General features: G+C 66.4%; 52 protein-coding genes and 1 pseudogene (1 of these 53 only partly in view). 26 read left to right on the forward strand and 27 right to left on the reverse strand.

The window, feature by feature from the left end; translation table 11 throughout:
- Nucleotides 1–252 precede the first annotated feature (252 nt).
- The 6 genes from JRI60_RS00290 (at nt 253) to JRI60_RS00315 (ending at nt 4,765) form a co-directional block, all read left to right on the forward strand.
- On the forward strand, nt 253–813 hold the full coding sequence (locus JRI60_RS00290) for a hypothetical protein (protein WP_204223797.1): 561 nt from the start codon (nt 253–255) through the stop codon (nt 811–813).
- An 886-nt stretch (nt 814–1,699) separates the two neighbouring features.
- On the forward strand, nt 1,700–2,623 hold the full coding sequence (locus JRI60_RS00295; protein ID WP_204223798.1) for a hypothetical protein: 924 nt from the start codon (nt 1,700–1,702) through the stop codon (nt 2,621–2,623).
- Nucleotides 2,624–2,686: 63 nt separating this feature from the next.
- Nucleotides 2,687–2,911, forward strand: coding sequence for a transposase (locus tag JRI60_RS55020; RefSeq protein WP_204223799.1), 225 nt, complete (start codon nt 2,687–2,689; stop codon nt 2,909–2,911).
- On the forward strand, nt 2,838–3,335 hold the full coding sequence (locus JRI60_RS00305) for a hypothetical protein (protein ID WP_204223800.1): 498 nt from the start codon (nt 2,838–2,840) through the stop codon (nt 3,333–3,335). The genes JRI60_RS55020 and JRI60_RS00305 overlap by 74 nt, the downstream gene beginning before the upstream one ends.
- 55 nt (nt 3,336–3,390) lie before the next feature.
- On the forward strand, nt 3,391–4,191 hold the full coding sequence (locus JRI60_RS00310; RefSeq protein ID WP_204223801.1) for a hypothetical protein: 801 nt from the start codon (nt 3,391–3,393) through the stop codon (nt 4,189–4,191).
- 181 nt (nt 4,192–4,372) lie between these two features.
- Complete coding sequence (locus JRI60_RS00315) at nt 4,373–4,765, forward strand: hypothetical protein (protein WP_204223802.1); 393 nt, start codon at nt 4,373–4,375, stop codon at nt 4,763–4,765.
- A 121-nt stretch (nt 4,766–4,886) separates the two neighbouring features.
- Here the strand turns inward: JRI60_RS00315 and JRI60_RS00320 are convergent, their stop codons facing one another.
- A complete protein-coding gene (locus JRI60_RS00320; RefSeq protein ID WP_204223803.1) occupies nt 4,887–5,501 on the reverse strand; it encodes a hypothetical protein in 615 nt (204 codons plus the stop codon).
- A 393-nt stretch (nt 5,502–5,894) separates the two neighbouring features.
- Here JRI60_RS00320 and JRI60_RS00325 point away from each other — a divergent pair, with 393 nt between their 5' ends.
- The 3 genes from JRI60_RS00325 (at nt 5,895) to JRI60_RS00335 (ending at nt 8,512) form a co-directional block, all read left to right on the forward strand.
- Nucleotides 5,895–6,407 (forward strand): Tox-REase-5 domain-containing protein, encoded by a 513-nt coding sequence (locus tag JRI60_RS00325; RefSeq protein WP_204223804.1) that lies wholly within the window; start codon nt 5,895–5,897, stop codon nt 6,405–6,407.
- Nucleotides 6,408–6,416: 9 nt separating this feature from the next.
- Nucleotides 6,417–7,136 (forward strand): Imm52 family immunity protein, encoded by a 720-nt coding sequence (locus JRI60_RS00330; protein ID WP_204223805.1) that lies wholly within the window; start codon nt 6,417–6,419, stop codon nt 7,134–7,136.
- 305 nt (nt 7,137–7,441) lie between these two features.
- Nucleotides 7,442–8,512 carry a tyrosinase family protein gene (locus JRI60_RS00335; RefSeq protein WP_204223806.1) on the forward strand — a complete coding sequence of 357 codons (1,071 nt, stop codon included), beginning with the start codon at nt 7,442–7,444 and terminating at the stop codon, nt 8,510–8,512.
- Nucleotides 8,513–8,529: 17 nt separating this feature from the next.
- On the opposite strand, the gene JRI60_RS00340 is transcribed toward JRI60_RS00335, so the two are convergent.
- Both JRI60_RS00340 and JRI60_RS00345 read right to left on the reverse strand, forming a co-directional pair.
- Nucleotides 8,530–9,417, reverse strand: coding sequence for a hypothetical protein (locus JRI60_RS00340; protein WP_204223807.1), 888 nt, complete (start codon nt 9,415–9,417; stop codon nt 8,530–8,532).
- Between the two features lie 15 nt (nt 9,418–9,432).
- Nucleotides 9,433–10,230 (reverse strand): ABC transporter ATP-binding protein, encoded by a 798-nt coding sequence (locus JRI60_RS00345; protein WP_204223808.1) that lies wholly within the window; start codon nt 10,228–10,230, stop codon nt 9,433–9,435.
- Nucleotides 10,231–10,472: 242 nt separating this feature from the next.
- Between JRI60_RS00345 and JRI60_RS00350 the strand changes: the two genes are divergently transcribed.
- Both JRI60_RS00350 and JRI60_RS00355 read left to right on the forward strand, forming a co-directional pair.
- Nucleotides 10,473–11,447, forward strand: a complete 975-nt coding sequence (locus tag JRI60_RS00350; RefSeq protein ID WP_204223809.1) for a M91 family zinc metallopeptidase — start codon at nt 10,473–10,475, stop codon at nt 11,445–11,447.
- 115 nt (nt 11,448–11,562) lie between these two features.
- Nucleotides 11,563–13,680: a hypothetical protein gene (locus JRI60_RS00355; RefSeq protein ID WP_204223810.1), complete on the forward strand. Its 2,118-nt coding sequence runs from the start codon at nt 11,563–11,565 to the stop codon at nt 13,678–13,680.
- Between the two features lie 67 nt (nt 13,681–13,747).
- Here JRI60_RS00355 and JRI60_RS00360 read toward each other — a convergent pair whose 3' ends face one another.
- From JRI60_RS00360 to JRI60_RS00380, 5 genes are all read right to left on the reverse strand, one after another.
- Entirely contained in the window at nt 13,748–14,236 is a 489-nt protein-coding gene (locus JRI60_RS00360) for a hypothetical protein (RefSeq protein WP_204223811.1), read from the reverse strand.
- A 161-nt stretch (nt 14,237–14,397) separates the two neighbouring features.
- Nucleotides 14,398–15,498 carry a hypothetical protein gene (locus JRI60_RS00365; protein WP_204223812.1) on the reverse strand — a complete coding sequence of 367 codons (1,101 nt, stop codon included), beginning with the start codon at nt 15,496–15,498 and terminating at the stop codon, nt 14,398–14,400.
- Between the two features lie 68 nt (nt 15,499–15,566).
- The gene (locus tag JRI60_RS00370; RefSeq protein ID WP_204223813.1) at nt 15,567–16,409 is read right to left on the reverse strand and encodes a DUF6345 domain-containing protein; all 843 of its coding nucleotides are present in this window, start codon (nt 16,407–16,409) and stop codon (nt 15,567–15,569) included.
- 119 nt (nt 16,410–16,528) lie between these two features.
- Complete coding sequence (locus JRI60_RS00375; protein ID WP_204223814.1) at nt 16,529–17,008, reverse strand: DUF805 domain-containing protein; 480 nt, start codon at nt 17,006–17,008, stop codon at nt 16,529–16,531.
- Between the two features lie 195 nt (nt 17,009–17,203).
- Nucleotides 17,204–18,247, reverse strand: coding sequence for a hypothetical protein (locus tag JRI60_RS00380; protein WP_204223815.1), 1,044 nt, complete (start codon nt 18,245–18,247; stop codon nt 17,204–17,206).
- A gap of 515 nt (nt 18,248–18,762) precedes the next feature.
- Here JRI60_RS00380 and JRI60_RS00385 point away from each other — a divergent pair.
- Nucleotides 18,763–19,134: a DUSAM domain-containing protein gene (locus tag JRI60_RS00385; protein ID WP_204223816.1), complete on the forward strand. Its 372-nt coding sequence runs from the start codon at nt 18,763–18,765 to the stop codon at nt 19,132–19,134.
- Nucleotides 19,135–19,168: 34 nt separating this feature from the next.
- Here JRI60_RS00385 and JRI60_RS00390 read toward each other — a convergent pair whose 3' ends face one another.
- The 3 genes from JRI60_RS00390 to JRI60_RS00400 all read right to left on the reverse strand — a co-directional run bounded on the left by JRI60_RS00390 (nt 19,169) and on the right by JRI60_RS00400 (nt 23,811).
- Nucleotides 19,169–20,917: a YndJ family transporter gene (locus JRI60_RS00390; RefSeq protein ID WP_204223817.1), complete on the reverse strand. Its 1,749-nt coding sequence runs from the start codon at nt 20,915–20,917 to the stop codon at nt 19,169–19,171.
- Nucleotides 20,918–20,937: 20 nt separating this feature from the next.
- Nucleotides 20,938–22,173, reverse strand: coding sequence for a family 16 glycosylhydrolase (locus JRI60_RS00395; protein WP_204223818.1), 1,236 nt, complete (start codon nt 22,171–22,173; stop codon nt 20,938–20,940).
- A gap of 204 nt (nt 22,174–22,377) precedes the next feature.
- The gene (locus tag JRI60_RS00400) at nt 22,378–23,811 is read right to left on the reverse strand and encodes an amidase (RefSeq protein ID WP_204223819.1); all 1,434 of its coding nucleotides are present in this window, start codon (nt 23,809–23,811) and stop codon (nt 22,378–22,380) included.
- A 174-nt stretch (nt 23,812–23,985) separates the two neighbouring features.
- On the opposite strand from JRI60_RS00400, the gene uvrA reads away from it, so the two are divergent.
- The 3 genes from uvrA to JRI60_RS00415 all read left to right on the forward strand — a co-directional run bounded on the left by uvrA (nt 23,986) and on the right by JRI60_RS00415 (nt 28,682).
- Complete coding sequence (gene uvrA / locus JRI60_RS00405; protein WP_204223820.1) at nt 23,986–26,538, forward strand: excinuclease ABC subunit UvrA; 2,553 nt, start codon at nt 23,986–23,988, stop codon at nt 26,536–26,538.
- Between the two features lie 125 nt (nt 26,539–26,663).
- Nucleotides 26,664–27,899 (forward strand): AAA family ATPase, encoded by a 1,236-nt coding sequence (locus JRI60_RS00410; protein ID WP_204223821.1) that lies wholly within the window; start codon nt 26,664–26,666, stop codon nt 27,897–27,899.
- A 6-nt stretch (nt 27,900–27,905) separates the two neighbouring features.
- Nucleotides 27,906–28,682, forward strand: a complete 777-nt coding sequence (locus JRI60_RS00415) for a hypothetical protein (protein ID WP_204223822.1) — start codon at nt 27,906–27,908, stop codon at nt 28,680–28,682.
- Between the two features lie 60 nt (nt 28,683–28,742).
- Here the strand turns inward: JRI60_RS00415 and JRI60_RS00420 are convergent, their stop codons facing one another.
- The 3 genes from JRI60_RS00420 to JRI60_RS00430 form a co-directional block, all read right to left on the reverse strand.
- A complete protein-coding gene (locus JRI60_RS00420; protein ID WP_204223823.1) occupies nt 28,743–29,771 on the reverse strand; it encodes an NAD(P)H-dependent amine dehydrogenase family protein in 1,029 nt (342 codons plus the stop codon).
- A gap of 85 nt (nt 29,772–29,856) precedes the next feature.
- Nucleotides 29,857–30,645 carry a hypothetical protein gene (locus tag JRI60_RS00425; RefSeq protein ID WP_204223824.1) on the reverse strand — a complete coding sequence of 263 codons (789 nt, stop codon included), beginning with the start codon at nt 30,643–30,645 and terminating at the stop codon, nt 29,857–29,859.
- A 122-nt stretch (nt 30,646–30,767) separates the two neighbouring features.
- Nucleotides 30,768–31,517, reverse strand: a complete 750-nt coding sequence (locus JRI60_RS00430; protein WP_204223825.1) for a DUF2652 domain-containing protein — start codon at nt 31,515–31,517, stop codon at nt 30,768–30,770.
- 91 nt (nt 31,518–31,608) lie between these two features.
- Between JRI60_RS00430 and JRI60_RS00435 the strand changes: the two genes are divergently transcribed.
- Nucleotides 31,609–32,235: a hypothetical protein gene (locus JRI60_RS00435; RefSeq protein ID WP_204223826.1), complete on the forward strand. Its 627-nt coding sequence runs from the start codon at nt 31,609–31,611 to the stop codon at nt 32,233–32,235.
- A 138-nt stretch (nt 32,236–32,373) separates the two neighbouring features.
- Here JRI60_RS00435 and JRI60_RS00440 read toward each other — a convergent pair whose 3' ends face one another.
- Nucleotides 32,374–33,015: a DUF1353 domain-containing protein gene (locus JRI60_RS00440; protein WP_204223827.1), complete on the reverse strand. Its 642-nt coding sequence runs from the start codon at nt 33,013–33,015 to the stop codon at nt 32,374–32,376.
- A 141-nt stretch (nt 33,016–33,156) separates the two neighbouring features.
- A complete protein-coding gene (locus JRI60_RS00445) occupies nt 33,157–33,741 on the reverse strand; it encodes a TetR/AcrR family transcriptional regulator (RefSeq protein ID WP_204223828.1) in 585 nt (194 codons plus the stop codon).
- A gap of 117 nt (nt 33,742–33,858) precedes the next feature.
- Here JRI60_RS00445 and JRI60_RS00450 point away from each other — a divergent pair, with 117 nt between their 5' ends.
- Nucleotides 33,859–34,764 (forward strand): SDR family NAD(P)-dependent oxidoreductase, encoded by a 906-nt coding sequence (locus tag JRI60_RS00450; RefSeq protein ID WP_204223829.1) that lies wholly within the window; start codon nt 33,859–33,861, stop codon nt 34,762–34,764.
- Nucleotides 34,765–34,788: 24 nt separating this feature from the next.
- Here JRI60_RS00450 and JRI60_RS00455 read toward each other — a convergent pair whose 3' ends face one another.
- Genes JRI60_RS00455 through JRI60_RS00465 form a run of 3 tightly spaced genes read right to left on the reverse strand, consistent with a single transcriptional unit; the run spans nt 34,789 to nt 36,222 of the window.
- Nucleotides 34,789–35,046: a hypothetical protein gene (locus tag JRI60_RS00455; protein ID WP_204223830.1), complete on the reverse strand. Its 258-nt coding sequence runs from the start codon at nt 35,044–35,046 to the stop codon at nt 34,789–34,791.
- Nucleotides 35,047–35,103: 57 nt separating this feature from the next.
- Complete coding sequence (locus JRI60_RS00460) at nt 35,104–35,598, reverse strand: SRPBCC family protein (protein WP_204223831.1); 495 nt, start codon at nt 35,596–35,598, stop codon at nt 35,104–35,106.
- 36 nt (nt 35,599–35,634) lie between these two features.
- Nucleotides 35,635–36,222: a HEAT repeat domain-containing protein gene (locus tag JRI60_RS00465; RefSeq protein WP_204223832.1), complete on the reverse strand. Its 588-nt coding sequence runs from the start codon at nt 36,220–36,222 to the stop codon at nt 35,635–35,637.
- Between the two features lie 175 nt (nt 36,223–36,397).
- Here JRI60_RS00465 and JRI60_RS00470 point away from each other — a divergent pair, with 175 nt between their 5' ends.
- Nucleotides 36,398–36,793, forward strand: coding sequence for a DoxX family protein (locus JRI60_RS00470; protein ID WP_204223833.1), 396 nt, complete (start codon nt 36,398–36,400; stop codon nt 36,791–36,793).
- Nucleotides 36,794–36,867: 74 nt separating this feature from the next.
- Nucleotides 36,868–37,308, forward strand: a complete 441-nt coding sequence (locus JRI60_RS00475; protein ID WP_204223834.1) for an NADAR family protein — start codon at nt 36,868–36,870, stop codon at nt 37,306–37,308.
- An 11-nt stretch (nt 37,309–37,319) separates the two neighbouring features.
- Here JRI60_RS00475 and JRI60_RS00480 read toward each other — a convergent pair whose 3' ends face one another.
- Together JRI60_RS00480 and JRI60_RS00485 are read right to left on the reverse strand one after the other, a co-directional pair.
- Nucleotides 37,320–40,349 (reverse strand): DEAD/DEAH box helicase, encoded by a 3,030-nt coding sequence (locus tag JRI60_RS00480; RefSeq protein WP_204223835.1) that lies wholly within the window; start codon nt 40,347–40,349, stop codon nt 37,320–37,322.
- Between the two features lie 76 nt (nt 40,350–40,425).
- The gene (locus JRI60_RS00485; protein ID WP_239470256.1) at nt 40,426–41,403 is read right to left on the reverse strand and encodes a TetR/AcrR family transcriptional regulator C-terminal domain-containing protein; all 978 of its coding nucleotides are present in this window, start codon (nt 41,401–41,403) and stop codon (nt 40,426–40,428) included.
- 223 nt (nt 41,404–41,626) lie between these two features.
- On the opposite strand from JRI60_RS00485, the gene JRI60_RS00490 reads away from it, so the two are divergent.
- Entirely contained in the window at nt 41,627–42,754 is a 1,128-nt protein-coding gene (locus JRI60_RS00490; RefSeq protein WP_204223837.1) for an FAD-dependent monooxygenase, read from the forward strand.
- Here the strand turns inward: JRI60_RS00490 and JRI60_RS00495 are convergent.
- On the reverse strand, nt 42,726–43,508 hold the full coding sequence (locus tag JRI60_RS00495) for a ceramidase domain-containing protein (RefSeq protein ID WP_204223838.1): 783 nt from the start codon (nt 43,506–43,508) through the stop codon (nt 42,726–42,728). The two genes, JRI60_RS00490 and JRI60_RS00495, sit on opposite strands and share 29 nt — an antisense overlap.
- A 404-nt stretch (nt 43,509–43,912) precedes the next feature.
- On the opposite strand from JRI60_RS00495, the gene JRI60_RS00500 reads away from it, so the two are divergent.
- Nucleotides 43,913–45,067 carry a PIN-like domain-containing protein gene (locus tag JRI60_RS00500; protein WP_204223839.1) on the forward strand — a complete coding sequence of 385 codons (1,155 nt, stop codon included), beginning with the start codon at nt 43,913–43,915 and terminating at the stop codon, nt 45,065–45,067.
- Nucleotides 45,068–45,856: 789 nt separating this feature from the next.
- On the opposite strand, the gene JRI60_RS00505 is transcribed toward JRI60_RS00500, so the two are convergent.
- Together JRI60_RS00505 and JRI60_RS00510 are read right to left on the reverse strand one after the other, a co-directional pair.
- Nucleotides 45,857–47,023 (reverse strand): reverse transcriptase family protein, encoded by a 1,167-nt coding sequence (locus JRI60_RS00505; protein WP_343213385.1) that lies wholly within the window; start codon nt 47,021–47,023, stop codon nt 45,857–45,859.
- Between the two features lie 159 nt (nt 47,024–47,182).
- Nucleotides 47,183–48,418, reverse strand: a complete 1,236-nt coding sequence (locus tag JRI60_RS00510; protein ID WP_204223841.1) for a phosphoribosyltransferase-like protein — start codon at nt 48,416–48,418, stop codon at nt 47,183–47,185.
- 215 nt (nt 48,419–48,633) lie between these two features.
- On the opposite strand from JRI60_RS00510, the pseudogene JRI60_RS00515 reads away from it, so the two are divergent.
- The 3 genes and pseudogenes from JRI60_RS00515 to JRI60_RS00525 form a co-directional block, all read left to right on the forward strand.
- Nucleotides 48,634–48,762: pseudogene (locus JRI60_RS00515) on the forward strand (DNA polymerase III subunit delta'); the annotation flags it as partial.
- Nucleotides 48,763–48,904: 142 nt separating this feature from the next.
- Nucleotides 48,905–49,258: a hypothetical protein gene (locus JRI60_RS00520; protein ID WP_204223842.1), complete on the forward strand. Its 354-nt coding sequence runs from the start codon at nt 48,905–48,907 to the stop codon at nt 49,256–49,258.
- Nucleotides 49,197–50,408 (forward strand): transposase, encoded by a 1,212-nt coding sequence (locus JRI60_RS00525; protein WP_204223843.1) that lies wholly within the window; start codon nt 49,197–49,199, stop codon nt 50,406–50,408. Before JRI60_RS00520 ends, JRI60_RS00525 begins: the two co-directional genes overlap by 62 nt.
- A gap of 147 nt (nt 50,409–50,555) precedes the next feature.
- Here the strand turns inward: JRI60_RS00525 and JRI60_RS00530 are convergent, their stop codons facing one another.
- Nucleotides 50,556–51,158, reverse strand: coding sequence for a short chain dehydrogenase (locus tag JRI60_RS00530; protein ID WP_204223844.1), 603 nt, complete (start codon nt 51,156–51,158; stop codon nt 50,556–50,558).
- Nucleotides 51,159–51,336: 178 nt separating this feature from the next.
- Here JRI60_RS00530 and JRI60_RS00535 point away from each other — a divergent pair, with 178 nt between their 5' ends.
- On the forward strand, nt 51,337–52,206 hold the full coding sequence (locus JRI60_RS00535) for a LysR family transcriptional regulator (RefSeq protein ID WP_204223845.1): 870 nt from the start codon (nt 51,337–51,339) through the stop codon (nt 52,204–52,206).
- Between the two features lie 14 nt (nt 52,207–52,220).
- Here JRI60_RS00535 and JRI60_RS00540 read toward each other — a convergent pair whose 3' ends face one another.
- Nucleotides 52,221–53,189, reverse strand: coding sequence for a LysR family transcriptional regulator (locus JRI60_RS00540; protein WP_204223846.1), 969 nt, complete (start codon nt 53,187–53,189; stop codon nt 52,221–52,223).
- Nucleotides 53,190–53,297: 108 nt separating this feature from the next.
- Here JRI60_RS00540 and JRI60_RS00545 point away from each other — a divergent pair, with 108 nt between their 5' ends.
- A complete protein-coding gene (locus JRI60_RS00545) occupies nt 53,298–54,194 on the forward strand; it encodes an SDR family oxidoreductase (protein ID WP_204223847.1) in 897 nt (298 codons plus the stop codon).
- 34 nt (nt 54,195–54,228) lie between these two features.
- Here JRI60_RS00545 and JRI60_RS00550 read toward each other — a convergent pair whose 3' ends face one another.
- On the reverse strand, nt 54,229–55,130 hold the 3' portion of the coding sequence (locus JRI60_RS00550) for a LysR family transcriptional regulator (protein ID WP_204223848.1). It continues 1 nt past the right edge of the window; 902 of the gene's 903 nt are visible here — the last part of the coding sequence; only part of the start codon is in view: it crosses the right edge, with 2 bases visible at nt 55,129–55,130; it ends in the stop codon at nt 54,229–54,231.

Here is a 55,130-nt window from a genome sequence, read left to right on the forward strand (position 1 = left end):
TGGCCGTCAGCCGGACTCCCGGGAGCCCTGGGGCGCTTTTCTTGGCAACGCCGCACATGAGGCCATTGGCATCGAGTACACGTTGCAGCACCCCTCCAACCGCGTCTTACTGGTCGTGGGCGTTCATCCATGTTCATCAGTGGCCGGCCGACTACGTACAGATTACGTACAGGCCGGGCACGCGCTACAGCGAGCGTCCTGCCCAGTCGGTGTGCGGTCTGGCCGTGCAGCTGGATTTTGATAGGAGCGGCGATGGCGAACGAATCGATGCCGATACCGGAGAAGCTCGCGGCGCTGCATATGTCCTTCACCCGAGCATCGAGTGTTAGGGAAGTTCTGCGGGCACAGCTCAAGAAGGTGGAAGGTCTCCCCATCGAAACGCCCGATCAGCAAGCGGTCTCTGCTGGCGAGTTCCTGACGGGGTTCCAGCTGATGGAGGTCTTCTACGGACTGATCTTCGTCGTGGCCGAGGGGATTCAGGCCGTGCGCCCGGAGGACCCAGAGTTAGCCTCGTTCTTCGCTAGCCCGAACATGGGTCTGCTTAAGCGCTACCGGAATGCGATCTTCCATGCCCAGTCTGAGGTGATCAGCCCGAAGCTGCATGATTTTCTCACAGCCGAAGACACTGAGAAGTGGATCGGTGCCCTCTGGAGAGCGCTCAACCGCTGGTTCAGTGACAACGTTGTAGGGCCATATCACCTCCACCACACCCGTATCGTTGAATCACTTCGGGATGAACACGGAGAGACCGAGGACTTCCGGCACTACGCGGCGTTCGTAAGCCTGATGAAGCGGCTACCACGCCCTCCGTGATGACCTCCGTTTGCCGTGGAAAGGGAACTCCCTATTCCCGACGGGCGACGATGCTACCCCTGCACGGACTTACTTCGGATGATTTAGGCTGCGGCCTCCCCTATAGGAGACAGCATGAAGAAGCGGGTACCTATCGATATGGACACGAATATTCACACCGCTCGCTAGGCGCTGGAGAGCCTCCCGGACGGTAAGTTGGCGGAGGAAGTGGAGGAGGCTCTCGGCGCGAATGCCTCGGAGTTGGAGCAGCAAGGCTTCCCCACCGAAGCCGCGACGCTCAGGTCGTGGGAGCGGAAGGTGCGTGCACACCGCCGGGGCGAACCGATTCCGGACGACGAGGAGTAGGCATCACCGCCAAGTGCACCCAGCCAAGAGAGCCAAGCCCCTGCTGCGCACTTCATGAGGGGCGGCCTGGGCTGGCGTGTACTCCAAGGGAACTGCGCGGCTTCGCCACCAGCCTAGCGCAGTGCTCGGGGGGCACCCGTCTGCGGCCCTCCTCGGCACCTCCGCTCCAGCCCTCACCCTTTACATGGCCTCTATCCCGCCTATACGCGAGGGCCTGCCCATCGGCACGGGTGACGCTCAGCAGCAGTCCGCAAGGCCAGCGTTCGCCTCGGAGAAGTGACAATTTCGGAATATCTGACGGTGCTCACGAGACTCGACGCCGCCAGCGTGAAGTAGGGCAACGGCCCGCCCTGCAGCCGGGACGGGCCGTCCTCCCTATCAGAGGCAACTCCTGCCACCCTGGCCTACACGTGGACCGAGGCTTTTCGCAGTCACGAGATAGCGCTTAATGTGGGGGCAACTTACTGCACAAGGGGGCCTAGTGGTACGTGAGCAGCCGCGTCGCACCACCGAGTCGTCGAAAGAGTCCACCGAGCCAAGAATGGCCGCATCGGCCGCGAGAAGCGGTGCTCAAGAAAACCCTCACTCTTGGTTGCACCCAATCCTCAGGGCACGCTGGAAGCGGCATCAAGAACTTTACCGAATCCTTGATGTGCGTCGGGTGGAACTCGACGAGTTCGAGAGAGAGTTGCTGATTCCGCAGATGCATGACCGCGTTGTGTACATGCGGGAGATGTTTGAGCGGATTCGAGACATTGCGGCCGCTCCAGAAACTGCCTACCGCATCGCCCCTCAGTTTCGCAAGTTGGCGCCTGACGACGCACCTGGCGCGGACGGCGATTCGACGACATCCTACCTCAAGGAGGTAGCTCGGCAGGCAGATGAGACATTCGTTGCCCCATTGAAGCGCATTGAACTCGAACACCAATCGGTGTCCAGCCTGCGGGGTCTGTATCGCTTCTTCAATGAGCTTCGGTATATCTGCGATGTGGCGCTAGACACCGAGAATCTTCTGTTCAGATACAAATCCAAGCTGACTCTTATCGCCATTGACAAGGTGAGTGGTGAACGCATCGGACAGGATAAAGAATGGCTCATCATCCTGACGCCGTTCGAGTTAACGCTTGGTGAGTTAAAGCGCGTAGCCGAGGCGACGGCAGGCTCAATCGACCATTGGAGCAAGAAGCAGGATGAGGCAAAGAAGCCGTTCCTTGAGTACGTCGCCGCCGCCACCAATGCCGCCACGAGCCGCCGAACCATTTTCATCCAGTTGGCCGCAATCGCGCTGTCGTTGTCCTTCTCTGCATTCTTCCTCACGGCCCGTGACCCGTTCGCCCTGAAGCGGGAGAATGCCGCCTTGAAGGAGGAACTTCAGGTGGCTAAGGACGACGTCGCGCGATTGACGGGACAGGTTCAGCAACTGCAGGACCAGTTGCGCTCCGCACCGGTGCCGCCCGCTCCCTAACATCGCCGGTGCCGTCCGTCTCTCTGGGCGCTGTTTGCCTTGCGGCGGAGGCGGGCCAGGAGGTTGGGGGGGAGGGGAGCGGAGGCAGGCGCCCTCACCTTCCTGCAGCGCTTCGGTAATGCGCTGCAACTCAACCCGAACATCCATTCGGTGGTGCCGGACGGCGTGTACGTGAACCCGTGTCTTTCTCAACACCGCCAGTCTCTCCAGAATCATGAAGGAGGGGAGATTGGGGGACCCCGAGCGTCTTTCGGAGTTCGTGAGGCGTTTGCGCCCGGACATCACTGATGCCGACGCCCGCGTGCTGTTCGAAATCAAGCCGGACGATGAGGAGTCGTGGGGCGAAGGCAGAGAACAGGCGAGGCGCTACCTGGCGGCCCTGAATGGGGCCGTTGACCCTGACAAGAAGCTCGTGGGAGGTACCGGGTTCGAGGGGTCCCTCTTCCTCGAGTTCGAGAATGGGGGAGCACTCTGGCAGTTGTCCTGGCGCACGCCCGAGCCCGGAGTGACGCTGTACCGCTGGAGCTATCGGAGCAAGAAGCCCCGAGCATCCTGGAAAGAACGCGCGGCCCAGAAGGAAGAAGCGTTGCCCAGGGAAGAGATAGAGCAGCGCGGTGAGGTGGCCGAGCAGGCGATCCGGGCTGCCTATGAGAGGGGTGAACGCCCCAAGGGCTTCCAGGGACAGGTCTATCTGCCTGGGGACTGTCGTTGAGCGGGCGGGAGTGGCGCTTGAGGAGAACCTGACCACGATGGTAGGGCCAGACGCCATGACCCCGGAACAATCTCTGGTGCTCGAGTTTCCCGCGTGGCTCCACGGCACCACCGCCGCCATCCTCCGCAAGGTGAGAACCGAGGGCAGATGGTGGGCCCGGGAGTACCTCGAGACCGGTGCCTTTCCCCAGCCTCGGCGGATGCGCCAGGTGGCTCCCGGCGAGGTGCTGGTGATGCACGCGGGGGCCGATTTCAACTTGGGCCGCACGGGCTGGTGGGTGCACCTGTTCGCGGAGATCTTCACCCATCTGGACGAATGCATCCCGGAGGAGGAGCGTGAACGCGCGGAAGCGGCCTTCGAGTCCTTCTGCCTGGGTACCCCTTGGGGAGCGCTCCACCATGCCGTGTCTTCGCCCCCACCGCATGGTGCTGCGCGCATGGCGAACCGGCTCGCCTCGCTGCTGCGCTTCTGGGAGGTGCTCCAGGGCTCTCGTTACGCGTTCCGGTTCGGTAGGAAGTACACGCTGGAAGAGCTCATGGAAGACCTCTGGCGCAAGACGCTGGAGGCCTGGTGCCCCGGAGGCCCCGCTTCGGTCCGTGAGCACCTGGCCCTCTCCGTGGAGCGCATGGCTCGCGCCACCCGGGAGGAGTGCCTGGAGGCCGTGCTCCGGGTCATGCCCACCGTGGTGGAAATGGACGCCGACTTGAAGCGTCGCGAAGTGCTCAGGGACCCGGGTTTCCTGCGTGAGCGTCTCTCCACGCTTCCGCCGAAGAAGTTCGAGGAACTCTCCAGCGCCTACAGCTACGCGGTGAGCGGGCCGTTGTGGGACTGGTACAGGGAGTTGGAGCGGCATTAGAACTCCGCCCCGATCCGGCGCGGCCATCGCTCGTCATTGTGTTGGAGTGGGGAGCGTGCAGAGGAGGGCAGGCCCCGTCATGCGCGGAGCTCGAGAGGTTGAACGCCGCCATCACAAATCCGCACCACCGACTCCGTCTTGAAGAACCGCGTCCGATGGGCGCCATCAACCACGGAGGAGAATGATGCGTAAGGCAATTACGGCAGTCCTCAGTGCGGGAGTCGCGGTTTTTTCGTTCAGCCAGGCGGCGCTGGCCGCTGGGGCGACGAGCGAGGCGAAGGTCGAGGTCGAGAAGGGTGCGCGCGGGGGGACGTGCGAGAACTGGCACTCCCCCGGAAGCGTCAAGTGGGGATACGCGCTCGGAACGGAATGCAAGTCGGGGCCGAATGCGACCGTCCACGGGTGGGTTACCGACAAGGACGCGGATGGGCAATGTGTCTACGTCCACGTCGACTTCGCGGCCTCGGGTCCACAGGACAGCAAGTGGGCGTGTCCCGAGGGGAAGAAGATCGAGTTCAAGCTCACCGGCAAGGGTGATGCGAGGAACATCTCGATTCGGCGTATTCCCGCGTAACGCGTAGGGCGAGGCCGCCGGGGCGGGGTGGGCCCGCCTCGGCGGCAGCACGGAGGGCCCTTGTTCATGCGGTCCTCAGGGCTCTCGAGTCCCCACCGCCAGACCGGGAAGAGTGGAGGGGTCAGGTGGATGCGAGGAGCGTCACGTCTGGCACTTCCCCCCTGAAGAGGAGGGGGCGGAGCTCCGCTGAGGTCTGCTGGAGGGCTGAGTTGAACGCACGAAGCACCGGTCCCTTCGCGTCTCCGATGAGCGGATGCAGCGCGGGCGCCGTCAGCCACAGCGTCAGTTGACGTGCTTTTCGGACTGCGGCGAGTGGCTGTTCCTCCGAGAGAGCATGCGGTCCGATGTGGCCCATGCGGAAGTGGGAGAGAATCCAAAGGTAGTAGAAGGCTTCGGCGAGCATTCCGAGCGCGACGTTGCCCTTCGCCTTGAGCTCGAAGAGATGAACGCTGTTCTCGTCCGCTGACACCCCCCAGACGTCGACCGCGGATTTCTGCCCAGGGGTGAGCTGTGTGGCGCGGCTCACCTTGCCCGAGTGGAACAGGCCGACTGGCAGTTGACGTTTCAGACACACCACGTTCCCGAAGTGTGCGTTGAATTGGTGAAGCAGTGAGCCGGGTCCCTCACCGGAGATGAAGAAGCGCTCCAGCGTGTCCTCCGGCTTCAGCCCCCGGCCCGGTGCGGTGCGCGCGTCCTCATCGACAGCCTGGTTCAGGCACATGCCGTGCTCGAACATCGCGGGCGCTTGGGTTGGCGGGCTGTCACCCCATTCCACCCGATAGAAGTCGCGGAAGAGGGAGGCGTATGCCTCGAGGAGGATGCGACTGCGGTTCCAATGCAGAATCTCTCGCGTCCCCTGGGCGGGGGCTGGACCTCGAAGCCGGACGACCGCCTGCCATGCGGTGCCCGTGCTCCGTTGCCACAGCGCCAGGCACAGGAGGAAGGCCGGCGCCGCGGGCAGATCCTCCTGCATGTTCTCGCAGAGGAGCCTCGTCGGGATGTCGAGCACCATCCTCGGAGGTGAGCCGGGCTCCACGGACCAGATTGGAGCCTGACCGTCTCTCCCGCCACGTGGGACCTCGATGCGTGGCCGCGTCAGGAGCTCACGGACGGGTTCCAGGACGAGCTCGTGAAACGAATCGCTGTGCATCTTTCTTCTCCTCGCGAGGTCACTGGCGGCGATCAAACACGGGCGAGCGCCGAAGCAGAAGTCAGAGGCGCCCAGGGCGGGTGGCCTCCTGTGGGCGGGCCCGGGAAGTGGGAGCCCGCCAACGAGAGCATGTCGGAGGACTCTCGAAGCTACCAGTCGCAGGTGACGGGGGCTCCGCAGGGTTGGGTGTATCGCGTGTGGAGGAACGGTGAGAAGGCCGACTTCGATGGTTACAGCCCCGCGGAGGGTGTTCTGCAGGACGGCAAGGCGTTCAACTACGCCAAGCACTTCGACAAGGACCTCAATCCCAAAGAGTATTTTCAAGGCGCGAAGAAGCTTCTTGAAACCGCCAGACGGCAGAGCAGGGTGGCCAATGGAGTTCCCATTCGGTGGTATGTGGCGGAACCGAAGATGGTCGGTATTCTCGAGAAGATGCTCGAGAAGGCGGGCCTTCTCGGTATCGAGGTGGTCTACCAGCGGGCTGTGCGGTGAGGGGTCCACATGACGGAGAGATACTATGCGGGCGTCTACTGGCCGGCCCGGCTCGAATCCGCGGAGGAGTGCGCTCGGCGCTCGGTGACTTTCTTTCGCCTCCTGTCGCAATGCGATGAGATTTACGCTCGTTGGTATGAGCAGGGGGACTCGATGGAGGACGCGCTCCAGCGTGAATTCACGCCGGACTACGCAACCTTCCTGCGCTTCTTTCATCGGGAGGAGAACCAGCTCGGCAGGGATGGTTTCAGCCTCGGGGCCTGGACAGGGCACGCGGAAGACGGGCGAGGGGGCATGGTGAGCCTCACCTGTGGAGATGCATCCGGGGCATACCCCAACTGCTGCCTGCTTTATCTCCCGCGGACGGAAGTCGAGCCAGAGGGCCCGCGTGTGGTGGCAGCTCCCGTCCTGGTGAACGTGCTGCGAGCCATGGTGCTCGCGTGGGAGCCGCTCCTGGGTGTCATCGCCACGGATGAGTTTCGTCACGCGCTGAGGCCCAGGAGAGACCCCAGGGGCTTCTCCGGGTGGCTCATGTACCTGTCCCGAACGCGCGGGGAGGTGCCGCCACTGCCGCCACCCGTCCGGGTCGAGCCAGTAGAGGACAAGGGCACGCTGATCGTCCTCGGGCCAGAGCGACTCAGCGCTTCCAACCCAGAGCACCTCTCGCTCGGTCGCAAGGTCCAGGAGGTATTGGACTCGAAGGAGCTACTTCGCCCGGTGCTCTCGTAGCGGCCGCGTGACTCCCAACATCCACTACGAGGACAGAGAGCCAAGGCGAGCGGCTGGAACTGCCCAGTCATGCCATCTATTGGCCCGGTTCCAAGATGACTCCAGGCCCGGGCGGGGATGGAGGGCAGTCCCAAAATGGCATTCCGGCACTGCCATTCTGGGATACCCGAGCGGGGCTCCCCGAGGGCCGCGCCTGGGGTCTTCAGAGGGAGAACCCGGGAGGAAGGAGGTGTGGCACGTGCCGTGCTCAACGGCGTCGGGACGGGAAGGCGAGCCCGCCTTCACCCCCTGAAAGGAAAGACCCCATGAACGTGCAGCTCCGCGCCATGCCCAGACGCCACACGGCGCTCTCGCTCCTCGGAGTGCTCCTGGCCTGCCTGGTGCTTGCCGCCTGCGGTGGGAATCAGCCCGCGCCGCGCATCCGGAAGAATGCCAGACACATGACGGCCGAGGAGAAGCAGGACTTCGTGGACGCCGTCCTGAAGCTCAAGGCGACGCCCTCGCCCTACACGCCCGGCATCTCCTACTACGACCAGTTCGTCGTCTTTCACAAGGAGGCGTTCAACTACAGCATGCATCCGGACCACCACGTGGCCCACGCCCATCCGACCATCTTCCCCTGGCACCGGAAGATGTTGTTGCTCTTCGAGGACGCGCTGCGCGAGGTGAGTGGCAAGGACATCACCATCCCCTACTGGGATTGGACGGATCCGGAGAGCACCCAGGCCATCTTCTCCGAGTCCTTCATGGGCACCGCGGGAGATGCCAGCCAGGAGTACGCGCTGACGAACGGCCCGTTCCGTAAGGGGAACTGGACGGTCAATATCTTCTCAGACAGGCCGGAGGGAAAGACCCAGACGCCGCATCCCCATCTGGTGCGAGCCATTGGCCGCTACGAGGCGGACGTCAACGACACCATCCACCTGCCCACGGCCGAGGAGGTGGAGCGGGGCCTGCGAATCCCCACCTTTGACGTGGCGCCGTGGAACGACAAGTCCCCGAGGGATCAGAGCTTCCGCAACTACCTGGAGGGCTTCGACCCGGATCGCCCGGGGTACTTCCACATGCACAACATGGTGCACACCTGGGTGGCGGGCCACTTCCGCCTGGAGGACGGCTCCGAGCGGTGGGGGACGATGGGGGCGCCGGATGTGTCGCCCAATGATCCGGTGTTCTACCTCCACCACGCCAACGTGGACCGCATCTGGGCGCAGTGGGAGGAGCAGCACCCGGGAGTCTATGCCGACGGCGGCGGACACTCCTCGCACATGGACATGTATCCCTACGGGGAGTACTCCAATGAGCGCATGTCCGCGCACGGCCTGAGCGCCCTCTCCATGCTCGGCACGCGGGAGCTCGGGTATCTCTACGAGTGAGGGGGCTCGACGGCGGGTCAGCGCTCCAACTCGCGCAGGAGGGCGTCTCGTTCCGCGACGAGCTTCTTCGAGTTGATGGTCTTGCGAATCAAGCGGCGGGCATGCTCCCGGGTGACCGCGTCGTTCAGGCGAGGGAGCCAGTGGGTGCGCAGTCCCTCGAGCTGTTGCCGCTGGGTGCGTCCCTCCGAGCCGAGCCACTGTTCCAACTCGATGACGAGCGCCGGCGGGGGAGGGGGTGGGAGCCTCACTCCTTCCGCTTCTGGCTTTGGCGTGTAGCGCCGTGCCGCCCAGTCCTCGGGGAGCGGGCCCCACGTCTCGGCCTGGGCGCGCAAACCGAGCCGGGCCTCCTCCAGGTACTTCTCCTGGCGCGGGTCGGAGAGCACCTTCCACGCGACGAGCCTTTCCCGCATCGCGTGGCGTCCGTCCGACTCATCGTGGACTTCCTCTCCGAGCTCGGCCGTACCCCACACGTCGAATTGGTGATTGTGGGAGAAGACGGCGCTCTGGATGTACGCGTCGCCGAAGACGTACGTGCCGTGCGGTTCGTCCTCCCCGAGCAGGCGCCGGACGCGGAGCTCCCCGAGGACCACGAGATAGCCGCTCGTGAAGAGCGTCTGGGCGATCAGGTTGCCTCGGACGAAGACGAGCCCGTCGACATTCTCCAGCCAGCCGTCGACGAGCAGGTCACCGTCGACGAAGGTCGCGCCACGAGGGTTCTCGAGAGCGAGCGACGCGAAGCGGCCGCCCGAGAACAGACCGGCCCCGCCGTGGGAGAACCCAGACGAGAGGACCTGGGCATCGACATCCATGCCGAGCCGGGCCCCGCGGCTTCGGAAGAACGCCTGGTACGTGCGCAGCCAGGCAGCGGCTTCGTCCGGCGGCAGCCAGCGTTGCAGGGGCAGCATTCGGAGTCCTTCCTCTTACGAGCCCTGGGGCGGGCGGTTCTTGGAGCGGCGAGCCAGCCAGTTGCGGAGGAAGGCCTTCACGGCGGGGTGCTGGGACTCGCGGACCACGTCCGGCGGGCCCACCGCGACGATGAGGCCCTCGTCCATGATGGCGAGGGTGTCGGCCATTCCGAAGGCGGACGCCACGTCCGGCGTAATCACGAGCGAGGTCGCCCCGAGCTGCTGCTTGCCGGTGGTGATGATCTCATTGACGGCCGCGGTGGTGAGCGGATCCAGACCGGCCGTGGGGTCGTCGTAGAGGAGGATCTTCGGCTTGAGGATGGTGGCGCGCGCGAAGCCCACGCGCTTCTGCATGCCGCCGGACAGCTCGCCCGGAAAGCGCGTGGTCGCGTGGGACAGGCCCACCTTGGCCAGCGTCTGGTTCACCGTCTCCTCTATCTCCTTCTCGGACATCTGGGTGCGCTCGCGCAGCGGGAAGGCCACGTTGTCGAAGACGGTGAGCGAGTCGAACAGGGCATTGGCCTGGAAGAGGATGCCCTGCTTGCGGCGCATCTGGTTGAGCGTGGCCTCATCCATCTTCGCCACGTCCTGCCCCTCCACGAGCACCGTCCCCCGGTCCGGCTTCAGCAGTCCCATGATGTGCTTCATCAGCACCGACTTGCCCGAGCCGGAGATGCCCATCAGCACGCAGGTGGTGCCCTCGGGCACCACGAGGTCCACGCCCCGCAGGGCCTGGTTGTCGCCAAAGGACTTGTGGAGGTCCCTCACCTCGATGGCCAGCGTGCGTGTCGGCGGGCCGTTCGTGTCGCTCATCGCCCGTCACTATAGGAGGGCCTCGTGAGGTGTGCCCCCGGTGACTGCTGTCACCACCCTGGTGACGGCAGTCACCGGCCGGAGGGCTGCCAGCCGTCCTCGGGCTTCATCTGGGGGCGATGTAACCCCTCGTAACGACAGGTGTCTGGTCTCCGTGGGGCGTTGGTACGCCCCATGCAGTAGGGGTCAGGCATCGGACGCACCCACCCCCTCGAAACCCTCCACTTCAAGGACCCTCCGCCATGAAGATCCGCTCCAAGTCGTTCCCCTCCCTGCCCCTGCCCAAGAGCACGCCCTCCACGTCCAAGTCCCTCAGCGCGCCCTCCACGCCCAGGAGCCAGATCCCCTCGCTGCGCGACGACTTCGTGACCCCGCGCTCGGTGCCCACGCCCGAGCAGCTCAAGAATGGCAAGACCAACCTCAAGCCCACCGACTACGGCACCGTGCACCCGGATCTGCCGGGCATCCGCACCCGCCGCGATGGGGATGCGGCGCACCAGTTCACCGATCTGACCACGGACGCGCGGCAGTCCGCGCACCGGCTGATGGCGGAGCCCAATGGCCGGCGCATGCTGGAGGAGCTCAACGGCCGCACCTCGGCCGTCAACCCCGGCAAGGTCGGCACCCCGGACAAGCCGCTGACGGTGGCGGACATCTACTCGGGCCGCAACGCCGGCATGCCCATGTCGCACAAGCCCCTGCACGACGGCACCTACGAGTCCGCCCAGAAGGCGTACCGCTACGACGGCAAGCCGGGCGCCGGGCAGGCCAGCCACATCAACTATGACGAGACGGCTCCCAGCGCCAACCGCTTCAACAGCCTGGGCCACGAGAGCGTCCACGCCTGGCGCGCGTCCAATGGCCTCCAGGTCAGCCCGCTGGAGATCAGCCCCCGGCGCAACGACCCGGTCATCCGGGACAACCCCAAGCTTGTCGGGGATGTGATCGGCCACCACTCGCACCTGCGGGAGGAGTTCGAGACCGTCGGCATGAAGCCCACCCCGCACGCGCCCAATGGCTGGGCGCCCAACGAGAACCTCATCCGCGCCGAGCACGGCCTCCCGCAGCGCAATGACTACTCGGGAGAGACCCCGGCCAAGATCGACGAAATCCTGCACAACATCGACTCGAAGACGGACGACCGCAGCTGGTTCGGGAAGAAGTTCGGCAACGAGCCCTCCCCCGTGGGCAGCCTCGTCGACCACCTGGAGGGGTAGAAGGTTCTTCCACACATCCACGCTCTTCCTCGAATCCAAAGAAACAGGGTCTCACTTGATTTGAAAGTGATATTCCTGGAATATTCCGCTCCCAGGCTTTCAGAGGGGAGCGCATATGCGGGATTCGAGGAACGAGTTCGCCAGGTCCGGAAGGCTGGCGGGATGGATGTCGGGGCTGATGGCGGGTCTGCTGCTCACGCTGGGGGCATCCCCGGCGTGGGCGAAGAAGCCGGAGAAGGGGGCCACGGCCGCCATGGCGATGCCGGCGGGGCCGTACTCCCAGTACACGCTCCAGGAGGGCTACAACTGGCGGCTCGTCCAGTCCTCCGGCTACGCCGAGGACGGGCGGTACTTCAGCGAGCCGATGTACATGATCCAGGACGTGAACGGCCTCTACAACGCGCCGATCCCCGAGAGCGTGCGGCAGGACCTGCTCAACTCGGTGGATTCAGAGAGCACGGCCTTCGCGCTCAGTCAGAACATCCTCAACGAGATCGCCATCTCCGAGCAGCAGGGCTACCTCACCCCGGCGCTGCAGGCCATCGCCGAGCCGATGGACTACTACGACGATGGCACCGGTCCGGACCCGTACGACCCGTATGATCCGTACGAGCCGGTTCCGTACGAGCCCGTCCCGTACGAGCAGCAGGCCCGGCTCTTCGGGCGGTGCGACGACAAGGTCATCAACAAGAGCCAGAGCTTCAACATCAGCACGCCGCTCAACAGCAGTTTCGGCACGGGCGGGAGCTTCTCGGGCAACATCTCGCTCACGGGCAACGCGCAGGCCACGGCGACGGGCGACATCCGGGTCCGGCTCAAGCGTTTCAAGATTTTCGGCGTGTGCATTCCGGATGGCGTCCGGTTCGACTACGCGCACGCGTATGGCAACGCGGTGGTGAACTACGGCACCACGCTCAGCGGCTCGGTGAACTACGCCACCTCGCAGCCGTGGGAGTGGCAGATCGCCAAGCCGTTCCTCTTCTCCTTCGCCTTCTTCATCGGCCCCATCCCGGTGTACGTGGGCTTCAACCTGCCCATCACCGCGGGCCTGTCCCTGAGTGCCAGCGCGTCCGGCTCCATCACCTACAATGGCGCGCAGGCCGCCACGGGCTCCTTCGACTACACCTGCACGCTGGACGGTTGCAGTGGCTGGTCCAGCTTCTCCTCGAGCAACCTGCAGGCGCCGACGACGCTGAGCGGCCACGTGACCGGGCGCATCCAGCCCACGCTGTACGCGCAGCTGGCCATCCGCGGCTATCTCTATGACGAGGGCTTCGCCTATGCGCAGGTGGGCGTGCGTCCCTACCTGTACGGCGACCTGTGGGGCTACTACGGCAACCAGTGCGGCGACGCGGACGGGGACGGCATCTTCGAGACGGTGGATGCGCTGACCTTCGATCTGGACTGGCAGGTCTACGTCACCGCGCAGGCGGACTCGTTCCTCACCAGCGAGAAGCGGTGGAACCTGTGGAACAACTCGCGCGGGCACCTCAACTTCTGGGACCTGCTGAGCTCGGGCTCCAGGGCGGTGCAGCCCATGCTGCTCGGCTCGGCGACGGTGCCCGCGAATGTCGCGCAGACGTACAGCGCCCGGATGCGGCCCTGCTGGCCGTATGGGGACACCGTCAACTACCAGCTCGGCTGGGGTGATGGCTCCACGTCGTACCCGAGCGGCGCGCCCGCCTCGCCGGTGTCCGTGTCGCACGCCTGGTCGTCCACCGGGGCGAAGGGGCTCTCGCTCATCGCGCGCAATGACTCGCACGGCCGCCAGTTCAACAAGACGACGTCGCGCACCATCCAGGTGACCACGGGTGGCGGCACCGCCACGCACTACGGCATGACGTGGAAGGTGCGGCAGACGAACGGCGCGTACGTCAACGTGGGCACCGACAGCATCACCAATGCCTACAACGGTGACACGAGCCCCTCCACGTCGCTGCCCATCCTGTGCCTCTACAAGGACGGACGGGCGGCTCCGTCGGGCATCACCCTCGACTTCTACAACGGCTGGGCGGGCGGCGTGGTCAAGCTCAGCGCTCCCGTGGCGGGCTCGATGCTCACCTCGCGGGGCGCCGCGGACACCATCTGCTCCAACACCTTCGGTGCCGGCTACCGGATGGCGGAGTTCCACGATGGCAATGGTGGCTGGGGCTTCTGGGCCCAGGGCACCCTGAGCACCACCACCCGCTTCTGGGTGGCGATCAATGATCAGCCCGCCAACCCCTGGAACTGAGGGGTGAGGCTCGCATGCTCCCGGGCTCCAACCCGGGAGCACGTCCCCGGACGCGAGAGCGAGCGGCTCAGTTGCACTGCACGGCGTCGATATCGACGAAGGTGTTGATGGAGGCGTCGCTCTTCGTGCCCGTCGCGGAGATGTAGATGCCGTAGCTGTTCCCCACGTAGGGGATGTTGACGGTGTACGCCTGCTGGCGGTTCACGCCGGTGGCATACAGGTCGACCACCGTCTCGTAGATGACCAGGCCCCAGGAATCCTCCATCACCTGGATGCGCGCCTTGCCGCGGTTGTAGGCCGAGGTGAAGTAGTAGGTGAAGTTGGCGGTCTGGTAGGGAGTCGGCTGGCACCAGATGGAGGCGCCCGAGCCCGCGACGCTCGTCAGGTGTTGCGTGCCGTAGATGGCCCCGGAGACTCCCGTGTCCGCCGTCCAGGTGCCACTGCTGTAATCCCACCACGGGTGACTGTCGTCATACAGGACGGGGGCGGCGGCCGAGACGGCGGGGATGCCGAGCATCAGCGGAAAGAGCAGCTTCGCAAGACTCGAACGGACCACGGTGTTTTCTCCAGGCTTTGGATGGCGGGGAATGTCCTCGCGACCGGGCTGGATAGGCGTGTCCGGACAATGCGTGACAGCCTTCGGAAAAAGAACCGCCCCGCGCCCGGTGTGGAGCCGGGGGCAGGGCGGGGCTCACCGCGAGCGCGGTGGGCTACGGATTACTGTCCATCGGGGCCGGTGGAGGGGCCCGGGTCGCTGGTGCCGGTGGTGCCGCACAGGCTGTGGCCGGTGCACAGCTGCATCGCCTGCGGCCAGCGCTGATCCGGCTCCACGGTGGTGCCCACGGGGACGGCCGCGCCGTGGGCGCTCTTGATGAGACCGTCCGCCGGGTTGGCGCGGTTGAGGATGGGGTCCCCCACCGTCTGCTTCACGTAGTGGTAGAAGCACGCGGGCTGCACGGGGGCGAGCGCGTCGCGGCGCCGCGTTCCGTTGTCGAAGTAGCCGCACTCGAAGCGCTCCAGCGTGGTGCCCGTGGCGTTCGGATCCACCGGCAGCACCGACGAGGCCCGGCGGTGGATGGAGCTCACATCCATCGTCTGCTGCCGCCGGCCCGTGGACTGGTAGGCGGTCCAGTCGAGCTCGAAGCCGGCCGGAAGGCGGTCGTTGCCGAAGATGACGGCCACCTTCGAGCCGGGGCCCACCACGCCCACGCCATTGATGGTGCGGGAGAAGATGACGGTGCTGGCGCTCACCTCCTGGATGAGGGGGGCGGTGGAGGCATCCGCCTGCCGCTCCTCGATTTGATGCTCCGTCTTGAGCGCCTCGAGCGTCTCGCCGGTGCCGACCAGCACGTAGCGGCCGAGCTGCTCGGTGATGAAGCGGCGGCCGAGGGCCTCCAGGTCCGTGTTGCTCAGCCGGGAGGAGAGCGGGACGGTGCGGCCGGCGTCCAGGGCCACGGGGTTGCGGTAGCGCACGGAGGTGCCATCGCCGTAGACGGTGAGCTGCCAGCCGCTGTCGCCCACGTAGCGGATGCCGTCGCGCTGGAGGATGATGGAGTAGTTGCCGGCGGTGGTGATGCCGGAGGTGGAGCCGCGGAACTGCGCCACCAGCTCATCGGCCACCACGCGGGCGCCGCGGCCCTCCGCGCGCTGCAGCACGGGGAGGACGGCGCCCTGGAGGCCTACCTCGCGCGAGTTGGCGTTCAGGTTGCGCCGGTAGGGGTAGTCCGCCGCCTGGGCGGTGGAGGGAGCGCCGGCGAGCAGCAGGGCGCATCCGAGCAGGCCGGTTCCGGCCACGTTGAGCACACGTCGGGTGTTCATGAAGTTCATGACGTTCGAGCCTTCGATTCAGAAAGGGTTGGGAAGTGGAGAGCGCTCCAGGCGGAGCACTACAGGTTCGACCAGCGCGTGCGGCAGATCCACGTGACGGCACCATCCACGCGGCGCGGGTAGTTGGTGAAGTTGGTCCACTTCATGTTCTTCAGGCGCGAGAGGCAGTCGCTCTCGCCAGTGCCCGAGGCCATCACGGCGGGGTCCTGGTCCGCGTGCCAGTCCGAGGTGGCATCACGCCACGCGTAGCGGATGGTGGCGCCGCCCTGCAGCTCGTCGGCGTAGTCCTCACCCACCTCGTTGGTGGTGATGCCGTCGTAGAGCTTGTCCCAGCTGCCCGTCACGAAGCGCAGGCCGCCGCGCAGGGTGTTGGCCCACCGGGAGATGAGCTTGTTGTCCCCGTTGTAGAGCGTCGCGCAGGCGTAGGTGGACAGGATGCTCAGGCCGGTGGACTCGTCACCCAGGCGCATGTTCTTCGTGTTGGCCAACGAGCCCTGGTCCCACATCGCGTACACCGCGCCGTCCGACCAGGCGCCGCCATGGGTGTTGAGGAAGACGTGGTCCACCGTCTCCGCCCCGGAGCTGTCCAGCGAGTTCTCGAGGAAGGGCCTGGCGCCCTTGAGGTTGTAATAGAAGGACTGGGTGTCGGTGTCGTTGAGCTCGTCGTTGAACCAGCTGCAACGCTCGTGGGACTCGGACAGCGTTTTCTGCCAGCCGTTCTGGTACGACTCGGTGCAGAAGGTGCCGAAGGTGCGGCCCAGGGTCTGGGCCACCTGTCCCGTCGCGGCGGCCTCCACTTCGGGCTGCGCGTCCAGGACCTCGGCCGGGCCGCAGGCCGTGAGGCCCAGCGCGGTGGTGGTGCACAGCAGCGACAACCCTCTCCACTTTCCAATGCGGTTCATTGCTCGTTCCTCCGTGCGGTGGCCCCCCCGCCACCGCTTCGTGCCTTTCGACGGAGAGAACGAGCCCCGGGGAGGATCTTCCCGGGGGATTTTCCGGAGCAATTCCCGGCGCCGCTACGTCAGGAGGTGGCGCCCGTCAGCGAGACGGGCGGAGGCCCGAAGCGGTTGAGGCCGGGCTGACCCTTGGAGAGGCCGACCCAGAGCAGGAAGGCGAAGCCGACCAGGAAGCCCAGGGCCATGAAGCCCATCGCGGCGCCCCAGGCGGCCATGGCGTTGCCCGCGGAGGAGGCATCGCCGCCACTCTCGTTCACGCGGGCCGCGCCCATCATGGCCATGCTCCCGGTCGCGATGGAGACGCCGACGCAGATGACACTGACGATGAACGGCGCCAGGAGCAGCCAGGCGCTCTTGCCCATGTCGTGCAGCCGCTTGGAGTGGATGCAGATCTGCGGCCAGAACAGCAGGAGCCCGAGCAGCTGTCCGATGAAGGGGATGATCTGCAGCACGGCGCTCGCCACCATGACGATGAGGAAACCAATCCAGAAATCACGCCGGCCGATACGGCCCTGCGGCGTCAAGAAGAGCGTCTTCCAATCCATGTGAGCTCCGAGGAGGAGTCGGTGTTTCGAGGGACCCTACAGCATCGACACCTGTCGAGGCGCACATCGACCTCGACAAGCGCGGCGGCATCTGGGCGCACGCCGCGTCGACGCTGTGGCGCGAGGGCCAGCAGTAGGCGCGACAGGCGGGCCCGCCGGGGAGGACGCGAGGCCCCGGCGGGTCGCGCGTCGCGCTCAGGGCGCGTTGGGGTCGCCCACGCCCTTGAAGGGATTGAACGTGTACGTCGTGGAGAAGCGCGAGGACGGGCTGAAGTAGTACGCCGAGAGCTTCGCCGGGTCGGTGGCGATCTCCCCGCGCTGGATGGAGCCGTCGTCGCCGTCGTCCCAGCCCCAGGGCGCGTTGGCCGAGTTCGAGGAGCACAGGCCCGCGATGAGGCCGCAGCCACCGCTGGTGTCGCCGCGGAACGTGCCATCGGAGGAGAACAGCTCGGAGAGGCCGCGGCGCGTCCAGAGGCCCTCGGAGCCGTAGAGGTCGATGAGCTTGTAGCGCACGTCGGAGTCGGAGGCCGACGAGGGCTCCTCGGCGGTGGTGAGCGAGGGGTAGTACTTCACGCCGTCGCCGACGATGTCATAGGCGGGCCAGGCCTTGAGGCCGTGACCCTTGGCCTCCTGAGCGGTGATGGGGTGCTGGACGCCCTCGAAGGTGGCGAAGGACAGCTTGCCATCGGACGACTCGGCGCCGGAGGTGATGGGGCTGCCATCCGGCAGGAACGAGAAGAAGTCCTTGTGCGCCACGGTGACGGCGCCGATGAGCTTGCCGTACTCGGTCCCATCGCGCTCGACGATGAGCAGCACGCCCTCGCCATCGTTCTCGTGCTCGGTGTCGAAGATGGTGTCGGACCAGTCGCGCGGGTGGAAGAAGGTGTAGACGATGTACCAGTGCGAGCTGGTCTCCACCACCGACTGGTAGGCGTGAGCGGCGAGCGGCTTGGAGGCGGCGTTGTCCCAGTTGTTCGTTCCGCTCCAGTCGCCATCGAAGTTGACGCGGGAGATGTAGTCGGCCCGGCCGCTGAGGCTGTGCGAGCCCGTCACGTCCACGTCCTGGTAGTGGATGGGAGCCCAGCGCTTGGCGAGGGCGGCCCGGAACGCGGCCGAGCCGGCGCCGGTCGCGAGCGCCTCCCGGGTCTCTCCGGTGGTCTCTTCCAACGACGAGCTCGGCCCGCAGGCGGACAGCAACATCACGGCGAGGGGAACGACGGTGCGGCGGATGAATGGCATGGGGGGCCCTTTCTTTCGGGGGGGCCACCACTAAATGACTCCCGGCCGGACGGGGTAAACGGTTTTCGTGGTGTAACCTGGTTTTTACATTTTTACCTTTCTCGTGACATCCAACCGGTGGTCCTCGATGCCTCCGTGGAAGCACGTGGGTTGCGCATGCTCCCTCTCCCTCTGGGAGAGGGCGGGGGGTGAGGGTCGTCACCTGACCCATGTCCCAATTCCCATGCCTTGATTGGCGCGCCTGGCCTTGGAGGAATGAAGAGCCTGAATTGCGACCTTGGTCTCGGGGCGGCTGTTCTGTGGGGCCTGCGGTGCTACTGCGTCGGACATTGAGCAGGCGCTAACGTCCGTGGACAGCGTCGAGAACGCTCTGGAAAGAAGGACGGAGGAGGGCTCAGGTGAGGAGGAAGAGTCAGATGACCCCACGTTGGAAAGGTGACTGCCATGCCTGCTTTCGGATGTGCGAGGGCCAGCGCCAGTGGCCATTTCACCTGTGTAGACCGAGAACGTGACGCATGAACGAGGAGACAGACTGGGAAGAAATAAGAACGTTGGCGGAGCAGCTCGAGAGGGACCAACCGCTAGAGCGCAGTGCGGCAGTGTGCGATCTCTTGCGGCGTGTAGCCCGGCAAGTGGCGCTGTCGGATGATGAAGCCGCGCGGGGCCTGCTTTCTCCTTCGGACGCGGCAACCCTTGTGGGAAAGATTTCTCGGAGAATTCGCGTAGGCTCTCGGCGCTTGTCCCGCGCCATCGTGGACGCCAGCCGTCGTCGAGAGGCCGGGGATATACAGGGCGCGCGGAAGTTGTTCGAGGACGTGCTGACCGTCGAGGTCGTACCGCTGTACAGGGAGATTGCTCAAACGCAATTGAATGCGTTGGGGGAGTAGACGCTCGGTCTCCATTCCTGGAACGAGGCGCGCTCTACGCCGGACCGGCCTCGCCGACGCGCTGGATGAAGTAGTGCAGCTCCAGATACTTCCGGCCGAAGAACCACATCTCGTGGCGGGCTCGCAGCACCACCGCTGGGTCATCGCAGGGCGGCTCCGTCGCGGGCGTGCCCTCGGCGCTCCAGACCCAGATGGTCTCGTTGAGGGGCAGCCGCAGCGGGAGCAGCGGGTTGGCCAGGTACACGCCCTGGTCCCCGCCCGGCGCGTCCTCCTGCGCGCATGAGGTGAGCCGCAGCCCCGTGCCTCCCGGCGCGTCATGGTCCAGCCGCAGGACGCTGGTCATGTTGGAGAAGGGCAGGGGGAACGCGATGTTCATGTACCGCATCGCCCCGGCCACGTGGCTGGAGTAGGCGGCCACGTAGATGGGGCTCCCATCGCTCTCGTAGGTGCGGATCCACCCGCGCACGCGCTCGCGCCCATCCGCTCTGTCATCCACCGCGACGATGGTGCCCTTCACGCCGTGACGCTGGTGGTTCGCGGCGCTCGGCAGGACGAGCTGCTGCACCCGCCGCGCGAACCAGCCCCACAGCCGGCCGCCGAGCCGGAAGCCCGGCTTCCAGTCCGGGACGACCCAGAGCGTGTAGCTCGCGGTGTGCTCGTAGAAGCGCCGGACCTCGGGGGCCACCCGGAGCGGGTCGAAGTCTGGGCGCGCGTACTCGGAGAAGTCGTCCACGAGGCCCGTGGGGTGGCGCCCGTCCGGGGGCGCGAGGCGCTCGAAGAAGCGCGGGCCCGTGCGCCCGCGGGAGCTCAGTCGGCTGAACACCACGCCGGCCACGTTGGCGCGCGAGGCGGGATTCAGCAGGCGCATCCCGAGCAGCCCGAGCCCCACGAAGCCCAGCGCGTTCAGCGTGCCGTGGAAGCGGAGCATGGTGGGCAGCGCCACGAGGCTCGGGCGGAAGAGGCCCCAGAGCCCGGCGAGCGTAGTGGAAACGAGCACCGCGAGGCCCGAGCCGACCAGCAGCCCGCGGCCCGCGCCCCCGGAGCGCACCCGCGAGGCCCCCAGGAACAGGAGCCCCGCCACTCCGGGCAACAGGAGCATGTAGAGCGTCACGCCGAGCACCTCGAGGACGCGGTGGCCGGCGATGCCCGCGGCGAGCAGGGGGAAGGCCCCCATCAACCCCACGGTGATGACGGAATGGAGCCGCCAGGCACGAGGGACCGAGGCCCGGTGGGGCCAGAGGAGCCGGCCGAGCAGTCCCACGAGGAGCAGGGCCCCGAAGGCGGCGAAGTGGAAGTGGATGGCGGTGAGCAGCACCCAGAGTCCCTGGAAGCCCAGGAACGAGAAGTCCCCCAACCAGGCGAGCATCCAGACGGCGCCGCCCGGGAGGAACAGCAGGGCCCCGTCGAGGGCCAGCTCCTCCACGAGGAACGCGCTGCGCCCGGCCAGCCGCGCGAGTCCATGCAGCGCGGCGCAGACGGTGAAGAGCAGATAGGGCAGTCCCAGGGCGAGCCGGGCCTGCCAGGGCGACTCCAGGACGAACGCCGGCACGAGCGCCAGGGCCCCGATGGGCAGGAGGACACGGGCCAGCGTGTACAGCCGGGAGGCGCGCCCCCCGGAGCGCACGGGGACGGCGGTGAGTGGGAGGCCCAGCGGGACGAGCACGAGCGGCGCGAGCAGGAAGAGCGTCTGGGCCAGGAGGAACTCGTGAAACCCCTCCGTGGCCCACCGCCACACCAGCAGGGTGACCCAGATTCCCACTCCCACCACGGGCCCGCGCGTCATGGCTCACACCCTAACGCCGGTCACGGATTCCAGGAGTGGACCTCGAGCCAGTCGATCTGGAACAGGGCCTGGCTCACGGTGGGCCAGCGGTTGTTGTACACGCTGAGCATGAAGCCCACGTACATCTGCTCGTCCGGAATCCTCGCGGGGTCGGTGACCGTGCCCCAGACAACGCCGTCGACCTTGTAGACGAGCTTGTTCGGCGTCCACTCGACGCTCCACTCGTGCCAGTCGGTGCCCGCGGCCCAGCTCGGCGCGGTGTGCGTCTCCCAGGCGTCGCTCGGGCCGCAGCCGTAGTGCGTGAAGGCGCCCATCGGGTTGCGGTCGCCGTCGTGGTTGGCGTCGAAGTCCTCGAACCAGTCCAGCTCGCAGGGATGCGACTGGCTGTAGGTGCCCTGTCCCGGCCTCGGCCACAGCAGGGCCGCCAGCGTGACGTCCGGGGCGTTGTCGACCCGCAGGCGGGCCACGACCTTGCCGTACTGGATGAACGGAGCGTTCCATCGGTTCAGGCTCGCCCAGCCGGTGGTGTAGCCACCCGAGTTGCGGAACGCGAGGTTCAGAGAGCCGTTGCCCACCCAGGTGTTCTCATTCGTCACCCAGCTGTTCTGGTATTGGAAGCCGCTGTCCGGGTTCCAGGCGGACAGGTCCAGGGCCGCGTTGAAGTCCTCGCGGTAGATGCGGGTGAAGGTCCCCGGCACATCCCCGCCCGGGTCGCCACCACCGCCGTTGGGGTCGATGAACTCGACGGTGAAGGTCTCCCAGCCCTGAGCGGAACCGGCCGCGCAGGTCAGGGTGCCGCCGCCGCCATTCAAGGCCGAGCAGTAGGAGCCATTGAAGGCCTTGAGGGCGACCTGGTCTCCCGTGTGGATCTTCCCGCCCTGGTGCCAGTTGTTGAGCTTCTCGACGGTGAAGGTCTCCCAGCCGAGCTGGTTCGTCGTGCTCGCGTTGACGACGCCGCATGAGGTGTCCCAGAGGTCCCAGCTGCCGCCACAGGCGGTTTGCAGGAAGTGGGTGCCATCGTTCGCGCGGAAGTTGACCTGACTGCCATGCCAGAGCTCCCAGGACTCGCTCTGGTTGAAGACATCCAGATACTCCCAGGCGCCGGGCCTCGCGCCCTGGATCTGGACGTCCGAGCCACCGCCGTTCATGGCGGAGACATAGACGCCATTCATCGACTTCAACACGATTCTTCCATTGGGAAGACCCGAGGCGGCCCGGGCCTGGCTCGAGGCCAGCAGGAGGCAGAGAGCGCTCAAGAGGGAGCACGGCAAAGACATCTGCCAGCGGGCGGACGTACGCATGACCATGAAGTTCCTCGAGGTGAAAGTCTTTCCACGGAGGGCGGAGGCGAGGCTTCGGCTGAAGACAGACGGACTCGTCCGCCATCCGGGTTTTGCTTGGTAATGGGAACTTGCCTGGGAATCAAATTTTAAGACTCTGGGACAGCCCACCATTGAACACTACAGGGCGGCGTGGACCGGAGGCCGGCGGGAGGCCCAGGGCCGGGCGCGCTCGAGCTGGGCCGCGAGGCGGAACAACGTGGCCTCGTCACCCCAGCGGCCGGCGAACTGGACGCCGATGGGCAGTCCGTCGCTCCAGTACAGCGGCACCGACATGGCGGGCTGGCCGGTGAAGTTGAACAGCGCGGTGAAGGGGCAGAAGGTGAAGATGCGGTCGATCCATTCCTCGGCGGTCATCCGGACATTGGCGTCCACCACGCCGAGCTTGTAGGGCGGCACGGCCACCGTCGGCGTCAACAGCAGGTCGTAGCCGGTGAAGAACCGGCCCACCGCGCGCGTGACCTGGTTCACCGTCGCGAACGCGAGCTGCAGCTCGGTCGCTGTGAGGCCGCGCCCGTACTGCACGGTGGCCCAGGTGGTCGCCTCCAGCGTCTCCTCGGGGGAGCGCCCGGTCGCGGCGGCCATGCCTCCCACCCAGACGGCGAGGTTGGAGCTCCAGATGACGGTGTTGGCGTGGTTGAAGCCCGAGGCGTCGAACTGGGGCGAGGCCTCGACGACCTCGTGGCCCAGCTCCTGGCACAGCCGCGCCGCGTCCTCCACGGCGGCGACGCACTCGGGGCTGACGGGCACGCCGGAGGGGGGAACGCGGGAGAGCGCGATGCGGAGGCGTCCCGGCTCGCGCTCCAGCTCCTTCAGGTAGGGGCGCTCGGGGGCTTGAATCTGGTACGGCTCTCCCACGTCCGGGCCCAGGGTGGCGTCGAGCATGGCGGCGCTGTCGCGCACCGAACGGGAGACGACGTGCTCGATGCCCAGCCCGTTCAACCCGTCGGCGGCGTCCGGTCCGATGGGCGTGCGGCCGCGGGTGGGCTTGAGGCCGAACACGCCGCACAACGAGGCGGGGATGCGGATGGAGCCCCCTCCATCGTTGGCGTGCGCGAGGGGGACGATGCCGGCCTGCACGGCCGCCGCCGAGCCGCCGCTGGAGCCGCCGGTGCTGTACTCCGGGTTCCACGGGTTGCGCGAGGGCCCGTGGAAGAGGGGCTCGGTGGTGACGTTGAAGGCCATCTCGGGGGTGTTGGTGCGGCCCACGGGGACGATGCCGGCCTGGCGGAAGCGGGCCATGAGCTCGGAGTCCTGGGGCATGACGAGACCCGCGGCGAGCCGGCTCCCCATCTCGCAGGGAACGTTGGCGGCGTGGAGGACGGCGTCCTTGAGGAGGAAGGGCACCCCGGTGAAGGGCCCCTGGGGCAGGCCTCGCGTCAGCGTGGCCCTGGCCTCGTCCCGCATGGGAGCGACGACGGCGTTGATGCGCGGGTTGACGCGCTCGATGGCCGCGAGCGCGGTCTGGACGAGCTCCTCGGGGGTGACCTCCTTGCTGCGCACGAGCTCCGCCAGTCCGAGTCCATCGTACTGCGTGTATTCGTTCAGCTTCATGGCGAGGGGTTCCTTTCGCGACCGGGACGGTGAGCCTCCGAGTCCCTGGTCTCTGCTGTGCCCGAAGGGCGGGCCGGGCGCCAGAGGGGGTGGCGTTTTGAAACCCGCGGGCTACCTTGGGGCGAAGGTGTGGCACCCTGCCCGGCACCTTCACGCTCTCCCTGTGTGGTGCGAATGCGCGGACTTCGCGGTCATCCCTCTTCAGAGACTTCAAGCGACACGAGGACGGGGTTCGTCCGGGTTCGGGGGGCGCGCGAGCACAACCTGAAGAACGTGGACGTCGAAATCCCACGGGACGCCCTGGTCGTCTTCACGGGGGTGTCCGGGTCGGGCAAGTCCTCGCTGGCGTTCGGGACGCTCTACGCGGAGGCCCAGCGGCGGTACTTCGAGTCGGTGGCCCCGTACGCGAGGCGGCTGATCGACCAGGCCGGAGTCCCCGAGGTGGATGCGATCGACGGGCTGCCGCCAGCGGTGGCGCTGCAGCAGCACCGGGGCGCGCCGACGACGCGCTCGTCGGTGGGGAGCGTGACGACGATCGCCAACTCGCTGCGGCTGTTGTACTCGCGAGCGGGGAGCTACCCGCCGAACCAGCCGCACCTGGACTCGGACGCGTTCTCGCCGAACACACCGGCGGGGGCGTGTCCGAACTGCCATGGACTGGGCCGGGTGTACGAGGTGACCGAGCGCTCGATGGTGCCGGATGACTCGCTGACCATTCGCGAGCGGGCGGTGGCGGCGTGGCCGCCGGCGTGGCACGGGCAGAACCTGCGCGACATCCTGGTGACGCTCGGTTACGACGTGGACCGCCCGTGGAGGGAGCTGCCCCAGAAGGACCGGGAGTGGATCCTCTTCACGGAGGAGCAGCCGACGGTGCCGGTGTACGCGGGCTTCACGCCGGCGGAGACGCGGCGGGCGCTCAAGCGCAAGGAGCCTCCCAGCTACATGGGGACGTTCACGAGCGCCAGGAAGTACGTGTTGCAGACCTTCGCCACGACGCAGAGCGCGCTGATGAAGAAGCGCGTGTCGCAGTACATGGTGAGCGGGGCGTGCCGGCTGTGCCAGGGCAAGCGGCTGCGTCGCGAGTCGCTGTCGGTCACCTTCGCGGGGCTGGACATCGGCGAGCTGTCGAGGCTGCCGTTGAAGCGGGTGGCGGACATCTTGAAGCCGGCGACGGACGGGACGGCCCCTGGGGCGGCGAAGCTGGCGCGGGAGCACCCGGAGAAGGCGCTGGTGGCCGAGCGGATCGCGAAGGATCTGCTGGGGCGAATCCAGGTGCTGACGGAGCTGGGGCTGGGGTACCTGTCGCTGGAGCGGAGCACGCCGACGCTCTCGCCCGGGGAGCTCCAGCGGCTGCGGCTGGCGACGCAGGTTCGCTCGAACCTGTTTGGCGTGGTGTACGTGCTCGACGAGCCGTCGGCGGGGCTCCATCCGGCGGACACCGAGGCGTTGCTGAAGGCGCTCGACCAGCTGAAGGGCTCGGGGAATTCGCTGTTCGTGGTGGAGCACGAGGTGGACGTCATCCGGCACGCGGACTGGGTGGTCGACGTCGGACCGGCCGCGGGCGAGAAGGGCGGGCAGATCCTCTACAGTGGCCCGCTGGAAGGGCTCGAAGCGGTGAAGGCGTCGCAGACGCGGCGCTACCTCTTCGGGGCGGGGGAGACCGTGCCGCGCCGCACACCGCGCTCACCCAAGGGGTGGCTGCGGCTCGAGGGCGTCACCCGCAACAACCTGCACGGCCTGGAGGTCGAATTCCCGCTGGGCGTCTTCACCACGGTGACGGGCGTCTCGGGCTCGGGGAAGTCGAGTCTGGTGAGCCAGGTGTTGGTGGAACTGGTGGCCGAGCAGCTCGGTCATGAGCTCCCCGAGGACGAGGAGGAGGGTGAGGAGCTGGAGCGGGCCGTAGTGCTGACCACGGGGGGCCGGATCGCCGACGGGATGGAGGGCATCAAGCGGCTGGTGCGAGTGGACCAGAAGCCGATCGGGCGCACGCCGAGGTCGAACCTGGCGACGTACACGGGGCTGTTCGACAGCGTGCGGAAGCTCTTCGCGGGGACGAAGGCGGCGCGGGCGCGGCGCTACGACGTGGGGCGGTTCTCGTTCAACGTGGCGAAGGGACGCTGCGAGACGTGCGAGGGCGAGGGCTTCGTGAGCGTCGAGCTGCTCTTCCTGCCGAGCGTCTATGCGCCGTGCCCGACGTGTCACGGTGCGCGCTACAACGCGAAGACGCTGGAGATCGAGTACCGGGGGAAGAACATCGCCGATGTGCTGGGGATGACGGTGGATGCGGCCCACGAGTTCTTCGCCGAGGAGCCGCAGGTGCTGCGCTCGCTGAGCGTGTTGCGAGAGGTGGGCCTGGGCTACTTGAGGCTGGGCCAGCCAGCGACGGAGCTTTCGGGCGGAGAGGCACAGCGGATCAAGCTCGCGACGGAGCTGCAACGGGTGCAGCGAGGCAACACGCTCTACATCCTGGACGAGCCCACGACGGGACTGCATCCGGCGGACGTGGACAAGCTGATGGCGCAGTTGGATGGGCTGGTGGAGTCGGGCAACACCGTCATCCTGGTCGAGCACGACATGCGAGTGATCGCGGCGAGCGACTGGGTCATCGACATGGGCCCGGGCGCCGGTGACGAGGGAGGCCGGGTGGTGGCATCGGGAACGCCCGCCGAGGTCGCCACCTCGTCAGCCAGTCGCACCGCGCCATTCCTGGCGCGTGTCGTGGGTTGAGTTCCCCGCACGGAGGTCAGCGGAGTGGGGGACTGACGGTGTGGAGTTCTTGACCCGTCAGGGGGCGTGTGGTCCGGTCCTGACGCTGCGTCATTCCTCGTGGCGCTCGGGTACGGGACCGGACGATGAACACGCTGACGAAGTTCTCGATCAAGAAGTTCAGGAACGTTGCTCCGACGACCCTCGAGTTCCGCCCTGGTCTCAATGTGCTTCTCGGCAAGAACGCGGCCGGAAAGACGACCCTCCTTCGCTTGTTGTCCACGGCGGTGGGAGTTCCAGACGAGGCGCTCGAGGACGATGTGCTTGATGTGAGCTACCGCGTCTCCGGCGGGTTGCTCGACTTCGAGCACACGATCAAGAAGGTGCGGAGCAAGGAGCCGGCCCTTTCTCTCGATCCGGATCGACCCGTCGGAGAAGAACTCTCCAGCATCCAGCAAACCAACTCATTCGTCTTCGAGAAAAATGGCGTGGTCGTCATGAGCGCCGAAGTTCGCCCGAACGAAGTCGTACTCGAAAGGTCAGGCAAGCGGAGTCGTGTAGAGCTTCGATTTCTGAATGCACCGTTTACCTCCCTGTATCAGGCCCTGGTGATGAGTGAACGGGACTCCGCGTCGGCGGAACTGGCGAAAGCGATCTTCTTGGCGGAAATCAAGAGCGCGGGCCGCATGGACGAAAGCCTTGAGCGATTCAACAGGTTGCTTGGGGTGGAGGTGAGAAGAACAGATGCTGCTTCTGTTCGTCGCTGGTGGAATCTTGTGGAACTTCCACGATCAATTTCCAAAGTATTGAGGTTGTTGAAGCCAACACCAGAGGAAACATCGGCGATGTTCCCGGTGGATTTTCTCGAACGAGCCGCGCGCGTGCTCGGTTATGACTCCGCGAATGCGCGCTTCGATATTGAACGGCTCAGTGCAGGACCGAACCGACAGACTGTGCGCTTCAGCAATCTCCGGTTCTTCTTCAAACGACCTGGCGAGGAAGTCTCCCATGACCTGCTCAGCTACGGTCAAAAGCGATTGCTCGCTTTCTTCGCTCATGCTGACGCATCGGAAGATCTGATCATCGCGGACGAGCTCGTCAACGGCCTCCATCACGAGTGGATCCGGGCGTGTCTGGACGAAATCGGGGAGCGGCAGGCGTTCTTGACGAGCCAGAACCCTCTGCTGCTTGATTTCTTGCGGTTCGACAGCGTTGACGAGGTCCGTCGTACGTTCATCCTTTGCGAGCGCACCAGCGGTGAATCCGGTGCACAGCTCGTCTGGCGCAATCCCACGATGGACGAAGCCGAGTCCTTCTTCCTGGCGTACCAGACAGGGATTCAACGTGTCTCGGACATCCTGCTCACCAAGGGGCTCTGGTGACATGTCATGGAAGCCCGCGCACGTATCCTCGTCCTGACCGAGGACTCTGGTAATCAGGCGCAGCCGACGATCCAGAAGCTCTTGAAGGAGGCGTTCAAGCTCGTGGTGGAGGGTGTCGATTTGAATCCGAATCGGATTCGACTCGAACCCCTGCCCGAGAACGACCGAGCGCGCAACGCGGTCCGTGCCAACCAGTGGAAGGAACGGCCACCGACTCGGGAGACGATTGTTCTTCTCGAGCTGATCGCCGCTCAAGTGATGCAGCCGACGGGGTTCGTCGTCTTCCACTTCGATACGGACCGTGTGTGGACCGATCGCCATGAGAGCGAGCACCGTCAGAAGTTCGAGGAGATCATCCGAGATGGTGTGCGTCGTGTCCTGCGCGGCGAGACCGCGAGGCCCAGCGATCCGCGCCCTCGTCCGAAACTGACGGAAGAGCAGATCCAAACGGCCCTGGATCGTCTCGTCATCCTGTCTCCCTGCTACAGCATCGAGTCCTGGCTCTACCAGGCAACGAAGGAACTGCTCGAGTATTGCCGAGGGGAACACGAGCTCGAGGAGCACGTGCAACTCATCGAATCGTGGTCCGCGAATCGGGCGCTCCTCGACGACGTCTTCAAACCCAAGGACGATGCTCTGCCGTGTGTCGCTGACCACTACAACGAAGAGCTCGCCAAGGCCTTCCCGGCTGGAGACGTGTGGCTCGCCGAGCGGTCATTCTTCGAATCCGTCGAGCGACTTCGCTCCTGCTCCGCGCTGGTCAAGGCGCTCGGGTACGAATGAGGTGGTGTCCCCGCCGATGAAAAGGTGGCGGGGACGCCGAGCCGAGGTAGCGCGCGGCTCCTACGCCGCCGTCTCCAGGCGGGTGACGTAGGGGGCGGGCTCGAAGCGGTCGGTGGTGATGAACCCCGCGGGCGCGGACACCAGCTGTGGCAGGCGGTTGAGCACGACGGCGCACGTGAGCGCGGGCGTCGCAGGCTGGCGGATCGTCACCGTCGTGTCCGGCTCGCCCCGGAGCGTCCACTCGTTGAGGTCCACCTCGCCCGGCGCGTAGATCTTCCCCACGCAGTGCGTCTCGATGACCGGGCCCTCGTGCGTCTCCGTCACCACCACCGCCTTCATGCCCGTGGCGTGCCCGGCGGGAATCTCGCGGCCCAGGCTCGTCGAGCGCAGCGCCTCCGTGTGCGTGGTGGGCAGCAATTGCTGGCGCATGTCGCGCACGCGCCAGCCCAGCCGCGCGCACAGCCATTCATTGGAATTCCAGACGTAGGCGGGCGTGTTGCTCGCGCCAATCTTGGTCGCGAAGGTGTCCGGGTCCAGTCCGACGCCGTGCTTCTGCGCCACCGCGCTCCCGTAGTCATCGACGTTGTACTGCGTCAGCCCCACGATGCGGTCGATGCGGTGCGTGGAGCCGGCCAGCACGGTGATGAGGTTGCCCCAGAACACGTCCTGGTAGCCCGAGCCGGTAATGGTGCACCCGTTGGCCTTGGCCAGCCGGTCCAACTCCTCGGTCAGTTCCTTCGAGGTGGTCCAGGGGAAGAACGCCTCCTCCCCGATGGTGATGGCATTGACGCCGTGGCGCGCGGCCATGCGCAGCGGGTCGGCCATCTCGCTCACCGTGCTTCGCGTGCACAGGATGCACACGTCGGCCCGAGCCTCGCGGAAGACGGCCTCGGCCTGCTCGGGAGGGTGGATGCGCACCCCCAGGGGCTTGCCCAGCCCGGCCACCTCCCCCGCGTCCCGGTCCCGCCGTGCCGCGTTGTGGTCGATGGCTCCCACCAGCTCGGCGCCCTTCTCGCGCAACGTGCGGATGAGGATCTGCCCCATCATGCCGCAACCCCACTGAATGATCCGGATCGGTCTCTTGCTCATCCTCTTCCCCCAGGTTCTCGGTGAGGGGGGCACGATACCCGATGGGGTGCGGAGACGGTGTCAAAGAGACCGAGCCCCGAGCCACTCACTGCCCGAGTGATTGGGGCGGCGGTGGGGCAAGCATGGCGGTCGTGTAACACTCCCCCTGGTACTCGTAGAGTTCCTCCGGACACGGGGCCTTGATTTTGTGAGGCACCCAGCAGGCGCCCATGATCTCCACCTCGATACGAGGGGTGCAGGGAGGGCGCTTCTGCCCTTTGTAGGGCTTGCGCGGAAAAGGGTGGGCCAGGACCGGGGGTCCCCCGTCCGCAGTGCCCCTGAGTGAATGGCCCGTGAGGGGCATCGCCGTGTCCGTCGTCACCTCGTCGCTCATGGGCGCTGGTGTGGCGCTCGCCAGATGCTCTGAGCCGCCTGGCGGTGAGGAGACAGGCCCCGTGCGGACCAGGACGAAAGCGAGTGCGCACACCGCGGCGGCACTCGCCAGCACCAACCCCAGGCGTCTCCACCGGCGAGGCTCGTCGGAGGCGGGGAGGGCGTCGGCCATGCGCCTCACTCCCTCGCGCAGGTCCTCCAACTGGCACACCAGCGCCTCCACCGAGTGTCTGTCGGGAGCAACGGACCAGCTCGAGTCCTCCACTTCCAGGGCCAGGTAGCTGTCAGAAGCCGAGGAGACGCAATTCACCCGCCAGTCCTTCAGCGGCACCTCGCCCTTCACGGTGGTGGGCACGAGCACCAGGGCCGTCACCCCGCTCCGCTCATGCGTGGCCCGGTAGAGCTCGCCCCGGCTGTGCTCGTCCCGCGGCACCTGCTCACGCAGTTGGTACGGTCCCACCCGCTCCGCTTCTTCCCAGCTCGACTCGGGCTTCTTCTCCACGCGTGCTCCTCGCTGGCCTCTCCGCCTGTTCGAGGCCTGACGTGCCTGTTTGCATCGGACCGGCCCCCCGATCCAGGAGTTGCACGGTGCATCAGGCGATTCCTACCCCCCGGGTCTCGCTGTCAGGGCGGGAGGGCGCCGGCCACGCTCTCGCCACGCACGTCGAAGTTGCGGAAGCCGGCACAGGGCTTCTTGAGCTTCAGCATGTACGGCAGCGAGCGCCACGTCATCCGCGTCCAGGCCACCACCCGCCTCAGGGACGACGGCTGGAGCGACAGGGCCCGCGACGGCGCCAGTGCGTCCAGCGCCACGTAGCGCAGCGTGTACCGGCCCAGGCCCTCGAGCTCCTCCTGGATGGACAGCGCCCGCTCCCGCAGCTCGGGCGCGAGCTGGCCGGCCAGCGTCTCCGTCATCAGCACGTACTCGCGGATGGGCACCGCGTTCTTCAGCATCCGGTGGACGACGATGACGTCCACGCCGCCCAGCTCGGTGAAGTGCTTCACCCGCTGGAGGGCCACCTCGCCCTGGTGCACGACGAACTTGAGGGTGAGCTGCTCCACCTGGGTGCAGCCCTCGCAGGTGCATGTCCGGTCGATGCGCAGCAGCTCCTTGCGCCGCTCGAAGGCCTCGTGGATGGCTTTCACCACCGGGGCCACGTCCACCCGGGAGTCCTCGGACAGCGGGGCGTAGAAGAAGGCCGCGTCGCCCTCCAGCTTGGCCAGCTCGAGCGGCGAGGCCGCGCCGTCGATCACCGCCTCCAGCAACTGCGTCACCATGTCATGGGCATGGGCCAGGTTGATGGCGTGCGTCTTCAGGAAGCGCGTGTATCCGCCGATATCCGCGATGAGGAGCAGGGCGCGCCGGGTTGCCATGGTGGGTGGTGTTTGACACCGTTCCGGAAGTCCAGCAACTCTTCCTCGCTGGTGTCGAGAATCATCTCAGGTCCAGTTCCCCGAGGATCGCATGACTCGCGTCTCTGGTAGCAACACGCCCCGCATCCAGTCGACCCAGCCCGCCCGCCAGCAGCCGGAGCCCGTCCAGACGGCACAGGCGGAGGCCACGCCGCAGCGCGTGCAACTGCACTCGCGTGACACCTTCGAGACTGGCAATCCGGGGCTCGATGCCATCAATGCCGCGCAGCTCCTTCCCGGAAGGGATCACACCTGCGTCACCACCGTGCGCGCCAACCTCCAGCGCGCGGGCCTGCAGGGCTTGCCGAGCACCACGAGTCAGGATGGCAACAACCCGCGCGGGATGATGGTGCAGATGCTCCAGAGCGGGCACTGGCATTCGGCGGCCATCCCCGGCGCGACGCAGCGGGCCATCACCAGTCCCTACGGAACCGTGCAGGCGCAGGTGCTCTCGGGCGATGCGTACATGGCCGCCGCGCGCGACGGGCAGATCCCCGAGGGCTCGGTGGTGTTCCAGACCCGGCACCCGGCTGGGTGGGCCTACGGCGGGGGCTCGCGCGGCAGCGATGTGGGCATCGTGCGCGACGGCGGCATCTTCAACTACCGGCAGTTCAGCGGCATGTCGGTCTACGGCAACAACCTGAGCGAGGTCGTCGTGCTGCAGCCGGGCGCACGCTGACCCGAGCGTTCGCCTCCCCCCCGAGACTTCGAGCCTCATCGCTCGGGCGTTGGTACATCTGCCACCAACGCCCAGTGTCCCCGCTCGAAGCGTTTGACTCCGTTCAGGCTCCTTGCCGCTGCGTGGAGGGGCTTCTCTTCACAACCCTCGCGCTCGGACTTCAGCCTCTACGGCAGCGCAATAACCAGGAGGAGTCACTGACGGAGTTGTTCCGTTTGGAGGCACGGCCACGCCGAGCTTCCGGAGTTTCTCCCGGTATGTCGTCCAGTTGTCGTTCACTTCGATAGGCACGAGCGGCTCTGGCCCATCTTGCGTCTTTTTCAGTGGAACAAACCGGACTTGTCCTGAGGCTTTGGCTGCTGCGTTTTCCTTCCAGGCGCCCTCGCCACCAAGCTGCACGCTGCGGAAGATGGCCTCCCGAGTCACAGGCGATACCCCATTCTCGGCCATTGCAAGGCGCATGATCAGATCCGCCTGGTCTCGGGAACACCCCTGAGTCCAATACAGATAATCGTGCACAACCGCTGCCCATTGATACTGACCAAATGGAGCATATACAGCCCAGAACGAACGAGGAACACTGGCGAAATCAGTAACGAAGCCCGCGGGAACCACGATGACCTCACGGGTATTGCCAATCCGGTACTCTACATCTCTAAGCACCACCCAGTCGTGACCATCGGCGAATGGCTCGACGGGTACAGGTCTGATCGAGGCACATCCGGAGCCAACGACGAGGAAGACCACCAGGCAATGTAAATGAAACGTGGACGTTTTCATCTTCCACCCTCCCAACAGGGGATCTGCAGCGCGAGCCAGAATGCCTCACGTATCATAGCGCGCGCGCTGAAATCGGTGTCGTCGGGAGCGGCGAGAGCTGCCAGGGGGCTCGTACGCGGCCTGACGGCTCGAGTTCGCTGCTCAAGCGGGTCGCAGGCCGTCCAGCAGGATGGTCAGGTAGCGCTCGGCCAGTGCCCGCCGGTCCTCTCCGATGCGCACGGCGTGCTCGATGCCGCACATCAGCCTCTGGATGTCGTCGGCGCCTATCTCGGCCCGCACGAGCCCGGCCCGGTGGGCCCGCTTCAGCAATCGGTCGTTCGCCGCGAACAGCTCGGCCTTCAGTCGTGACGTTTGCGTGTGTGCGTCCCGCTGCGCGTTGAGCACCTCCGCCAGGCCCACGTCGGCCAGTAGCAGGTCCAGCACCGCGCGCAGGAAGCGCCTCAGGCCGAGCCGCGCATCCTCGGCCTCCTCCGCCGCCCGTGCCTGGTCCAGCAGCGCCTGGAGGTGCTCGTTCACCAGCGCCTCGAGCAGGTCCTGGCGCGTGGGGAAGTGGCGGTACACCGTCCCGACTCCCACTCCCGCCGCTCGCGCTATCTGGTTCATCTGCAGGGATGCGTCGCCACTGGCCAGCAGCTCGCGGGCCACCGCCAACACGCGCTCGCGGTTGCGGGCCGCATCCGCGCGCAGCGGGCCCTCTTCTCGCGGCGGCTCCTCCCGTTTCTTCATGGCTCCATCCTAACAAACCGGATGGTTCCGTCCGAATGGATTGCGTATCCGTTTCGCCCTCCGTATATCTCGTCCCGAAGCGGATGCGTCATCCGTTTTCTTGTGGAGGAGGTCGCCATGAAGACAGAAGGACACGGTCGGACCGCGCTCATCACGGGGGCGAGCTCTGGCATCGGGCTCGAATTGACCCGCAGGTTGCTCTCCGAGGGCTGGCAGGTCATCGCGCTGAACCGCTCCGGCTTCCCCGAGGGCGATGCCCTGCTCCAGGCGTCCCAGGGCCGGAAGCAGCTTCGCGTCTACCGGGCCGACCTCACCGACTTCGACAGCCTGAAGCTGGCGCTGGGGCAGCTCAAGGCCACGGAAGAGAAGATCGATGTGCTGTTCAACAACGCGGGCGGAAGCTTCGAGTCACTCAGCTTCTCCAAGCAGGGGCGTGAGTTGCACTTCGAGGTGCAGACGGTCGTGCCCTACATCCTCATCATGGAGCTGAAGGAGCACCTGCGGAGGGGGGCGTCGAAGACCGTCATCAACACCTCCAGCAACGTCTTCAGGACCACCAGGCGATTCGATCCCGACACGCTGGAGCGTCCAGTGGCCTTCAAGAAACTCTTCGGTCCGTATTCGACGACCAAACTGGCGATGACCCTGTGGACCCGGGAGCTCGCTCCGCAACTCGCCGCCGAGGGAATCAAGCTCCTGGGCGTGGACCCCGGACCCAACAACACCCTGCGAAGCGGGAAGACGTCAGGGTTTCCCTTCTATATGAAGCCGCTCGTCCGGCTGTTCTTCCCGCCTCCCAGCCGAGGTGCCTCGCGTCTGTACGACGCGGCCCTGGGCGCGAGCGGGATACCGTCGGGCGCCTACGTGTCGAATGGCAAGGTGGCGGAGCTCGGGTTCGCCGAGCAGGGCCGGAAGGTGCTGGAGATGGTGCGCGCCATCCATGAGCGGGAGTTCGTGGCGCGCACCAATGCGCACGCCGTCCCGGACACCTTGCGTGGCACGGACGCCGGGGCTCGGGTGTAGGACGCCCCGGCCGACCGGAGCGCGTCAGATGCAGTACGGGGTGCCGTAATCGGAGATCCGGCACGCATACCCGCTGGCACAGTACCCGCTCGAGGGACACGGCTTCCGGCAGAGCTCCTCGTCGACACAGATCGTCCCCGAGGGGCAGTACATGTCCGGGTACCGGCAGGCCAGCCCCTGCTCCACGGTGTCGAGCGTGTCCGGCGTGTCCATGTCGGTGCTCCCGCCGCAGCCCATCAGCATCCCCATCGAGATCGCCACGGCACACACCAGTCGTCGCATGTTGTTCCTCCGGTTTTGCTTGGAGGACGAACCATACGCGGTGTGGTGTGGCATTGCCTAGCGTGCGGCCTCCAGCCGTCGCAATTGAGTGGCGAGACTGGCGAAGAAGGCCGCGCGGAAGCGGTCCAACAGAGCGAGCTGCGGCTCCGTGCCACGGTACTCACCCTGCCACCGCAGCGTGGTCGTGCCCGCGGAGTGCTCGACGGACACGACGGCTCCGCCCGCCAGGTGGTGGCTCTGCAGGGATGCGTACTCCAGCAAGCGCGGGGGCTCGAAACGCACCAGGCGGTAGTGCAGCACCGCGCCTCCTGGCTGGATCTGCTCGGCGAGCACCGAGCCCTCGGCGAGCGGAGGCCGCAGCGTGCTCACGGTGGACACGTCGTTGGCCCAGAGCACCGCATCCCGCGAGCTCAGCAGCGCGCGCGTGAGCTCCGCCCAGAGGCTCTCGGGCGGGAGCGTCGTCGGGAGCGTCTCGGTGAAGCGCCGCACCTGGGCGTCCGGAGCGGGCGTCTTCAGCGGGAGCGTGGAGGGGTCGAGCGCGGTTTCAGTCATGGTGCCCGCGACAGTACCTCCCCAGGCGCTCCGGAGTCAGAGCGTTCGGGGGTCGTAGTCGTGGTCGGACTCGAGCCGATGGATCGCCCACAGTGCCTCCTGCCGTAGCGTCCACATGCCACGGCAGGAGGCCGTGTCGGTGGCCGCGATGACCCGAAGCCTGGGCAGTATCCGCGCATCATTCTGGCAGGCCAACGCGTAGATGCTCCAGAAGCGCACTTCGGGTGCCGGGTCATCGAGCCCGCGCATCAGTGAATCGATGATGTGCCGGTAGCGGCGCTGCCATCGGTGCCTGAATCCGGAAAGGTGCCAGCCCAGGGCTTCGGCGGCCTGGGCCCGGACCACCGGCGCCTCGTCCAGGTTCGCGAACACGCGTCGCAGGAGCACGAGGTGCCGCGAAGAGATGTTCGCGAACACGAACCCGTACACCGCGGCCTCGCGAAGCTCGGGGGCTCCTGGCGAGGTGACGATCCGGACCAGCAGCCGCATTCCTTCCCGGTAGCGTGCGAGCTGGTCCGCGGCTTCCTGGGGACTCAAGGTGGCGTCTCCGCCCCGGAGGGCTCGTTCGAGCATCGCCAACCGTGTCGCATCCCCATGGCGCAACCGCCGTTGGAACCTCGCCATCCGTACACGCTCCTTCGCCGGGTCCGCACGACCCGGAGACTGTCAGGTGAAGTGTTCTCCGGAGTGACGTGGAGCGCGGAGTGGACATGACACGTTGTCCGACAGGTGGACGCGATGTCTGGGACGCCTTAAGAGCAGTCCCCGCAGGTGGTCACGCGGTTACAGGGGATTGCTCATGCTCACTCGTGTTCTGGAACCCAGGGCCAACGCCAGCTACGCCTTCCTTCGGATCGTCGCGGGCCTCATGTTCGCCTTCCACGGCGTTCAGAAGATCTTCGGCGTCCTGTCGGAGTTCCAGCCGCCGGTCGGAAGCCAGCTCTGGTTCGGTGGGGTGATCGAGCTCGTCTGCGGCCTCGCCATCGCGGTGGGGTTCTTCACGCGCTGGGCCGCCTTCCTGGCGAGCGGGACCATGGCCGTCGCCTACATCCAGTTCCACTGGAAGCTCGCCTTTGGCGCGAACTTCCTGCCCGGGGTGAACAAGGGCGAGCTGGCGCTGCTGTACGCCGTGCTGTTCCTCTACATCGCCTGTCGCGGCGCGGGCATGTGGAGCCTGGACCGCCGGTCCAGATGACGTGGCGGTCAACGGCGCGTCAGGAAATCCCTTCCACCTCAGTGTATAGGTGACACCATCAGGGAGTGCCTGACATGCCCATCGAGTTCTATTCGGTCCAGGATGACTACGGCTGCTTCTCCAACTTCTCCGCGCATCCCATCTCCCTGGAGGGAAAGCGCTGGCCCACCACCGAGCACTACTTCCAGGCCCAGAAGTTCGCCGGGACCGATGAGGCGTACGCGGAGCGGATTCGCACGGCCTCCAGCCCGATGATCGCCGCGCGTCTCGGCCGCAGCCGCAAGCATCCCCTGCGCCGGGATTGGGAGTCGGTGAAGGATGACGTCATGCGCCGGGCCGTCCTCGCCAAGTTCGAGACGCACGCCGACGCCCGCGCGGTACTGCTGTCCACCGGCGAGGAGGTGCTCATCGAGAAGACCACCCAGGACCACTACTGGGGCTGTGGTTCGACGGGCACCGGCAAGAACCGGCTCGGGCGGATCCTCATGGAGGTTCGTGCCCGGCTGCGCGGTTGAACCCGGGCCCGTCAGTCGAGCAGCTGCATGAGGTCGGCCCGGGTGATGGCCGCGGCCCCGGAGGCGCCACCGAGCGCGGACTCGAAGAGCGCGCGCTTCTTCTCCTGCAGGGTGAGGATCTTCTCCTCCACCGTGCCCTGGGACACCAGCCGGTACACCATCACCGGCCGCTGCTGGCCGATGCGGTGCGCACGGTCCGCCGCCTGCGCCTCCACGGACGGATTCCACCACGGGTCCACCAGGAAGACGTGATCCGCCGCCGTGAGGTTCAGTCCCGTGGCTCCCGCCTTGAGCGAAATCAACATCACCGGTGGGCCCTTCGGGTCCTGGAACGACTCGGCCACCGCGCCACGGTTGCTCGTGCCGCCGTCGAGCCGGATGAACCCGATGCCCGCCTCTTTCAGCTCCGGCTCGATGAGGTCCAACATGGACGTCCACTGCGAGAAGATGAGCGCCTTGTGCCCGTCCTCCACCGCCGTGCCGAGCGCTTCTATCAGCGCCTGCACCTTGGAGGACGTCTTCGCCTGCTGCCCCGGCACCAGCGCCGGGTGGCACGCCGCCTGTCTCAGCCGCAGCAGCGCCTCCAGCGCCTTGAGCACGCTGCCGCCCTCCTCGAGCTGCGACACCACCTCCTCGCGCGTCGCCGCGTACACCGCGTCATAGACGGCGCGCTCCCGCTCGTTGAGCGTGACGTGCCGCACCGACTCGGTGCGCGGCGGCAGCTCGGGCGCCACGTCCCGCTTGAGCCTGCGCAGCACGAAGGGACGGATGCGCGCGCGCAGCTGCTCGGCCGCTCCCTTCTGGTTGTCCGAGACGGGCCTCGACCACCGCTCCTCGAACTCCTTGCGCCCTCCGAGCAGTCCCCGGTTGGTGAAGTGCATCAGGCTCCAGAGCTCCTCGAGCCGGTTCTCGATGGGCGTGCCGCTCAGCGCCACCCGGAAGTTGGCGCGCAATCCGTACGCCGCTCGCGCCACCTGGCTGTCGGGGTTCTTGATGGCCTGGGCCTCGTCCAGCACCACCGTGTCCCACTCCTTCGCCCCGAGCACCTCCGCGTCCAGGCGCAGCAGCGCGTACGTGGTGAGTGTCACGTCGGCCGTCTCGTCCAGGGCCCGGCCGGGGCCGTGGTAGACGGACACCTTCAGCGAGGGACGGAAGCGCTTCACCTCCGCCTCCCAGTTGGGCAGCACGCTCGTGGGCGCCACCACCAGCGTCCCCGGCCCGAGCGTGCAGATGGTCTGCAGCGTCTTGCCCAGACCCATGTCGTCCGCGAGCACGCCGCCCAGGCCCGCCTGCCGCAGGAAGGTGAGCCAGCTGACGCCCTGCAGCTGGTAGGGGCGCAGCGTCGCGGTGAGGTCCTTCGGTGGCCGCACGTCCGGCAGCTTCTCGAAGCCCTGCACCAGCGGCGCCAGCCGCTCCAGCCCGGGCGGGGGAGGGTGCTCCAGCGCGTCGCACAGTCCGGTGAGCTGGGGGATGGCGTGGTTGGCCAGCCGCCCGTCCGCTCCGCGCGCGGCCAGCAGGTCCGCCACGCGCTGGCCGTGCGTCTTCAGCCACGCGGTGGGCAGCGGCGCCCAGCCTCCGCCCTCCAGTGGCACCAGGCCCAGTCCCTCTTCCCACGCGCGCATCACCGCGCCCGCGTCCACCGAGCGCGGCGCGCCCGGTCCCGCTCCCTCCACCTGGAACTCGAACGAGAAGCCCACCTGGGGCACGCCGGAGGCCGTGGCGCCCGCGTCCACCGAGAGCGTGGGACGCAGCTGCACGTTGGGGCTCACCACGCGCGCCGCGTCCCCGGTGAGGCCGCCGCGCCAGCGCCGCAGCTTGTCGGCGAGCTGCACCGCCTCCTTGCCCTGCACCGTCACACGCCGGCCGGGCACCATGTTCAGCTCGTCGCGCAGCTGGTGGATGAGCTTCTGCTCGGCGGGCTCGTCGCGCACGGGCACCGCGCCCTTCAGGTACACCATGCGCCCGTTGTCGATGCGCACCGAGGGCGGCGAGCCGTACACCAGCGTGGGCAGCACCGACAGACCCGAGTCCAGCTGGTCCAGCTCCAGGGAGATGCGCGGCACGAGCGTGCGGTCGATGGGCGGCAGCCGCCGGCTCTTCACGTCCACCGGCATGCGCCGCGCGAAGTCCGGCAGCACCTTCCCGGTGAGCTCTCCCATCTGGTCGGGAGCGAAGACGCGCTCCTGTGGCAGCTTCTCCAGCCGCGCGCCGGTGAGGGCCTGTTCGCCGAGCCGGCACAGCGAGCCTCCACACACCACCACCCCGGGGGTCACCACCTCGGTGACGCGCGGGTCCTTCTCCACCTTGAGCACCGTCTGCTCGCCACGGTCCTCCACGGTGACGCGCGGAAGGAGGGGCTCGCTCGAGACGGACACCAGGTTGCCGTCGAAGAGCACGGTGCGCGCGGGCTCCAGCGCGCGCAGGAGCGCGTCGAGCCGCTCGGGAGGGAGCGCGCCCCGCGTGGGCTTCATCAACAACTTGTCCACGATCAGGTCGCACGGCTCCACCTGGATGCGGGCCGCCTCCACGGGATTGGTGAGCACGGAGGCCAGGCTGCGCGCCAGCAGCCGCGCGGTGTTGTCCGGACGCACCAGCAGGCGTTCGAGCTGAAGCCCTCCGTCCACGCGCTTGAAGCGGTACACCATGCGCTCCGGCTTCGGCGCGGCACCACTGGGGCGCGGGACGGCCTGGGGCGCGGGGGCAGGGGAGGGGGCGCGCGGCGCGGGGGCTCGTGGTGCTGGGGCGCGCGGCGCGGCGGCGCGCTGGGTCACCGTCTGGTGGAGGATGATGGCCGCCGCCACCACGTGCTCGCAGGGGTCCACCCGGCCCCGGCAGTCGCACTCCCAGATGTCGTCCTCCGGGTAGAGCACGGTGGTCAGGGGCGCCGGACGGCCCGTGGCACGCACTCGCAGCACGGCCTCTTCTTCACCGACGGACTGCACCGAGACGGCGCCCGCGCGGGCAAGGCCCATGCCGGCGGACCAGGTATCCGGGCGCGCTTCCCCCCGGACGGTTTCGAGCAGCTCCGCGGTCACAGACATGAGGACCGTCTACCTATCCCCGTGGCGGTCCCCGCGCAAAAAAGGGACCCGGCCGGCAAGGGCCCGCGCCTGGGGGTCATCGCCCCGGGTTCCGAGGGGCATCGAGCAACACGGCGAGGCCGTCGAGCATCCGCCGCATGCCGAACTCGAAGAGCGTGTCGACATCGGACTTCATGTCGGGCTCCGCGCTGAGACGGGCGAGCATCGGGTAGCGTCCCGACGCGAGGATTTCCGCCATCATCGCGTCCAGGGATTGAATCCATTCATCGCTGGTCAGGCCGGTCTCGGCTTGTGCCTCGGCCTCCGCTTCCAGCTCGATGGCGACTCCTCGCACGTAGCCGAGCACCATGATGTGCACGAGCAGCATCGTGTTCAGGTCGAGACCGAGGCCATCCACCGCGCGCAGCGCCCATTCCGTGTGGGCCATGCCACTCGGGATGAGCTGCGGCCGGGTGATGGAGAGCGCCCGCGCGAGCCACGGGTGCCGGTTGTAGAGCGACCATTGCAGCCGCATCACCAGCTCCAGCTGCGCCCGCCAGCCCGGCGGAGGCTCCCGGGGGAGCTCGGCTTCGGCGAACACGGCGTCCGCCATCAGGAGGACCAGCTCGTCCTTGCCGGGCACGTGGCGGTACAGCGACATGGTGGGGACGCCGAGCCTGGCGGCGACACTGCGCATGGACAACGCCGCGAGCCCCTGGGCATCGGCGATGCCGAGTGCGGCGCGCACGATGCGCTCGCGCGTCAGCTCCTGCGTGGAGTCCGGGTCCGCGCGGCGCCGGGAGGGACGCGGTGAGGGCTCGGCTGGAGGCGCGGATGGGGGCTCGGATGGGGCGACCACGGTGCCGACACGGGGGACGGCTCGAACCAGGCCCTCCTGGCGCAGCGTGGCCAACGCCTTGGTCGCGGTCGCGAGCGCCACGCCCCATTCCTTCGCGAGCTGCCGGTTCGAGGGCACCCGGTCTCCGGCGCGCAGCTCGCCGGCCGCGATGCGGCGCCGGAGCTCGGTGACGATTCGGACGTAGGGCGGGTCGGGTCGTTCCTCGGCTCGGTTCACCAGCACCTCCTTCATCCACGCCATTCTGTACTAGTACAGCGGCCATCTCCAGGGCACAGGAGCCTCCGGTGTCCTAGTACAGCTTGCGCTGAAATACCCAGATGCAACCTACGGATTGCACTGGAGTTGGTGGGCCTTTAGATTGAGTAGCGTCGGTGCGTACGGTGTACGCATTGATTGCGTACGGTGTACCCACCACCCCGACCCACCCAGGAGATCCCCGATGAAGAACCAGAACATCCTCATTTCCGGAGCGAGCATCGCCGGGCCCACGCTGGCGTACTGGCTGAACCGCCACGGCTTCCATCCCACCGTGGTGGAGCGGGCGCCGGCACCGCGCGAAGGTGGTCAGGCGATCGACGTCCGAGGGGTGGCGCTCACCGTCACCGAACGGATGGGGCTGCTGAGCGAGGTCCGGGGGGCGCACACCCGGATGCGGGGAATGTCATTCGTCGACGGCGAGGGCAATCAACTGATGTCCACCACCGAGGAGACCCTGACGGGTGGGGCCATCGACAGCGACGACGTCGAGCTCATGCGCGACGACCTGACGCGCATCCTCCACGAGGCGACCCGGCATGACGTCGAATACCGCTTCGGCGACTCCATCACCTCCCTCACCCAGGACGAAGAGGGGGTCCAGGTCACCTTCGCGCGTGGCCAGACCCGGACCTTCGACCTGGTGATCGGCGCCGACGGGCTGCACTCCAACGTGCGCGCGTTGGCCTTTGGCGAGGAGTCCCGATACATCCGGCACCTGGGCATCTACCTGGCGATCTTCAGCACCGCCAACCACCTGGGCCTGGACCACTGGCAGGTGTTCCACCAGACACCGGGGAAGATGGCCGGCGTCTACAGCGCACGGCGCAACACCGAGGCGAGGGCCATGCTCGGCTTCGAATCGCCGCCGCTGGATTTCGACCGCCACGACATCCGCCAGCAGAAGCAGCTCGTGGCCGACCGCTTCGCGGACATGGGCTGGGAGACGCCCCGGCTGCTGAAGGCCATGTGGGAGGCGTCCGACTTCTACTTCGACTCGATGAGCCAGATTCACATGGACCGTTGGTGGAACGGGCGGACGGCGCTGCTCGGGGACGCCGGCTACTGCGGCTCGCCCATGTCGGGCCAGGGAACGAGCATGGCGATGGTGGGCGCCTACGTGCTGGCCGGAGAGCTCGCCGCGGCGGCTGGCGAGCACCGCACCGCGTTCGCCCAGTACGAACAGCGAATGCGCGGATACGTCGAACACAACCAGAAGCTCGCGACGGAGAACCGGGGGCAGCGGCCGTCCACGGAGGTGCTGCAGCGCGCGGCCAACGCCATCACTCTCGAGACGTATCCGTCCTGCTGAGGCGGGAGACCGTGTCCTCCTCCACTCGCGCGTAGTGCCGCGCGGCGAACAGCAACGCGAGTGCGCTCGCGACATGCCAGGCCGCGTGTCCCTGGAGCCAGTGATTGTCCGGGTCGCACCAGCGCCGCGACACATCCGCCACCGAGCACGCGGCCGCCACGGCCATCAGCCCCACCGCCCACCAGAAGTCCCGGTGACTCGACCGCGGACCCGCGCGCCGGGAGAGGACGAGCTCCGTCCCCACGATGAGCAGCACCGCGGCCAGCACGATGAACTGATACGGCAGCCCGGTGGCCCTGAGCACCAGCAGGAGCAGGAGGCTGCCCACCGTCAGGCCCGCGTGCAGGGGCACCACGCGCGAGGGGGGAATCCACTCCAGCCGGTGCAGATTCAGCGTGAGCAGCAGGAAGACGAGCACGTACATGCCCACGAAATCCAGAATCTGCGTGCCGAAGTTGTTCGTCGCGTGGAAGGCGAAGGAGAGCACGCCCACGAGCAGCGTCGTCCACGCGAAGCGCCACTGCGCGAGGTTGCGCGTGGTGGACCACCGCCAGAGACACCCCAGCGCCACCGCGAGGTAGGCCACGTTGGACCAGGCATTGGCGGGCTCGTTCACCCAGGCGCAGAGCGTGGCCTCGCACCACTTCACGTTGGGTGCTCCCCAGGTGGTGCGCAGGTCCCACCAGGGGCAGCCCGGAGAGAACAACCGCTCGGGAGCCGCCAGGCCGTTCATCCCCTCGACTCTACCGTTCATCCCCGGCGGTGGTCGCGCCGGTACGCTCTCCTGAGAACTGTATGAGGTGTTTGATACCTACTCGGCTTCTTCCTGGCCGCTGCATCAGGCGCCACGCTCGCCTTCTCCGCACCTGTTTGGGGGAGCGGCCTCTGACGTGGCCGGCGTGGCCTTGTCGCTGGTAGTGGCCGTCTGCCTCTTCCTGTTCGCCACCCTGAGAGCTGGCAAGCCTCTGTCCCTGTCGGTGGTGCTGGGCCACTGCTCACTGCCGCCGGCGCCTCGGGGTTGTGGACGTGGGGCCGGATGGTGAAGGCTGCGCTGGTGCAGGTGCCCGCCTCCAGCTTGACTGCTGCCCCTCCTGAAACACCAAGGGCCCGGCCTCCATTTTGGAGCCGGGCCCTTTTGCTGCTAGCTACTGTGGGGCTATGAAGGAACTGTTCCCCGGCTACTATCGTCCGACCCAGGAAGAGTTCGACGACCTCTGGAAGAGGGCCACGTTCGTCTTCGACACGAACGTCCTGCTCCACGTCCACCGGAGGAACAAGAAGACCCGGAGGGCCATCCTCGACACGTTCAAGAAGCTGCGGGAGCGGCTCTGGCTTCCGTATGAGATCGCCGCCGAGTACCAGCGCAACAAGCTCAAGGTGGCACACAGTCTCGTAGACAACTGCACGCCGTTCCTCGAGGGGCTGACGAAGCTCAAGGAGCAGTTGAAGTCGCGCGACCTGCGCGAGCACCCGTTTCTCGACGCCGAGGCTCTGACGACGGGGCTCGACCAGCTTGCCGAGCAAGTCACGAAGGCCCGGGACAGCAGCCGCAGTGTCTCGCTCGATGACGAGGAGAGCATCGAGCTCGCATCCCTCCTTCGTGGGCGGATTGGCGAGCCGTACTCTGGGGACGTGCGCAGCAGCAAGCTCAAGGAGGCGAAGGGCCGCGCCGAGAAAAAGACACCTCCTGGCTACAAGGATTTCGAGAGCAAGAAGGACGATGACCTCGCCGGAGGTGACGCGCTCATCTGGTTCAAGCTATTGGACCGCGCGAAGGAGACGCAGTGCCCCATCATCCTGGTTACCGACGACCAGAAGGAAGATTGGTGGTTGTCCTTCCAGGGGCGCACACATGGCCCTCGCCCCGAACTCGGGCAGGAGATGTGGAGCGAGGCCCAGCAACGCTTCTACATGTACACGTTGTCGAACTTCCTTGAACTCGCCGGTAAATACCTTGGCCAGCCTGTTCCAGCGGAGGTGGTCAAGGATATCAAGGAGCACGAGCAGGAACAGCGAGTCCTTGCTCGTGAGCGTGTTGAAGAGATTGCTCGACTTGGCAGCCAGCGTGCAGAGATTCAGTCTTTTATAGAAGACCATGAAAAAGAAAAGGAGGACCTCGTTAAGCAGATTGCGGTTCTGGAAGGCGCTCCTCGTTCGCCGAGTTTGACCAAGGAGATGAAACGCATGGGGCGACTCCAGGAAAGCAGAGAGCGCCTCGCTTTTATTGTCAACGCAATTGACAACGCCATGAACGTGGATGCTGCAATAGAGGACAAGATACTCGCCCTATTCGACGAGTCTTCTGATGGGTAGGTGAGCTGGGAGCGCGTTATCGCGAGGCGGTCATGGATTGATATTTGGGCGGCGTTCGGCTCAGCCCTCCCGTGCTTCGTCAGGCCCTTGGGGCTGCCGTCACCCACGCTGTGCCTGCTGCAACTACTCTTCATTCTGGTCCGACGCGCCGTCAGGGTCGCCCGCTCTTCGAGTCATGTGTAAGGCGAAGTAGGAACCGTGCCGAGTCCGTTCGCGAACCCAGGAACCGTCCGCTTGGTGCGCGCTCCAAGTCTCTGGAATGTCAGGCGCATAAGAGAAAAGAGGGCAGGGGGTTGGAGCAGTGAGGTAGGGGAGGGCTGCTGACGGGAGCCCAAGAGAAGTGCGCCATTCTGGTGCACTCAGCGTGCAGCCCGCTTGGGGCACACATGGGCCCTGGCCATGCTGCCAGCAGGGGCTGCTCAGGGGCGCAGGGGGCCTGGGCCTGTGGGCTGTGGTGGCGTAAGCCTCAACACCACGCGGCCTTATGTGGCGCTTGAGCCGGGGCCAGGCTCGCACCTGCAGTGGGCAATCCCAGGTGCTCGAAAATCGCTCGCACTCCTCGCGCTCCCTTCACTGCCCGCCAGAACCCGCCGCCTGCCTCCACACCTCACGCAGACCAACACGTCGAAATCGAACGTCCTCCTCAGCAGCTCCGCGAAAGCCACTCGCGGCCGCCTCTCCTTCATCGGCTCCGTGCTGGCCGCCACGCTCGCCTCATCCGCACCTGTTTGGGGGAGCATGTGATCGGAACAAGACCCCGGGCACTGGTCGGGCCCGGGAGCGTGGAGATCACGAACTGGAGGCGAGCGGGGGCCAGTCTATCGCCGCTAGTCGATTCAAGACTTCCTCGCCGAAGGACTTCTCGATGTGCAAAGCATAGAAAGCAAGTCCTTCGATATGTCGCTTCATGGAAAAGAGCGATTTGAACCCTTGTTTCTGGGCATGATTCGCGACCCCATACTTGTTCAAATAATACAAGTGTTGGCGAAGGCGCTCCTTGAACTCCTTTGGCAGCCTAGGCGAGTCCCCATCCACGACCAGCCCCAATACAATCTTGCGAGCACCGGGAGGGGAAACCACCGCCTTGTTGCGGTTGGGATCAAAGCCCCGCCGAGAGAGCTCTCGATACACTTCGCCGATGATGCTCGCCGCGATCTTGCGGGAAAAATCATCGCGGGCCGTAGAGAAGACGAGGTCGTCGGAGTAGCGTGAATAGCTCATGCCCTCTCGCGCCGCGAGCCGACGGAGTTTCTCATCGAGGTCAACCACGGCCAGATTCGATAGGATCGGACTTGTCGGTGCCCCCTGGGGTAGATGACCCATCAGTACTCTGCGATAGGTGTTGATGGAGTATCTGCCCTTTCCAATGTAGCGGCCATGTCCATGGCTTCGCCAGTTCCGTGCTTTATATCGTTCCAATCCAGAACTGGAGCGCCGTGTGCATAGACGTGAGAGCTCGAAAGCCACGAGCGGACCATAGCCAATGGAATGAAATACGTTGTAGACCTGTATCTCGGAGATGGACTCGAAAAACGACTGGATGTCGAGCTTGATCATCCAGCGAGCGCCACAATGGATACGGGCGCAGTCCCGTGTCGAGCTTCCGGGCGCATATGCGAAGCTCGCGGGATGCTGCTTGGTCCTCACGAGGATGTTCGAGTGGATCCACTGCTGAACCCACAGGAGGGGGGCGGCTGGGATGCAGATCTCCCTGTACCCGGTGCTCTGCTTCCTTAGATTGAATACCCGGTATGCATCAATACGCCGGGAGACCACGTCGCGGAGGTACTCGAAGCTAACTTCGGTTCGCGCGGCTAGGTGGTTCAACGTGAGAATGGCTGGGTAGTTCTTGTTTTGCAGCGAATGCGCTTGGGCAAGGGCGGTATCGATCAGGGCGGGGGAAACACCCTTCGCAAGACCCTGACGACGGTAAACGTGAGGGGGCCAGGGACTCATCTACTTTGACGCACCTGCGCGGTGACGCATCGACACGGTCCGAGGCAACGAGGGGCTGTAACCGGGTCGATGCGCCATTGGGACAAGACTTCGCTCCACCCACGAGGCTCGGGAATCCGAGCCTCAGTTGGAAGTCGCCAGCACTGCCGACGACAAGCACTAGATCGCACCTGGCCCCCTCAACGCATGTGGATAGTAGAACGGCTCTCCCGCCTCCGCAACGTCCCTCTGCGATTTTTCAGTGGCCTTGAGCCGCCTGAGCTCCTCCAGGCCCAAGGGGGTCAGATAGGGTCCTGGCGTCAAGAGGCCATACTGAATTCCGCGTTTGATCGACTGCTCGCATTGAGTGTTGGAGAGGCCCGTGTATTCGCTCATCCTCGCTAGGTTCCGCAGCTTCTTGCTCACGGCGGCGAGGACGAGGACAATGGCTTGTGTATCAGAACCCGCTCCCTTGATCCAGGAACTGCCAGCCAACTGGGTCTGTCCCAGGAAGGCCAAGCCGAGCCTAGTGTTTCTGGATGAGAGCTTGAGATCGAAGCAGTCAGAGAGTTCTATTGGGATGGATCGATGCTTGAAGAGGGCGGACCAATTCCCGGTGGACCACAAGATGCACGGCACATTGTCTGGACATCCGTGCTCGAAGACAATCAAACTAAAGGAGTCCTTGTACCCCAGGGAAGCGTCTGGATGCTTCGTGCGCCGTCCGAAGGTGCGACACAGCTCCAGGACCTCTTGACGCTTTTCTTGAGACCACCACACGCTGCCTGCCGAGGGCCTGCATTCGAATTTGATTTCACCCAGCCCCTTGACGCCTTGCCTGATGGCCTGTTCTCCATGGCGGGAGACAGAATAGGCAATCACGGTGATTCGAACGAGACGCCCGGAGATCCAGCTTTTCAGGTGTGGGTCCCGATTGAGCGCGGCAGCGAACTCCACGATGCGCTCTCCTGAGCCAATCAGGTCGTCTAATATGAAGATCTCGTGGCACTTGACCTTTCTGAGGTCCGACACGGATGGATGGCTTAGGAATTTCTTGGGATCTTCGCGGGCAATGTTTCTCGCGATATGGGCGAGACGGCCTTCGCTTCCCACTTCATTGCCTGGCGTCACGGCGCTGGGGGCAGTGCCCATGTCGTCGGGAAAATAATTCATTCCGGAGGGAAGCTCTCGTGCGCAGTATAGAGCAATCTTCCCCTTGAGCTGATTTCCCGTCTTGATGATCAATCCGATCAGGGACCGCTCGAACTCCGTGTGGGAGACCAACCGGAGGCTATTCAGTAAGAGCACGATCGTCTCAAGCCGATTCGATGGAAAATGATTCATCATCCATTTGCGGCAGAAGGGGTGTTCGGCGAAGGTCTTCTGGGTCAGCTCTGCTTCTGCGAGAAGAGGCATGGAGCGGCTCCTCCGACTTGAGACTCGCGGCGAACTATAACACACCGGCTGTCTTGAGCCCTTTCCGTCGAGCTGGAGTCCGCAGTGGATGTCAGCTGCCTCGTGCCGGCGCAAGGGCTCCGCCGTGCGGGCCGTTCATGGCGCGTGGCGTGGGGCGCGTGCTCTCTACCCCCTGAGGAGTTGACGCGTCCCGGATGCGCGGGGATACACGCGCCATGACGTTGGCATCGGTCGTCGGACAGCCGCGCGCCATTGAAGCGCTCCAGGCGGCGCTTCGCGGTGGCGCGGTCCACGACGCCTACCTGTTCGCGGGCCTTGAGGGCGTGGGCAAGGAACTGGCCGCGTCCCTCAAGCGGGGGCAGAGCCGAAGCCACAAGAGGCGAGCCTAGGAGCGTGTCGGAGAACCCCACCGCGGAGGGTGGGGTAGAGGGGTGACGCCCCAGGTGGTCCTTCAGAGTGAAGGCGAGTTCTGGTTGAAGCTGGAGGGTGAGCACCAGCGAGACGAAGAAGCCCGAGCAGAGCGTTCTGTTGGAAGTGCCCGAGGCGCAGAAGCCGCAGAAGCAGGAGGAGACGAAGGGCTCCGCGCGCTTCAACTCGCCGAGGCCGTTGCGAGAGTGGCAGCCGGAGCAGGGGCAGCTGTTGCCGCAGTACGCGAGGGAGGTACTGGGGGAGGGGCACCTGGCGTGCTTCTTCGTGGAGCTGGTGAAGGTGCTGGATTTCAGCCCGATTCTGGGGGGCGTACACCAAGGAATGCGGGCAGCCGCCCTACCACCCGGTGATGATGACGTTGCTGCTCATGTACGCCTACGCGCGAGGCATTACGAGCAGCCGGGAGATTGAGCGGCGGTGCGAGACGGACCTCGCCTTCCGCTACCTGACGGGAGGAGAGAGATCCGACCACGACACGGTATGCGCCTTCAGGGTGAGACACCTGGAGGCATTCCGAGCGCTCTTCGTGGACACGCTGCGGGTGGCCAGCCAGTCGGGGCTCAAGAAGGTGGGGCACCTGTCGGTGGACGGCACGAAGATGAAGGCCAACGCCAGCAAGCACAAGGCCATGAGCTACGGGCGCATGGACGAGGCGATGAAGAAGCTGGACGAGCAGGTGGAGCGCCTGCTGGCGGAGGCCGAGGAGTTGGATGCACAGGAGGATGAGCGCCACGGCAAGGGACGGCGTGGGGACGAGCTGCCCGAGGAGATGAAGGACCCGAAGAAGCGCGCCGAGCGGCTGCGGGAGGCGGCGCGGCAGGTGGAGGCGGAGAAGAAGGTGGCGCTGGCGGTGGAGAAGGAGAAGCGGCGGGAGAGAATTGGCCAGGCGAAGCAGGAGTTGGAGGAGCAGGCCAGGAAGAAGGCCGAGGCCGAGGGGAAGCAGCGCGAGGAGGCAAAACCCTCCGAGAAGGCGCAGTACAACTTCACCGACCCCGAGTCGCGCATCATGCCGAAGGGAGGAGCCTTCCAGCAGTCCTACAACGCGCAGGTGGCGGTGGATGCGGACACGCAGTTGGTAGTGGCGCAGGAGGTTGGGCAGAGCAGCAGCGATGCACGTCAGCTTGCCCCCATGGTGGAGCAGGTAGAGGCCAACACGGGGCTGGTGCCTGAGGAGCTGAGCGCGGACTCGGGCTACCTGTGCCAGCAGGACATTGAGAAGGTGGAGGACAAGGGCGTGGAGTGCTTCATCGCCACCGGGCGCGACAAGCATGGGGAGGAGGCGCCACCGGCTCCACGAGGGCGCCCGCCGGCTGGCCTGAGCTTCAAGGAGCGGATGAAGCGCAAGCTGTTGACGAAGCGGGGACGCAAGGCATACGCGCGACGCAAGGTGACGGCCGAGCCAGTGATTGGGCAGGTGAAGAACACAGTCCTGCCTCGCTTCTCGCTGCGGGGCCTGCTGAAGGTGCAAGGCGAATTCTCGCTGGCGTGCGCCGTCCACAACCTCAAGAAGATGTGGAAGCAGGGTTGGGAGCTGCCCAGCCTGGCCGCGCAGGCCGCGTAGCGGCGAGGTCGCCGCGAGGCGGCACGACGAGTGGTCGCTTCGTCCTCCCCCTATGAGCTCTGGGCCTGTGGCGCCATATGGCGCCTGCTATGCGCCACTGTCCCTCTGGCCGATTCCCCGACACGCTCCTAGGAGCTTGGACGCCCGTCACCAGGCCGGGATGATCTCTCCCGTCCTGAACCCCTCGACACCGCGGGCGTAGGCGGCGCCAATCGTTCGCATCGGAGTCGGAAGCCGGCCGGGGTTGAGGTGTCCGAAGTGCTCGGCGCTGTCCTCGGCCATTCCGGGGCTCACGGCGTTGATCCGTATGCGCTGTCCGAACTCGAGGGCCGAAGCGCGAACGAAGCCCTCGATTCCACCGTTCGCTACCGCGAAGGTCACGGTGCCGGGGATCGGATCATTCAACAGATACCCCGACGTCAGCGTGAAGGACCCGCCCTCGCGCACATACGAGCGCCCCAGCAGGACGAGCCGGATCTGCCCCAGCAACTTGCCGTGGACGCCGCGGACGAGCTCGTCCTCGGTCATCGTCTCGAGCGAGCCGAACCGGGCGTTGCCCGCGGCCGAGACGAGTGCGTCGAATGGACCCACCTGCCGGAACATCTGCTGGACCGAATCGGCGGACTCGATGTCGACCCGGAGCGCTCCGCTCGTCCGCCCCGCGGTGATGATTTCATGGCGCCCGGACGACAATGCCGCCACCACCGCCCGCCCGATCGTCCCTTCGCCTCCAACGACGATGATCCTCATGTGGCTCTCCCCGTGCTGGCCGTCCCCGTCTCCACGAAGCGCGGTCTCTGGACGGCATGGAGGTCGAGCATGGAGAGCCCCGCTGGCGTAGAGTAGGGCCCCACACGTGAACAGACTGTCCACCAAGGGAAACAGAGGCAGCGTCCTCGTACCGGAGATTCACGAGCTTCGTGCCTTCGTGTCGGTCGCACGCGACGGGTCGTTCACCGCCGCGGCCGCCGCACTGGACATGCCGAAGTCCACGCTGTCCAAGCGCATCACCGCCCTGGAAGAGCGCCTGGGCGTGGTCCTGTTCCGGCGAACGACGCGAGCCGTCCGCCTCACCTCCACGGGGCAGCTCTATCTGCAAAGCGCCACCCGGATCCTCGCCGACCTGGAGGACGCGGGCCGCGCGCTGCGCGACCTCGACGACTCGCCGCGAGGCCTCGTGCGGATCACGACTCCCGCGCTCGTCGGCGAACGGCTGGTCGCGCCAGCGCTCCTGGAGCTGCTCCGGCGCGCGCCCGAGCTCTCACTCGAGCTGGTGGCGACGGATCGGCTGGTGAATCTGATCGACGAGGGTTTCGATCTCGCGATTCGCGCGGGCGTCCTCGCCGACAGCTCCCTGATTGCTCGGCGGCTCCGGCCCTGGAACAACGTGCTCTGCGCGAGCCGCGACTATGTGGAAGCGAGGGGCCGGCCGCGCGATCCTGTCGAGCTGGGTGACCACTCCTGCATCGTCTTCCAGAACTGCGAAGGGGGCACGCTGTGGACGCTCGAGAAGGGGCGCCGTCGCGTCCAGGTTCCGGTCTCCGGGCGGTATGCGGCGAACACCCAGGAGCTCGCGCTGGGAGCGGCACGGGCCGGGCTCGGCATTGCCCGGCTCTCGGAGTTCGTCGTCGAGGATGACCTTCGCGCCGGGCGTCTCGTCCCCATCCTCCCGGAGTGGGTCGCCCGCGCTGGAGACCTGCACCTCGTCTATCCGACGCGGCGGCATCTGGGCTCTGGCGTCCGCGCGGTCATGGAGGAGCTCGTCAACCGGCTCGCCATGAGACCCCTGTCCGAGTAGCCAGGACGTCGTGTTCAAGCTTCGGAGTCACGACGCGCTCGTCGCTCGCCGCCGTTTGACGAGGACTCGCGCGTCAGTGCGATGACGAAGTCCAGGAAGGCGCGGACCCTGGCCGACATGAATTGTGCGGAGTGATGGTACGCGTAGAGCGGATACGTTTCCTCGGCCCACTCCGGGAGCACTTGAACGAGCCGTCCGTCGGCCACGAGGTCGCGCGCGTAGAGCTCGATCAACTGCGCGATTCCCTGCCCCCCGAGACACGCCGCGAGCAGCGGACCGCCTCCGTTCACCATCAGCTGTCCAGACACGTTCACGGGGAGGGTCTTCCTCCCGCGCACGAACTCCCATCCGAAGTGGCTTCCCGTGGAGGGATCTCGCATCAGGACACACCGATGCTTCTCGAGGTCGCGCGGATGGCGTGGCAGCCCGTGACGCGCGATGTACGCGGGCGATGCGCAGGTGATGATGCGCGTGCGCATGAGCAGGCGAGCCTTCAGCGCTGACGGTTCCGGCTGACCAAACCGGATGGCGACGTCGAAGCCTTCGCCGACCAGATCGCCCATTCGATCGCGTATCGCGATCTCCACGAAGAGGTCGGGGTGCTGCGCGAGGAACGGCTCCAGGCGAGGCGTCAGCACGAATTGCCCGATGCTCTCGTCGACGTTCACGCGCAGGCGGCCGCGAACCCTGGCCGATGAGCCCCCCGCCTCGATCGTCGCGGCCTCGATGGCCTCCAGGTGGGGCGCGACCGACTCGTAGAAGCGACGGCCTTCATCGGTCAGCGAGATGGAGCGCGCGGTGCGATGGAACATGCGTACGCCGATTCGGCTCTCGAGGCGCGCGACAGCACGACTGACCGCGGATTGCGTCAGGCCGAGCGCCTCGCCCGCGCGCACGAAGCTCCCGGCCTCGACGACCGCGCGCAGCATGCCGAGCTCGTCCAGCGAATGCCTGTCGAAACCACGAGACCTACTCTTGTTCATGCTCAGGCTTCCAAGGATGCACGTGCGGAAGGCTCGGCGCAGCCTCAATATGGGTCCCCGACAAGAGCCGCGGCATCGCGGCGGCTCGATTCCACCAGGAGATCCATCATGCGTGTTTTCGTCACCGGCGCCACGGGCTTCATCGGCTCCGCCATCGTTCAGGAACTCATCGGCGCGGGCCATCGGGTGCTCGGCCTGGCTCGCTCGGATGCGGCTGCGAGGTCGCTCGCCGCCGCCGGTGCCGAGCCGCATCGGGGCGCGCTCGAGGATGCCGATAGCCTGAGACGTGGAGTGGCTGCATCGGATGGCGTCATCCACACGGCCTTCATTCACGACTTCTCGAACATCGCGGCCTCCGGCGAGACGGACCGGCTCGCGATCGAGGCGCTCGGCGGAGCCCTCGCGGGCTCTGACCGGCCCTTTGTCGTCACCTCGGCGCTCGCGCTCCTCGCGCAGGGCCGGGTGGGCACCGAAGAAGACGCGCCCGATCTCAGCTCCAGTGGTACGCACCGGATTGCCTCGGAACGTGCCGCGCTCTCGCTGGCGTCGCGTGGCGTGCGCGTGTCGGTGGTGCGCCTCCCACCGTCGGTGCACGGAGACGGTGATCACGGCTTCGTTCCCGCCCTCATCCGCATCGCGCGTGAGAAGGGGGTCTCGGCGTACGTAGGCGACGGGCGCAACCGATGGTCCGCGGTGCATCGGCTCGATGTCGCGCGGCTCTACAGGCTGGCGCTCGAGCAGGGTCCCGCGGGGGCCACGTTTCACGGGGTCGTCGACGAGGGCGTGCCGACCCGAGACATCGCGGACGTCATCGGCCGACGCTTGAACGTGCCGGTCGTCTCGAAATCACCCGGGGAAGCAGCAGCGCACTTCGCCTGGCTCGCGCGCTTCTTCGCGAACGACATGGCGGCCTCGAGCACGCGAACGCAGGCCCAGCTTGGATGGCGCCCACACCAGCCTGGGCTCATCGCCGATCTCGAGCGGGGCCGCTATTTCGAGACCTGAAGAAGGTGAAGGCGGAGGGAGCACGGGCGGAGGCTCAGCGGCGTGGGAGGATGTCTCGCGTCATGTCGATGAAAGCGCGCAGCGGGCGGGAGGCTCGCGTCCGGTTCGGAAAGTACAGGAAGAGACCCGGCACGGTGGGCGCCCAATCTTCCAGCACGGGCCGTAGCGCACCGGTGCGCAGCCTGGGTGCGGCCTGGGGCTCGGCCACGTAGGCGAGGCCCAGGCCCGCGGCGGCCATGCTCAGGAGCAGCGGCGCGTGGTCCGAGGCGAGTGGCCCCTTCACCGGCACGCTGAGCTCCCGCCGCCCCTGCTCGAATTCCCAGTGGTACGGCAGCCCTGTCGAGGGCGAGCGGTAACCCAGGCAGGCGTGGTTCGCCAGGTCCTTCGGCCGCCGTGGAGTCCCGTGCCGCTCGAAGTACGAGGGTGCTCCCACGACGAGGAACCGGAAGGCAGGCGTGAGGCGTACCTGGACCATGTCACGCTCCACCGCCTCTGACAGACGGATGCCCGCGTCGAAGCCTTCCTCGACGATGTTGACGAACTGGTCCTGCACGGACACGTCGACGTGGACGTGCGGATGGACCTCGAGGAATTTCGTCAACACGGGCTCGACCACGAGCGGCAGCGAGAACGCGGGCACTGACAGGCGAAGCGAGCCCGTGAGCTGCGTGGTGTCGGCGGACAGGTGCTCGAGCGCCGCCAGCGCTGACTGGAGACCCGGCGCGGCGTCTTCCACGAGCCGGCGCCCGGCCTCGGTGAGCGACACGCTGCGCGTGGTGCGGGCGAGCAGCGCTTGTCCCAGCTTCTGCTCCAACTGGCGGACGGCCTGACTCACCGCGGAGGAGGAGACCCCGAGCTCCTTGGCGGCCTGGGTGAAGCTGCGACGCCGGGCGACGGTGACGAACACGGCCAGGGCATTGAGGGGCGTGAGGGCCA

The sequence above is a fragment of the Archangium violaceum genome, from assembly GCF_016887565.1.
Taxonomy (GTDB): Bacteria; Myxococcota; Myxococcia; order Myxococcales; family Myxococcaceae; genus Archangium; species Archangium violaceum_B.

What these genes read in the sequence shown, in the direction of transcription:
- JRI60_RS00500 (WP_204223839.1), top strand. Translation starts at nt 43,913, where the DNA reads ATGAAGGAACTGTTCCCCGGCTACTATCGTCCGACCCAGGAAGAGTTC.
- JRI60_RS00420 (WP_204223823.1), bottom strand. Translation starts at nt 29,771, where the DNA reads ATGAGCAAGAGACCGATCCGGATCATTCAGTGGGGTTGCGGCATGATG.
- JRI60_RS00340 (WP_204223807.1), bottom strand. Translation starts at nt 9,417, where the DNA reads ATGCTGCCCCTGCAACGCTGGCTGCCGCCGGACGAAGCCGCTGCCTGG.
- JRI60_RS00370 (WP_204223813.1), bottom strand. Translation starts at nt 16,409, where the DNA reads ATGAACCGCATTGGAAAGTGGAGAGGGTTGTCGCTGCTGTGCACCACC.
- JRI60_RS00385 (WP_204223816.1), top strand. Translation starts at nt 18,763, where the DNA reads ATGAACGAGGAGACAGACTGGGAAGAAATAAGAACGTTGGCGGAGCAG.
- JRI60_RS00335 (WP_204223806.1), top strand. Translation starts at nt 7,442, where the DNA reads ATGAACGTGCAGCTCCGCGCCATGCCCAGACGCCACACGGCGCTCTCG.
- JRI60_RS00445 (WP_204223828.1), bottom strand. Translation starts at nt 33,741, where the DNA reads ATGAAGAAACGGGAGGAGCCGCCGCGAGAAGAGGGCCCGCTGCGCGCG.
- uvrA (WP_204223820.1), top strand. Translation starts at nt 23,986, where the DNA reads ATGCGCGGACTTCGCGGTCATCCCTCTTCAGAGACTTCAAGCGACACG.
- JRI60_RS00470 (WP_204223833.1), top strand. Translation starts at nt 36,398, where the DNA reads ATGCTCACTCGTGTTCTGGAACCCAGGGCCAACGCCAGCTACGCCTTC.
- JRI60_RS00355 (WP_204223810.1), top strand. Translation starts at nt 11,563, where the DNA reads ATGCGGGATTCGAGGAACGAGTTCGCCAGGTCCGGAAGGCTGGCGGGA.
- JRI60_RS00435 (WP_204223826.1), top strand. Translation starts at nt 31,609, where the DNA reads ATGACTCGCGTCTCTGGTAGCAACACGCCCCGCATCCAGTCGACCCAG.
- JRI60_RS00410 (WP_204223821.1), top strand. Translation starts at nt 26,664, where the DNA reads ATGAACACGCTGACGAAGTTCTCGATCAAGAAGTTCAGGAACGTTGCT.
- JRI60_RS00310 (WP_204223801.1), top strand. Translation starts at nt 3,391, where the DNA reads ATGACCCCGGAACAATCTCTGGTGCTCGAGTTTCCCGCGTGGCTCCAC.
- JRI60_RS00390 (WP_204223817.1), bottom strand. Translation starts at nt 20,917, where the DNA reads ATGACGCGCGGGCCCGTGGTGGGAGTGGGAATCTGGGTCACCCTGCTG.
- JRI60_RS00400 (WP_204223819.1), bottom strand. Translation starts at nt 23,811, where the DNA reads ATGAAGCTGAACGAATACACGCAGTACGATGGACTCGGACTGGCGGAG.
- JRI60_RS00315 (WP_204223802.1), top strand. Translation starts at nt 4,373, where the DNA reads ATGATGCGTAAGGCAATTACGGCAGTCCTCAGTGCGGGAGTCGCGGTT.
- JRI60_RS00365 (WP_204223812.1), bottom strand. Translation starts at nt 15,498, where the DNA reads ATGAACACCCGACGTGTGCTCAACGTGGCCGGAACCGGCCTGCTCGGA.
- JRI60_RS00505 (WP_343213385.1), bottom strand. Translation starts at nt 47,023, where the DNA reads ATGAGTCCCTGGCCCCCTCACGTTTACCGTCGTCAGGGTCTTGCGAAG.
- JRI60_RS00480 (WP_204223835.1), bottom strand. Translation starts at nt 40,349, where the DNA reads ATGTCTGTGACCGCGGAGCTGCTCGAAACCGTCCGGGGGGAAGCGCGC.
- JRI60_RS00545 (WP_204223847.1), top strand. Translation starts at nt 53,298, where the DNA reads ATGCGTGTTTTCGTCACCGGCGCCACGGGCTTCATCGGCTCCGCCATC.
- JRI60_RS00350 (WP_204223809.1), top strand. Translation starts at nt 10,473, where the DNA reads ATGAAGATCCGCTCCAAGTCGTTCCCCTCCCTGCCCCTGCCCAAGAGC.
- JRI60_RS00380 (WP_204223815.1), bottom strand. Translation starts at nt 18,247, where the DNA reads ATGCCATTCATCCGCCGCACCGTCGTTCCCCTCGCCGTGATGTTGCTG.
- JRI60_RS00415 (WP_204223822.1), top strand. Translation starts at nt 27,906, where the DNA reads ATGGAAGCCCGCGCACGTATCCTCGTCCTGACCGAGGACTCTGGTAAT.
- JRI60_RS00460 (WP_204223831.1), bottom strand. Translation starts at nt 35,598, where the DNA reads ATGACTGAAACCGCGCTCGACCCCTCCACGCTCCCGCTGAAGACGCCC.
- JRI60_RS00455 (WP_204223830.1), bottom strand. Translation starts at nt 35,046, where the DNA reads ATGCGACGACTGGTGTGTGCCGTGGCGATCTCGATGGGGATGCTGATG.
- JRI60_RS00290 (WP_204223797.1), top strand. Translation starts at nt 253, where the DNA reads ATGGCGAACGAATCGATGCCGATACCGGAGAAGCTCGCGGCGCTGCAT.
- JRI60_RS00450 (WP_204223829.1), top strand. Translation starts at nt 33,859, where the DNA reads ATGAAGACAGAAGGACACGGTCGGACCGCGCTCATCACGGGGGCGAGC.
- JRI60_RS00490 (WP_204223837.1), top strand. Translation starts at nt 41,627, where the DNA reads ATGAAGAACCAGAACATCCTCATTTCCGGAGCGAGCATCGCCGGGCCC.
- JRI60_RS00465 (WP_204223832.1), bottom strand. Translation starts at nt 36,222, where the DNA reads ATGGCGAGGTTCCAACGGCGGTTGCGCCATGGGGATGCGACACGGTTG.
- JRI60_RS00440 (WP_204223827.1), bottom strand. Translation starts at nt 33,015, where the DNA reads ATGAAAACGTCCACGTTTCATTTACATTGCCTGGTGGTCTTCCTCGTC.
- JRI60_RS00495 (WP_204223838.1), bottom strand. Translation starts at nt 43,508, where the DNA reads ATGAACGGTAGAGTCGAGGGGATGAACGGCCTGGCGGCTCCCGAGCGG.
- JRI60_RS00320 (WP_204223803.1), bottom strand. Translation starts at nt 5,501, where the DNA reads ATGTTCGAGCACGGCATGTGCCTGAACCAGGCTGTCGATGAGGACGCG.
- JRI60_RS00375 (WP_204223814.1), bottom strand. Translation starts at nt 17,008, where the DNA reads ATGGATTGGAAGACGCTCTTCTTGACGCCGCAGGGCCGTATCGGCCGG.
- JRI60_RS00345 (WP_204223808.1), bottom strand. Translation starts at nt 10,230, where the DNA reads ATGAGCGACACGAACGGCCCGCCGACACGCACGCTGGCCATCGAGGTG.
- JRI60_RS00330 (WP_204223805.1), top strand. Translation starts at nt 6,417, where the DNA reads ATGACGGAGAGATACTATGCGGGCGTCTACTGGCCGGCCCGGCTCGAA.
- JRI60_RS00530 (WP_204223844.1), bottom strand. Translation starts at nt 51,158, where the DNA reads ATGAGGATCATCGTCGTTGGAGGCGAAGGGACGATCGGGCGGGCGGTG.
- JRI60_RS00305 (WP_204223800.1), top strand. Translation starts at nt 2,838, where the DNA reads ATGAAGGAGGGGAGATTGGGGGACCCCGAGCGTCTTTCGGAGTTCGTG.
- JRI60_RS00510 (WP_204223841.1), bottom strand. Translation starts at nt 48,418, where the DNA reads ATGCCTCTTCTCGCAGAAGCAGAGCTGACCCAGAAGACCTTCGCCGAA.
- JRI60_RS00540 (WP_204223846.1), bottom strand. Translation starts at nt 53,189, where the DNA reads ATGAACAAGAGTAGGTCTCGTGGTTTCGACAGGCATTCGCTGGACGAG.
- JRI60_RS00525 (WP_204223843.1), top strand. Translation starts at nt 49,197, where the DNA reads ATGATGACGTTGCTGCTCATGTACGCCTACGCGCGAGGCATTACGAGC.
- JRI60_RS00295 (WP_204223798.1), top strand. Translation starts at nt 1,700, where the DNA reads ATGGCCGCATCGGCCGCGAGAAGCGGTGCTCAAGAAAACCCTCACTCT.
- JRI60_RS00430 (WP_204223825.1), bottom strand. Translation starts at nt 31,517, where the DNA reads ATGGCAACCCGGCGCGCCCTGCTCCTCATCGCGGATATCGGCGGATAC.
- JRI60_RS00475 (WP_204223834.1), top strand. Translation starts at nt 36,868, where the DNA reads ATGCCCATCGAGTTCTATTCGGTCCAGGATGACTACGGCTGCTTCTCC.